The 54,085-nt window shown below is 69.2% G+C and carries 58 protein-coding genes and 2 tRNA genes (2 of these 60 running past the window's edge); 35 read left to right on the top strand and 25 right to left on the bottom strand.

Going from position 1 to position 54,085, the window contains the following annotated elements; genetic code table 11:
- On the top strand, window positions 1-103 hold the 3' end of the coding sequence (locus tag P0592_RS14215; protein WP_276271565.1) for a receiver/sensor box histidine kinase. 1,763 nt of this gene lie to the left of the window's left edge; 103 of the gene's 1,866 nt are visible here — the last part of the coding sequence; its start codon lies beyond the left edge, outside the window; the stop codon is at window positions 101-103.
- Between the two features lie 39 nt (window positions 104-142).
- Entirely contained in the window at window positions 143-967 is an 825-nt protein-coding gene (locus P0592_RS14220) for a CPBP family intramembrane glutamic endopeptidase (RefSeq protein WP_276271566.1), read from the top strand.
- Window positions 968-1,071: 104 nt separating this feature from the next.
- On the opposite strand, the gene P0592_RS14225 is transcribed toward P0592_RS14220, so the two are convergent.
- Entirely contained in the window at window positions 1,072-1,461 is a 390-nt protein-coding gene (locus P0592_RS14225) for a CopG family ribbon-helix-helix protein (RefSeq protein ID WP_276271567.1), read from the bottom strand.
- Between the two features lie 99 nt (window positions 1,462-1,560).
- On the opposite strand from P0592_RS14225, the gene P0592_RS14230 reads away from it, so the two are divergent.
- Window positions 1,561-2,355, top strand: coding sequence for a hypothetical protein (locus P0592_RS14230; RefSeq protein ID WP_276271568.1), 795 nt, complete (start codon window positions 1,561-1,563; stop codon window positions 2,353-2,355).
- 296 nt (window positions 2,356-2,651) lie between these two features.
- Here P0592_RS14230 and P0592_RS14235 read toward each other — a convergent pair whose 3' ends face one another.
- The 3 genes from P0592_RS14235 to P0592_RS14245 form a co-directional block, all read right to left on the bottom strand.
- Window positions 2,652-2,792 (bottom strand): hypothetical protein, encoded by a 141-nt coding sequence (locus P0592_RS14235; RefSeq protein ID WP_276271569.1) that lies wholly within the window; start codon window positions 2,790-2,792, stop codon window positions 2,652-2,654.
- A gap of 25 nt (window positions 2,793-2,817) precedes the next feature.
- A complete protein-coding gene (locus P0592_RS14240) occupies window positions 2,818-3,306 on the bottom strand; it encodes a type II toxin-antitoxin system death-on-curing family toxin (protein ID WP_276271570.1) in 489 nt (162 codons plus the stop codon).
- 448 nt (window positions 3,307-3,754) lie between these two features.
- Window positions 3,755-4,669: a mechanosensitive ion channel family protein gene (locus tag P0592_RS14245; RefSeq protein WP_276271571.1), complete on the bottom strand. Its 915-nt coding sequence runs from the start codon at window positions 4,667-4,669 to the stop codon at window positions 3,755-3,757.
- A gap of 463 nt (window positions 4,670-5,132) precedes the next feature.
- Here P0592_RS14245 and P0592_RS14250 point away from each other — a divergent pair, with 463 nt between their 5' ends.
- Entirely contained in the window at window positions 5,133-5,651 is a 519-nt protein-coding gene (locus tag P0592_RS14250; RefSeq protein ID WP_276271572.1) for a DUF1097 domain-containing protein, read from the top strand.
- Between the two features lie 404 nt (window positions 5,652-6,055).
- The gene (locus P0592_RS14255; RefSeq protein ID WP_276273941.1) at window positions 6,056-6,922 is read left to right on the top strand and encodes an SDR family NAD(P)-dependent oxidoreductase; all 867 of its coding nucleotides are present in this window, start codon (window positions 6,056-6,058) and stop codon (window positions 6,920-6,922) included.
- A gap of 318 nt (window positions 6,923-7,240) precedes the next feature.
- Here the strand turns inward: P0592_RS14255 and P0592_RS14260 are convergent, their stop codons facing one another.
- Window positions 7,241-8,236, bottom strand: a complete 996-nt coding sequence (locus P0592_RS14260; protein WP_276271573.1) for a patatin-like phospholipase family protein — start codon at window positions 8,234-8,236, stop codon at window positions 7,241-7,243.
- 26 nt (window positions 8,237-8,262) lie between these two features.
- Between P0592_RS14260 and P0592_RS14265 the strand changes: the two genes are divergently transcribed.
- Window positions 8,263-9,714 (top strand): TIGR00366 family protein, encoded by a 1,452-nt coding sequence (locus P0592_RS14265; RefSeq protein WP_276271574.1) that lies wholly within the window; start codon window positions 8,263-8,265, stop codon window positions 9,712-9,714.
- A 523-nt stretch (window positions 9,715-10,237) separates the two neighbouring features.
- On the opposite strand, the gene P0592_RS14270 is transcribed toward P0592_RS14265, so the two are convergent.
- Window positions 10,238-11,596: an NAD(P)/FAD-dependent oxidoreductase gene (locus P0592_RS14270; protein ID WP_276271575.1), complete on the bottom strand. Its 1,359-nt coding sequence runs from the start codon at window positions 11,594-11,596 to the stop codon at window positions 10,238-10,240.
- An 84-nt stretch (window positions 11,597-11,680) separates the two neighbouring features.
- On the opposite strand from P0592_RS14270, the gene P0592_RS14275 reads away from it, so the two are divergent.
- Together P0592_RS14275 and P0592_RS14280 are read left to right on the top strand one after the other, a co-directional pair.
- Entirely contained in the window at window positions 11,681-12,634 is a 954-nt protein-coding gene (locus P0592_RS14275; RefSeq protein ID WP_276271576.1) for a D-2-hydroxyacid dehydrogenase, read from the top strand.
- A gap of 62 nt (window positions 12,635-12,696) precedes the next feature.
- Window positions 12,697-15,000, top strand: coding sequence for an outer membrane protein assembly factor BamB family protein (locus tag P0592_RS14280; protein WP_276271577.1), 2,304 nt, complete (start codon window positions 12,697-12,699; stop codon window positions 14,998-15,000).
- Here P0592_RS14280 and asd read toward each other — a convergent pair.
- Together asd and P0592_RS14290 are read right to left on the bottom strand one after the other, a co-directional pair.
- Window positions 14,997-16,034, bottom strand: coding sequence for an aspartate-semialdehyde dehydrogenase (gene asd / locus P0592_RS14285; RefSeq protein ID WP_276271578.1), 1,038 nt, complete (start codon window positions 16,032-16,034; stop codon window positions 14,997-14,999). The two genes, P0592_RS14280 and asd, sit on opposite strands and share 4 nt — an antisense overlap.
- Window positions 16,035-16,138: 104 nt before the next feature.
- Window positions 16,139-16,594 (bottom strand): DUF7960 family protein, encoded by a 456-nt coding sequence (locus P0592_RS14290; protein ID WP_276271579.1) that lies wholly within the window; start codon window positions 16,592-16,594, stop codon window positions 16,139-16,141.
- A gap of 139 nt (window positions 16,595-16,733) precedes the next feature.
- Between P0592_RS14290 and P0592_RS14295 the strand changes: the two genes are divergently transcribed.
- The 12 genes from P0592_RS14295 (at window position 16,734) to P0592_RS14350 (ending at window position 28,445) form a co-directional block, all read left to right on the top strand.
- Window positions 16,734-17,387 carry a DUF4013 domain-containing protein gene (locus P0592_RS14295; protein ID WP_276271580.1) on the top strand — a complete coding sequence of 218 codons (654 nt, stop codon included), beginning with the start codon at window positions 16,734-16,736 and terminating at the stop codon, window positions 17,385-17,387.
- Window positions 17,388-17,436: 49 nt separating this feature from the next.
- Complete coding sequence (locus P0592_RS14300) at window positions 17,437-18,474, top strand: tyrosine--tRNA ligase (protein ID WP_276271581.1); 1,038 nt, start codon at window positions 17,437-17,439, stop codon at window positions 18,472-18,474.
- Window positions 18,475-18,563: 89 nt separating this feature from the next.
- Window positions 18,564-18,902 carry a hypothetical protein gene (locus P0592_RS14305; protein WP_276271582.1) on the top strand — a complete coding sequence of 113 codons (339 nt, stop codon included), beginning with the start codon at window positions 18,564-18,566 and terminating at the stop codon, window positions 18,900-18,902.
- A 67-nt stretch (window positions 18,903-18,969) separates the two neighbouring features.
- Entirely contained in the window at window positions 18,970-19,626 is a 657-nt protein-coding gene (locus P0592_RS14310) for a class I SAM-dependent methyltransferase (RefSeq protein WP_276271583.1), read from the top strand.
- Window positions 19,627-19,820: 194 nt separating this feature from the next.
- Window positions 19,821-19,891, top strand: a tRNA-Gly gene (locus P0592_RS14315).
- Window positions 19,892-20,195: 304 nt separating this feature from the next.
- The gene (locus tag P0592_RS14320; RefSeq protein WP_276271584.1) at window positions 20,196-21,686 is read left to right on the top strand and encodes a COG1361 family protein; all 1,491 of its coding nucleotides are present in this window, start codon (window positions 20,196-20,198) and stop codon (window positions 21,684-21,686) included.
- 4 nt (window positions 21,687-21,690) lie between these two features.
- Entirely contained in the window at window positions 21,691-22,356 is a 666-nt protein-coding gene (locus tag P0592_RS14325; RefSeq protein ID WP_276271585.1) for an ABC transporter ATP-binding protein, read from the top strand.
- The gene (locus tag P0592_RS14330) at window positions 22,356-23,489 is read left to right on the top strand and encodes an ABC transporter permease (protein ID WP_276271586.1); all 1,134 of its coding nucleotides are present in this window, start codon (window positions 22,356-22,358) and stop codon (window positions 23,487-23,489) included. Before P0592_RS14325 ends, P0592_RS14330 begins: the two co-directional genes overlap by 1 nt.
- A 426-nt stretch (window positions 23,490-23,915) precedes the next feature.
- Complete coding sequence (locus tag P0592_RS14335) at window positions 23,916-24,875, top strand: ABC transporter ATP-binding protein (protein WP_276271587.1); 960 nt, start codon at window positions 23,916-23,918, stop codon at window positions 24,873-24,875.
- Window positions 24,875-25,696 carry an ABC transporter permease gene (locus tag P0592_RS14340; RefSeq protein ID WP_276271588.1) on the top strand — a complete coding sequence of 274 codons (822 nt, stop codon included), beginning with the start codon at window positions 24,875-24,877 and terminating at the stop codon, window positions 25,694-25,696. Before P0592_RS14335 ends, P0592_RS14340 begins: the two co-directional genes overlap by 1 nt.
- 175 nt (window positions 25,697-25,871) lie before the next feature.
- Complete coding sequence (locus tag P0592_RS14345) at window positions 25,872-26,903, top strand: sensor histidine kinase (RefSeq protein ID WP_276271589.1); 1,032 nt, start codon at window positions 25,872-25,874, stop codon at window positions 26,901-26,903.
- A gap of 3 nt (window positions 26,904-26,906) precedes the next feature.
- Window positions 26,907-28,445: a bacterio-opsin activator domain-containing protein gene (locus P0592_RS14350; protein WP_276271590.1), complete on the top strand. Its 1,539-nt coding sequence runs from the start codon at window positions 26,907-26,909 to the stop codon at window positions 28,443-28,445.
- On the opposite strand, the gene P0592_RS14355 is transcribed toward P0592_RS14350, so the two are convergent.
- Window positions 28,442-29,020, bottom strand: a complete 579-nt coding sequence (locus P0592_RS14355) for a response regulator (RefSeq protein WP_276271591.1) — start codon at window positions 29,018-29,020, stop codon at window positions 28,442-28,444. The two genes, P0592_RS14350 and P0592_RS14355, sit on opposite strands and share 4 nt — an antisense overlap.
- Window positions 29,021-29,197: 177 nt before the next feature.
- Here P0592_RS14355 and P0592_RS14360 point away from each other — a divergent pair, with 177 nt between their 5' ends.
- From P0592_RS14360 to P0592_RS14375, 4 genes are all read left to right on the top strand, one after another.
- Window positions 29,198-29,581 (top strand): winged helix-turn-helix domain-containing protein, encoded by a 384-nt coding sequence (locus P0592_RS14360; RefSeq protein WP_276271592.1) that lies wholly within the window; start codon window positions 29,198-29,200, stop codon window positions 29,579-29,581.
- A 126-nt stretch (window positions 29,582-29,707) separates the two neighbouring features.
- Entirely contained in the window at window positions 29,708-31,396 is a 1,689-nt protein-coding gene (locus P0592_RS14365) for a PAS domain-containing protein (protein ID WP_276271593.1), read from the top strand.
- On the top strand, window positions 31,393-33,057 hold the full coding sequence (locus P0592_RS14370) for an ATP-binding protein (RefSeq protein WP_276271594.1): 1,665 nt from the start codon (window positions 31,393-31,395) through the stop codon (window positions 33,055-33,057). The genes P0592_RS14365 and P0592_RS14370 overlap by 4 nt, the downstream gene beginning before the upstream one ends.
- 93 nt (window positions 33,058-33,150) lie before the next feature.
- A complete protein-coding gene (locus P0592_RS14375; RefSeq protein ID WP_276271595.1) occupies window positions 33,151-33,684 on the top strand; it encodes a hypothetical protein in 534 nt (177 codons plus the stop codon).
- Between the two features lie 9 nt (window positions 33,685-33,693).
- Here P0592_RS14375 and P0592_RS14380 read toward each other — a convergent pair whose 3' ends face one another.
- Both P0592_RS14380 and P0592_RS14385 read right to left on the bottom strand, forming a co-directional pair.
- The gene (locus P0592_RS14380) at window positions 33,694-34,095 is read right to left on the bottom strand and encodes a hypothetical protein (RefSeq protein ID WP_276271596.1); all 402 of its coding nucleotides are present in this window, start codon (window positions 34,093-34,095) and stop codon (window positions 33,694-33,696) included.
- A 58-nt stretch (window positions 34,096-34,153) separates the two neighbouring features.
- On the bottom strand, window positions 34,154-34,969 hold the full coding sequence (locus tag P0592_RS14385; protein WP_276271597.1) for an HD domain-containing protein: 816 nt from the start codon (window positions 34,967-34,969) through the stop codon (window positions 34,154-34,156).
- Between the two features lie 107 nt (window positions 34,970-35,076).
- Between P0592_RS14385 and P0592_RS14390 the strand changes: the two genes are divergently transcribed.
- The 4 genes from P0592_RS14390 to P0592_RS14405 all read left to right on the top strand — a co-directional run bounded on the left by P0592_RS14390 (window position 35,077) and on the right by P0592_RS14405 (window position 37,263).
- Complete coding sequence (locus P0592_RS14390) at window positions 35,077-35,313, top strand: hypothetical protein (protein ID WP_276271598.1); 237 nt, start codon at window positions 35,077-35,079, stop codon at window positions 35,311-35,313.
- Window positions 35,314-35,528: 215 nt separating this feature from the next.
- Window positions 35,529-35,765 (top strand): twin-arginine translocase TatA/TatE family subunit, encoded by a 237-nt coding sequence (tatA, locus tag P0592_RS14395; protein ID WP_336406675.1) that lies wholly within the window; start codon window positions 35,529-35,531, stop codon window positions 35,763-35,765.
- 58 nt (window positions 35,766-35,823) lie between these two features.
- Window positions 35,824-35,897 (top strand) — tRNA-Arg (locus P0592_RS14400).
- Window positions 35,898-36,276: 379 nt separating this feature from the next.
- On the top strand, window positions 36,277-37,263 hold the full coding sequence (locus P0592_RS14405) for a phosphoribosyltransferase family protein (RefSeq protein WP_276271600.1): 987 nt from the start codon (window positions 36,277-36,279) through the stop codon (window positions 37,261-37,263).
- Window positions 37,264-37,307: 44 nt separating this feature from the next.
- Here P0592_RS14405 and P0592_RS14410 read toward each other — a convergent pair whose 3' ends face one another.
- The gene (locus tag P0592_RS14410; protein WP_276271601.1) at window positions 37,308-38,183 is read right to left on the bottom strand and encodes a halocyanin domain-containing protein; all 876 of its coding nucleotides are present in this window, start codon (window positions 38,181-38,183) and stop codon (window positions 37,308-37,310) included.
- A gap of 218 nt (window positions 38,184-38,401) precedes the next feature.
- Between P0592_RS14410 and P0592_RS14415 the strand changes: the two genes are divergently transcribed.
- Both P0592_RS14415 and P0592_RS14420 read left to right on the top strand, forming a co-directional pair.
- Window positions 38,402-38,731 (top strand): helix-turn-helix domain-containing protein, encoded by a 330-nt coding sequence (locus P0592_RS14415; RefSeq protein WP_419181139.1) that lies wholly within the window; start codon window positions 38,402-38,404, stop codon window positions 38,729-38,731.
- Window positions 38,728-39,030 (top strand): DUF7521 family protein, encoded by a 303-nt coding sequence (locus P0592_RS14420; protein WP_276271603.1) that lies wholly within the window; start codon window positions 38,728-38,730, stop codon window positions 39,028-39,030. The genes P0592_RS14415 and P0592_RS14420 overlap by 4 nt, the downstream gene beginning before the upstream one ends.
- Before the next feature lie 8 nt (window positions 39,031-39,038).
- On the opposite strand, the gene P0592_RS14425 is transcribed toward P0592_RS14420, so the two are convergent.
- Window positions 39,039-39,551, bottom strand: coding sequence for a halocyanin domain-containing protein (locus P0592_RS14425; protein ID WP_276271604.1), 513 nt, complete (start codon window positions 39,549-39,551; stop codon window positions 39,039-39,041).
- A 217-nt stretch (window positions 39,552-39,768) separates the two neighbouring features.
- Here P0592_RS14425 and P0592_RS14430 point away from each other — a divergent pair, with 217 nt between their 5' ends.
- Window positions 39,769-41,298, top strand: a complete 1,530-nt coding sequence (locus P0592_RS14430) for a cryptochrome/photolyase family protein (protein WP_276273942.1) — start codon at window positions 39,769-39,771, stop codon at window positions 41,296-41,298.
- Here the strand turns inward: P0592_RS14430 and P0592_RS14435 are convergent, their stop codons facing one another.
- The 5 genes from P0592_RS14435 to P0592_RS14455 all read right to left on the bottom strand — a co-directional run bounded on the left by P0592_RS14435 (window position 41,299) and on the right by P0592_RS14455 (window position 44,657).
- Entirely contained in the window at window positions 41,299-42,000 is a 702-nt protein-coding gene (locus P0592_RS14435; protein ID WP_276271605.1) for a DUF2270 domain-containing protein, read from the bottom strand.
- A complete protein-coding gene (locus P0592_RS14440; RefSeq protein WP_276271606.1) occupies window positions 41,997-42,377 on the bottom strand; it encodes a helix-turn-helix domain-containing protein in 381 nt (126 codons plus the stop codon). Before P0592_RS14440 ends, P0592_RS14435 begins: the two co-directional genes overlap by 4 nt.
- Window positions 42,378-42,417: 40 nt before the next feature.
- A complete protein-coding gene (locus P0592_RS14445) occupies window positions 42,418-42,885 on the bottom strand; it encodes a DUF6691 family protein (RefSeq protein ID WP_276271607.1) in 468 nt (155 codons plus the stop codon).
- Between the two features lie 106 nt (window positions 42,886-42,991).
- Window positions 42,992-43,465 (bottom strand): YeeE/YedE family protein, encoded by a 474-nt coding sequence (locus P0592_RS14450; RefSeq protein WP_276271608.1) that lies wholly within the window; start codon window positions 43,463-43,465, stop codon window positions 42,992-42,994.
- A gap of 1 nt (window position 43,466) precedes the next feature.
- On the bottom strand, window positions 43,467-44,657 hold the full coding sequence (locus tag P0592_RS14455; RefSeq protein ID WP_276271609.1) for an MBL fold metallo-hydrolase: 1,191 nt from the start codon (window positions 44,655-44,657) through the stop codon (window positions 43,467-43,469).
- Window positions 44,658-44,831: 174 nt separating this feature from the next.
- Here P0592_RS14455 and P0592_RS14460 point away from each other — a divergent pair, with 174 nt between their 5' ends.
- Both P0592_RS14460 and P0592_RS14465 read left to right on the top strand, forming a co-directional pair.
- Window positions 44,832-45,101: a sulfurtransferase TusA family protein gene (locus P0592_RS14460; protein WP_276271610.1), complete on the top strand. Its 270-nt coding sequence runs from the start codon at window positions 44,832-44,834 to the stop codon at window positions 45,099-45,101.
- Complete coding sequence (locus P0592_RS14465; RefSeq protein WP_276271611.1) at window positions 45,098-45,694, top strand: DsrE/DsrF/DrsH-like family protein; 597 nt, start codon at window positions 45,098-45,100, stop codon at window positions 45,692-45,694. Before P0592_RS14460 ends, P0592_RS14465 begins: the two co-directional genes overlap by 4 nt.
- On the opposite strand, the gene P0592_RS14470 is transcribed toward P0592_RS14465, so the two are convergent.
- The 6 genes from P0592_RS14470 to P0592_RS14495 form a co-directional block, all read right to left on the bottom strand.
- On the bottom strand, window positions 45,695-47,416 hold the full coding sequence (locus tag P0592_RS14470) for an ABC1 kinase family protein (protein ID WP_276271612.1): 1,722 nt from the start codon (window positions 47,414-47,416) through the stop codon (window positions 45,695-45,697).
- Between the two features lie 48 nt (window positions 47,417-47,464).
- Complete coding sequence (locus tag P0592_RS14475; RefSeq protein WP_276271613.1) at window positions 47,465-50,101, bottom strand: heavy metal translocating P-type ATPase; 2,637 nt, start codon at window positions 50,099-50,101, stop codon at window positions 47,465-47,467.
- A gap of 124 nt (window positions 50,102-50,225) precedes the next feature.
- Window positions 50,226-50,816: an AsnC family transcriptional regulator gene (locus P0592_RS14480; RefSeq protein ID WP_276271614.1), complete on the bottom strand. Its 591-nt coding sequence runs from the start codon at window positions 50,814-50,816 to the stop codon at window positions 50,226-50,228.
- A 42-nt stretch (window positions 50,817-50,858) separates the two neighbouring features.
- Entirely contained in the window at window positions 50,859-51,566 is a 708-nt protein-coding gene (locus tag P0592_RS14485) for a TMEM165/GDT1 family protein (protein ID WP_276271615.1), read from the bottom strand.
- Window positions 51,563-52,255: a metal-dependent transcriptional regulator gene (locus P0592_RS14490; RefSeq protein WP_276271616.1), complete on the bottom strand. Its 693-nt coding sequence runs from the start codon at window positions 52,253-52,255 to the stop codon at window positions 51,563-51,565. Before P0592_RS14490 ends, P0592_RS14485 begins: the two co-directional genes overlap by 4 nt.
- A gap of 62 nt (window positions 52,256-52,317) precedes the next feature.
- Window positions 52,318-52,473, bottom strand: a complete 156-nt coding sequence (locus tag P0592_RS14495) for a hypothetical protein (RefSeq protein ID WP_276271617.1) — start codon at window positions 52,471-52,473, stop codon at window positions 52,318-52,320.
- Window positions 52,474-52,556: 83 nt separating this feature from the next.
- Here P0592_RS14495 and P0592_RS14500 point away from each other — a divergent pair, with 83 nt between their 5' ends.
- A complete protein-coding gene (locus P0592_RS14500; RefSeq protein WP_276271618.1) occupies window positions 52,557-53,054 on the top strand; it encodes a metal-dependent hydrolase in 498 nt (165 codons plus the stop codon).
- Here P0592_RS14500 and P0592_RS14505 read toward each other — a convergent pair.
- Window positions 53,047-53,295, bottom strand: coding sequence for an MTH865 family protein (locus P0592_RS14505; RefSeq protein ID WP_276271619.1), 249 nt, complete (start codon window positions 53,293-53,295; stop codon window positions 53,047-53,049). The two genes, P0592_RS14500 and P0592_RS14505, sit on opposite strands and share 8 nt — an antisense overlap.
- A 120-nt stretch (window positions 53,296-53,415) precedes the next feature.
- On the opposite strand from P0592_RS14505, the gene P0592_RS14510 reads away from it, so the two are divergent.
- Window positions 53,416-54,085: the 5' portion of a PQQ-dependent sugar dehydrogenase gene (locus P0592_RS14510; RefSeq protein ID WP_276271620.1), read on the top strand. 647 nt of this gene lie beyond the right edge of the window; only the first 670 of its 1,317 coding nucleotides appear in the window; it begins with the start codon at window positions 53,416-53,418; its stop codon lies off the right edge, out of view.

Below are 54,085 nucleotides of genomic sequence, written 5' to 3' on the forward strand. Positions count from 1 at the left end.
GGCGATCGTCGAACAGATCGTCGAGGCCCACGGCTGGGAGATCCGGGCGGGCGAGAGCGAACAGGGCGGTGCCCGCTTCGAGATCGTCGGCCTCGCGGGGTGAACGGCGAACTGTTATCAGGCCGACGCCGCAAGGGCGGGTATGGCAACAGCTTCGCCCGAGCGTCCCCTCCTCCAGTCGGCCATCGCGATCGTCGCCGGGATCGGACTCGGTGCCGGTGGCCTCCTGCTGGGGTTCCTGCTGACCGCCGTCGTCGGTGCCGTCCTCGTCTACGGCCTGGGTCTCACGGTGTCGCCCGCGCTCAGTATCGTCCTCGGACTGGTGTTCGTCCAGGGGATCGGCTGTGGCGGTGTCGCCTTCGCCTACAGGGGGGCTCGGCCCCGCATCGCGCCCCCCGTCCGGTCGCGGCTCGGCCTCTCGGGGGACGGCCCGACGTTCGACATCCCCGCATCGATGCCGAGCCTCCGTGACCTGCTCGTCGTCGCCGGCGGCTACGGGACGGCGCTCGTGGGTGCCATCGTCGGGTCCGCAGTCCTCTCCAGCCTCCAGGTCGACACGGGGACCAACCGGGCCGCCGAGATCGGGATGCAGAACCCCGAGGTGTTGCTCGTGCTCATCCCCGCGTCGTTCCTGCTCATCGGCCCCGGCGAGGAGCTGCTGTTCCGGGGCGTCGTGCAGGGCCGCATCCGCGAGGTGTTCGACCCGATCCCCGGCGTCGTCCTCCCGAGCGTCGTCTTCGCCGGCCTCCACTGGGTCGCGCTCTCCGGCGGGTCCCCCCTGGGGAACCTCGCGGCCCTCGGCGTCCTCCTCGTGCCCGCACACGTCTTCGGGGCGGCCTACGAGTACACCGGCAACATCGTCGTCCCGTCGCTCATCCACGGGGCATACAACGCGACGCTGTTCACGCTGCTGTACGTCGTGGTCAGGTTCGGCGACCAGCTCCCGCAGAGCGCGCTGCTGGCCTGAGCGATCACGCGCTCGCTGCGCACAGCCCGGGACCGACAGACCCGCCGGTGTCTCGCCTGGCGGCGTCACGACGGCGACGAGTCGAGATCCGGGCGGCGGCGGGCTCAGTCTGTCTGGAGGAACGTGACGTTGGCGCGGCCGACGGCGTCGAAGTCCCGGAGGCGGTAGGCCAGCTCGCGGATCCGAGCGGCTCGCCCGCGACAGAACACCCCCTCCAGACACCACTCGCCTTGGTGGGAGTGGCTCGTCGTCTCGATGACGTCCTGGAACTCGTGTTGGATCTCGTGGAGGTCCCCGATCACGAGGGTGTGTTCGTAGTCGAAGACGATCGTCGCGACGACTTCGCCTTCGAGTTCTTCGATCGTCTGATGGCGCTCGACGTACTCCTGCATCGCCTCCCTGACCGCCCGTGATCGGGACTCCATCCCCTCGGCCTCCCAGGTCTCGTCGAACGTGTCGAGTAGCTCCCGTGGGATGTTGAGACTCGTGCGCATACCGGGTGTTGAACTGACGGGCGTTTAACGGCCGTTATTACGCGACCCCCGACTCGGTCATAACAACCCCTAAGCCCGCGTCGCTACTGCCCTCTCGGTGTGTTACACAACGACGCGTTCGGGCTCCTGGTCGGGGCGGTCCTCCTCGGGGCCGTCCACGGGGTCGAACCGGGACACGGCTGGCCGGTCGCGGCGTCCTACGCGCTCGATCAGGCGAACACGTGGTTCTACGGGCTGGCGTCCAGCTTCATCCTCGGTGTCGGTCACCTCGTCAGCAGCCTCGCGATGGTGGCCGTGTTCTTCTACGCGAAATCGTACTTCAGCCTGACCCAGGTCAACGACCCGATCACGCTCTTCGGTGCCGTCCGGATCGGCGGCCCGGTCAGCCTCGTCGCCGGCGTCCTCCTCGTCCTCCTGGGAGTCAGAGAGTACACCGGCCACTCTCACGGCCACGGGGACTCCCACGATCACGACCACGACGATGGGCACGACCACAGCCACGATCACGATCACGACGAGCCAGCCGAGTCGGGCCTGGTCGCACGAGTCGGGGAGCTGGTCACCGGCGGCGGCCACTCACACGACCACGGCGACTTCGACGAGGCGGCGAACCGCGGCCTCTTCGGCATCGCGTGGTTCGCGTTCGTCCTCGGGTTCGCCCACGAGGAGGAGTTCGAGATCATCGCGATGTGTGCCGGCTCGAACTACTGCCTCGAACTGATGAGCGCCTACGCGATCACGGTGATCCTCGGGATCGTCGGCCTGACGATGCTCCTCGTGGCCGGCTACGAACACTACGAGGACACGGTCAAACAGTACACGCCGTACCTGCCGGTGCTCTCCGCGGTCGTGCTCGTCGTTATGGGTCTCGGGTTCATCACTGGCCTCTTCTGAGCCCCCCGTCGCCCTCTGCTCGCCGGTGCACTCCGCCCGACGGGTTCGTGCTCGTGCTTCTCACACATCCGGATGACGCCCGTGTTCGGTCTACCGGCCCGGGGCGCGGATCTCGTCGCGTGGCAGGGACGAGTCACGGACCGGTTCGCGGACCGGGTCGTCGACTCGATCGAGACGTCTCTACGGTAGTTCGAAAGTGTACGCCCGGAACACTACCGGGCGAGAAACTACTAGTATACTCGGCGAAAGTGGAACACGAAAGAGACGGTAGGTGAAAACCCGAGTTACGTGGGTACTTACTCGTCTTCGAGCGCGTCGTAGATGTCGCGGTGTTCGTCCCGGTCTGCCTTGGCGACCCGCAACACCAGTTCCCGACGGATGTCGTCCATCACGTCGTCGAGTGGCGTGCGGTCGCCAGTCTGCTCGTCTGTCGCCATAAGTGGTTGTTGTCTACGAGTCGGGTTAATCGTTCGGGTCCGTCGCGTCGTCGGAGAGTTGATCGAGCCCGTATTCGACGAGGTCGCCTCGCCACTCTGCGACGACTTCGTTCAGGTCGACATCGGCGGTATTCGTTCGAAGATATTCGAGCACGTCGTCCTCGTCGACCGCCGTCTCGTCCGTCCCGAACTGCTTCAGTATCTCTCTGATCTCGTCGTCGTACTCGAACCGATACCCGTTGAGCAGATAGAAGACGACCGCCGTGTTGAGCGCGGTACGTTTGTTGCCGTCCACGAACGGATGATTGGCGACGAGGAGCCGAAGGAGATGAAACGCCTTCTCGTGAATCGTTTCGGGGACCGCACCGAAACTCCCTTCGCTGACGTACGCCAGCGCGAATTCGATGTCCCCGCGGCGCTGGACGCCGGGACTGGTGTCCGGATACTCGGAGACGATGTCCTCGTGGATGTCGAGAACGTCGTCGACCGACGGATACCAGAGCGGGTCGGTCATTAGTGGAGCATCACACCGAACGAACCTATTGGTTTCTCTCTTCGAAGGTATGAGTATCGGACGTACGCTAAAGACGGGCCGTTAACGAGCGGACTGGAAGTTGGAGTTGCAAGTGAACGGTTCGATCCAGCAGCGTCGAAATACTGGGTGTGTCCGGGAACTCCGAGTATCGAACGTGTTGGCGATGCGCCCAGTCTGGAGCACGACTGCAGAAACCTCACCGAACACTGTCAGAATCGACGTGCGAGATATAGAGGGTGTATGCAGCACACCAGCCCGGCAGCAATACCCACCGATACAACTCCCTTCCCTGCTTGTATCTTTTCATAAACCTCCACGAGAAGGCCTAAGCGTGCGAGTTCTAGTTGATGACCACATAGACCTGAAGAGGATGACAATCCAGCGGAACACCGTGAAGATGACTGCGCAAGGGCCAATAATCCGACGCTCAGTCGTCCGAGACGGCGTCAGGACGCTCCAATTGGCCTGTCTCTAGCGACCCCTCGATGGTCCGATGAGGGTACGGGATAGTAATGCCGGCCTCTTCAAATCGTTCGGTTACCCGCTGGATGAACCGGCCGCGGATGCCCAGGAAGTCCGACTCCCCGGGATCACTAATCCAGATACGGCTCTGCAAGCCGAAAGATGCCTCATTAATTTCGATCAGCTTCACCGACGGCTCTGGGTCATCTAAGACTCCGTCTTGGCTTCGCGCCGCATCAAGGATGATGTCCATCGCTTCGTCGATATCGTCCCGGAGACCGATACGGAAGACGAACTTCAGACGGAGGGTCCCGTTCTTATCGTAGTTCTTGATGACGCCATCAGTAAGCTGAGAGTTCGGAACTGTGAGATGTTCGTTGTCGAATGTCCGGACACGGGTCACTCGCAGACTGATATCCTGTACATAGCCGGAGTTGCTCTCCCACTCGATCCAGTCGCCGGTACGGAACGGTTTGTCTGTGTAGATGAACGCGCCAGCGACGAAGTTCTTGATTACATCTTGCATCGCGAAGCCGATAGCGAGGGTCGCCGCGGCGGCGATAGTTGACAGCGCCACGAGGATGTTCCCAAATCCGGCGAGCGCGAATGCTAGCCCGATAGCCACGAACAGGAGTGCTGCGTAGGCCAAGAGGGTGAGCGGCTTGCGGATATGCTCGTCAAGTCCGCGCCGGTCGAGCAGTCTCGCGATCAGCGGCAGGATGGCAACCTTGCCGATGATATAAACAGTCACGAACACCATAATGAATACTGCAGCCGAGCCGATCGCGCTCGCAAGCTGCGGGGGAAGTCCCAAGTCCGTCAGGAATTCACCGATGAAGCCGGCTCTGGACGGGGTATTGGTTTGGAGCGGCGGAATCATCGATTCGTCTCCCCCTGCCGAACCGGCAAGGAGTACAAGGAAGACGGCAGCGGACTAGTCACGACTAGCACTCCTGGGGAACCCTTCGCCAGGCCTGCGCCGGCGTCGCTAGCTTTGAACATAACACCCCGTAGTGCGGTATCGGGCGAGTTATAAGTGGGGGCGCAGGTTGCCGTGGAAACTACTGGATAAGTAAACTATCGTTCGACGGTACAGTCCGGCTGATACTGAGCGATAGGACGGTTTTGGAATGGCTGGATCCAAGGCTCTCACACCGATAAAGATGCCCAGATATCCAAGGAGAGAACGTATGAACGGCGAAAGCGGCTCAGTAGTACTCTTGTCTGATTTGTGTCCCGTATCCAGTACCGGTATTTACTACTCAACTTCTGTCAGTAACGGCTTGGCCGATGCAGAGGGTGAGTGCAGCATCGGTATGTGGGCGGCGCTACGAGACGGTTGTATGCAGACCGTTCGTTGGGAGCGAGTTCGGGAGTGGAACGGCACGTGGGCACTTGCGGTGGTGTTTGGACTAGCCTCAGTCCCGTGGACGTACGCGTTCGTTGCTGGCCTCGGTCTCCCACTCTGGCCGTCGTTTATTGCCTCGGCGACGTTTTACGCTGCCGGAGACGGAATAGACGGACTTGCACGGGGCTATGCGAGTAACGCCACCGGAATCGTCTATGCTGCGCTGACGCTGGTGGTCGTGGATAGACTTCTGGGAGGTGGTGTTGTGGCTCTCAGTGTTGTCGTGGGGGTGTTTATGTTTCTCGCGAGTCTTCACGAGTTCGTCCCACTGTTGTCCTTCACACCGGGTGGCTTCTTCGGCTATGCGACTATGTTCAGTGTCCACGCCGCCGAAGCGACTGCCGTCGGCCTAACTGGGCTTGCTGGCGAAACACTCGCTGCTGTCCTGTCGATGTTCCTCGGCGCCGTCATCGGACTCACTACTGATGAGGTGAGTTCGGCTATGGAAAGATAGTAAATTCGCGCTCTGTATGCGACACGACCTTGACGAACTATCCGACGACTGGCAGCACCGACGTGGCCGTGACAGAGGGTGCATCAGTCCAAGCGGTTCTGACGGCGAAAGAGTCGTTGACGCAGACCTCCCGCGCCTGCTACTGTCATAGACTCTCGTCCAATCGTCGGGGAGTGAGCGTATCATCGGTCTCGCTGAGTTCGAGAGGAGGGAAGGACAGCCGCGGCCACAGGTGGCAGACAAGCGAGACAGGCACAGCGTGGCCGGCAAGACCACTCGCTGCCGCGGGGGCAGGTTTTGTCAGTGGTCCCGTGCAGGTGCCGACACACAGAGGTCATTTGCGGCGATGACCCACCGTCGGTAGTTATTACACCGAGAGCGACGACTGGCGTTGTATGGCAGATATGACCGTTGAGGAGGCGATGGCGAAGTACGGACCCAGCGAGGTTACCCGCGACGATCTCCTGACGATCGACGACCCGAACTACGCGGCCGACAACGTCGCCATCGTCACCGGTGGCGGGGCGGGGATCGGCCGGGCGGTGTCGCTGGCCTTCGCCGCCAACGGCCTCACGGTCCTCGCGACTGACAGGGACGAGGCTGGCCTCGCGGCCGTCGAGGCGGAAGCCGAGGACCTCGGCCTCCCCGGGGATATCGTCACTGTCACCGCCGACCTGACCGACGACGCCGACCTCGAACGTATTGTCAAGGAGGCGACTGCCCACGGGTCGCTGCGGTACCTGATCAACAACGCCGGCATCCAGACCGTCGCACCCATCGAATCGTTCCCGGTCGAGAAGTACGACCTGATGCACGACGTGATGCAGCGGGCGCCGCTGTTGCTCACGAAACACTGTCTCCCGCACTTCCGCGCAAACGACGACGGGCGCGGCGTCGTCGGGAATATGTGCTCGGTCCACGGCCACATTGTCACGAAAGACAAGGTCGCCTACAACACGACCAAGTTCGGCCTCAGGGGACTCACTCAATCCATCGCCGCCGAGGGCGAGGGGAAGGTTCGGGCGTTCACCGTCAGTACCGCCTACGTCAAGACCGCACTGGTCGCGAAGCAGTTGCCCGACACGGCCGACCGCCGGAATATGACCGTCGACGAAGTGGTCGAGAAGGTGATGCTCGAACGCACCCGCGTCAAAGAGATGATGGAGCCCTACGAGGTGGCGAACCTCTTCGTGATGGGGTGCTCGCACCACAGCAGTCACCTCAACGGCGGCGATATGACCCACGAGGGCGGTATGAGCCTGACCTACTGAGCCAGACCGGTGGCCGGAGTTTGATGCGCTTGGCTGCGAGTAAACAGGTATGCCACTTGTTTTCGACCCGTGCGGAAGGCGATCGGCCGCCCGGGATGGCGACGACACGCCGGCGCAGACGGACCGCGATGAGCCTACCCGACGCTCCCGGAAACGGAATCTCGCCGTCGGCGCGTTACTCTTCGCCGTACTCGGTGCGGTCGAACTCCGGCGGCGTGGCGTGCTCCGAGCTGGACCGTCGCCGGAAGAGCGAGCGGGAGAGTCCGCGAACAGCGACTCGCGGTAGACCCTCGACTGACTCGCCCGACTCCGCGCCGCTCAGTCGTATCGTTCGGTAAGGAACCGGTTGGCCCGTTCGCGACCGGTCCGGAATAGCGCCTCGATGAACGCGGGCGACCGGTCGAGTTTCGTCGACCAGCGGAGTTCCTCGTCGAACTGGACTCGCTCGATGTCTGTGTGGGTGTACCGGTCGGGCAGGTAGCCGGCGTCGACCCACTCGTTGACCTGCTCGATGAACGCTACCTCCTGTTCGAGGGAGGTGTTGCCGCTGAGTTCGTTACGTCGGTCCTCGATATCGTGGAGCGAGCGTGGTACCCTCGACCGCTCGGAGGGGTTGATCTGGATTACCCAAACCTCGTCCGGATCGGGGATGTCCTCGGTCGTCGAGAAGTCCCGGACCGGCGGGTTCTTCGAGAACAGACCGTCCCAGTACTGCCGGTCGTCGACTTCGACAGCGCCGAACAGCCCGGGTTCGGCGGCGCTGGCGAGGATGGCCTCGGGTCGCATCTCCCGCCCGCGGAACACGCGGAACTCCCCGGTTAAGACGTCGATGGCGCTGATGAGCAGGGCCGGGTGGATGACCCCCTCGCGGCGCTCGCGCTCGCGGACGACCGTACTCAGCTCGCGGGCGTGCTCGAAGTCGACGTACTCCTCGAGGAGGCGTCGAAACTGTCGCTGCCCAATAGCGCCGGCGGGGGTCTGCCCGGGGCTGAACTGCGGGAAGGGAACCCCCATGGTCCGTAACTCGGCGGCCCCGACCGCGAGGTCGTTCAGGTACCGCTCGGCCGGCCGGCGGGCTTTCAGGTCGTTCCAGAACTCTCCGAGCAGCGCGCTGGGGGCGTGATCCGGGCTGACGGTCCCGTACCAGCCCAGCAGCGCACAAACGGCACCGCCAGAGGTCCCGGAGAATCCCACGATGTCGTAGCCCGCCGTACAGATCTCCGGCAGGAGTCGTTGGAGCGCCCCGGCGGTGAACGCCGTGTGGCTGCCGCCACCCTGACAGGCGATGGCGACCTTCGTCGGGTCGTCATTCATCTACCTCCCATTTCGGAGCCGGGTGTATGTACTTGTTCACCGACCGGTCGATTTTTCACTGCGGTCGGTGTCTCGCCGGTGTGCTCAGCGTGCTCCGTCGGTTCGGCGAGCGATGTTCGGATCTCTCCGAGCAATACATCCCCGACCCCTACGTCATCGCCATCGTCCTCACGTTCGTCGCCAGCGGCGCCGCGTTGGCGACCGGGGCGGGTCCGCGGGCGACTCTGATCGCCTGGACCGGCGGCGTCTGGAGCCTCCTCCCGTTTATGGCTGCCATCTCGGTCCTGCTGATGACCGGCGACGCTATCGCGAAATCGCCGACGTTCACGCGTGGCCTCGAACGGCTGGCACGACTGCCGAACTCACGGTTCACCGCCGTCTGGTTCACGTCATTCGTGGCGATGGTTGCCGCTGTGGTCTCGTGGGCAATCGGCCTCATCGTCGGCGCCATTATGGCCAAACGCGTCGCCTATGAGTGCCAGGAGAAAGGCATCACCGTCCACTACCCGCTGCTGGCGGCAGCTGGTTACACCAGTCTGATGGTGTTCCACGGTGGGTTGTCTTCGTCGGTGGGCCTGCTGATGGCCGATCCACAGCTCATCCCGGCCACCTTCCCCGAGTACGTCAGAGATGGCATCCCGCTCGCGCAGACGATTGGCAGTCGGACGAACACCGTGACCACTGGCACGCTTCTTGTCGTCGTCCCGGTTATTATGGGGTTGCTCCATCCCGAGGACGGGATTCGGGAGCTACCTCGGGCGACCTACCGTGACATCGACCAGGTAGTCACCGAGGCGATGGCAGACTCGACGACCGACGGCGGGACGGCCGATCGCTCCGTCGCGGACCGCCTCAACGACTCGCGGCTGATCGGGCTGGCCATCGCCGTCTTCCCCGCGTTCTTCGTCGTCAACGCGTGGTTTCTCCGGGCTGGTGGAATCTCGAACCTGACGCTCAACAGCATTAATGCGCTCTTTCTCCTGGGTGCAATCCTCCTATGGGTCCGTCCGACAGCTATCGTCGCCCAGATGAAAGACAGCGTCACCAACATCTCCGGCATCATCTTTCAGTTCCCGTTCTACGCCGGTATTGCGGGCTTGCTGACGGGAACCGGGCTGGCGACGGTGATCGTCGAGTTCTTCGGCGCGTTCGCCACACCAGCCACCTGGCCCGTGGTCGGCGTCCTCGTGGCTGGGGTCGTCAACATCTTCATCCCCTCGGGGGGTGGGCAGTGGGTCGCGATGGGCCCGATTATGCTGGACATCACGACCGGGTTCGGCTACGGCCCCGAGCAGGCCGTCATCATCGAGATGCTTGGCGACCAGTTGACGAATATGATTCAGCCGTTCTGGGCGATTCCGCTCCTCGCTATCGCCGACCTACGTGCCCGTGATATCATCGGGTACACCACGGTCGCGATGCTGGGTGGACTCGTTATTGTCTGTGGCTGGCTGACTGTGTTCCTCGTCTTGCTCTGAACCGTATTCTGACTCCTCCAAAATGAGACCGATAGGTAGCCTGGATTCACCGATTCGAGTCGGTGAAAACGTGGCCCGAACCGATGACCGATATGCGCTTTGTATTCCGCACGGTCACCTGAAGCTGACAACTGGCAGTACTCCCGGCAGACCTCATTCCACGCTCCTCGTCATCGACTGTTTCCAAAACCCGGCAGGAAGAGCGGATGCTACGGGAGAACCGATTTCAACCGTAGATAGTGACTGAAGGAAAATATATTATTTTGTACATTTCTGATAGTGTATATGAAATGTACGCCCGGAACACTAACGACCGGCGTCATCCTGGGCGGCGTGCCAGGTCGGCCGGCAAACCCTCGTGCCGGGCGGGCACCCAGCGGAGTGCCAGCGTCGCGACGGCGGTGCCGTCGCGCGGTGTCGCGTGCCCGGGTTCTCCGGTCTGTCATCGTCCCGGGGACGGGCCTCGGCCGGGGAGTGAAGGCACGCAGTCGACGTAGCGCGGTCGGCCACCTAAGCGTGACGCTCAGATCGCGTAGTCGTCCTCGCGCAACTGGACGTACCGCCCGCCGCGGTTCCGGAACTTCCCCCACTTGTACTGGCCGAACAGCGACAGGCCGCTGACGCCGCCCCGGACCGCCGCGGCGAGTTCGATCCCGTCGGCGTTCAGCAAGCCCGCGGCGGTGTCGAACGCCCGGTCCCAGTCGGTCGGTCCCCAGCCCCCGACGATGTCGGCGAAAGTGACGTTGCGAAGGATCTCGTCGCCGATGGCGGCGTGCCACTCGTCGTTGTACCGCTCCAGGGATTCCTCGGCGGCGAGGCGGCCGGCGAGCTTCCCGGTCCGGACCGCGACGTGGTCGCCGCCCTCGTGGAACGCCGAGGTCGCGCCCATCGCGCCGCCGGTGACTGCGACTCCGGCCTCGACCGGCGACTCGATGGGCCGCGTCGAGGAGATCGGGTAGGTCTCGGTCCCCTTGGCCTTCCCGCGGTCCTCGACCAGCGGGAAGTCGGCGAGGTCGTACTCGGGGAACTGTCGCTCGATGAGGCGCTCGACGTACTCGCTCCCGCGGGGGATCTTCGTGTCCTCCTCCCGCAGGAGCGCCCAGTCGCGGGCGTCGTAGTCGTCGATGTCCAGTCCGATGGGCATCGTCAGGCCGACGCGGGCCACCGGCGGGTCGTTCGGGAAGATCCACGGGTAGGCGGTGTGGCCCGGCATCACGCCCCACCAGAACTCGATGTACTCGGAGTCGAACAGCTCCTCGGGCATCCGGCGGTGTTCCTGGTAGGCGATGTGGTTGGCCTCGTTCGACGGCATCACGTCGGCCATCGTCCGGCCGCCGGGGAGGAACTGGTCGAGGGTGCCGCCGGTGACGGTCCGCTGTGGCCCGTCGGCCAGCACGACGTAGTCGGCGGCGACGTCCTCGCCGTCGGCGAGCGAGACGGTGTGGCGCGGCGACGACGAGAGGTCCGACTCGACGCCGGTGACGCTGACGCCCACGCGGTAGTCGGCACCGGCCTCGACCGCCCGCTCGCGGAGCCAGTCGTCGAACCTCGCCCGGTGGAAGGTGACGCCGAAGCCGTCGTGGCTCGACTCGATGCCGGTCGACTCCATCACGAGCTGGCTGTTCGGACCGTGGAACTTCGCACCCGAGAGCTCGCTGAGGATCACGTCCTCGGGGAACTCCTCGGCGTCGTACCCCATAATGTCGAACCAGTAGTCCAGCAGTCCCGCGGCGTCCGTCGAGTCCGGGCCCGGCCCGTCGCGGTCGGCGCGGGGGACGCCCTTCTCGAGGACGACGGCGTCGGCCCCGTGGGCCGCCGCCGCCTCGCCGGCCGAGGAGCCGGCCGGCCCGCCGCCCACGACGGCCACGTCTACGTGTTCCATGCGTGCTGGACTGCCCCGCCGTCGGCTAAAACCTACTGTTTCTCCGGCGTCAGCGTTTTGTCGCTGTCGGGTGCAGGTGTCGCTATGACAGACATCGTCGTGCTCCGCCAGGGAGTCCACGGGATGGCCGTCGACCAGTACGCGACCGCGCTGCGGGACCGACTCCCGGATCGCGACATCGAGGTCGCACGGACCCCCGACGAGGAGCGTGCCCTCGTGACCGAGGCGACCGTCGTGACCGGCAGCGACATCGACGAGCGCTCGCTGGCGCGGGCGGACTCGCTGCGCCTGTTCGCGAGCACATACGCCGGCTACGACCACCTCCCGCTGTCGGCGCTCGACGAGCACGGGGTCGCGCTGACGACCGCTTCGGGCGTCCACGGGCCGAACGTCGCCGAGTACGTCCTCGGGGCGTGGCTCTCGTTCACGCGGGGGTTCCTCGCCGCACGCGAGCGCCAGCGGGACCGGGTGTGGCAGTCGTTCCAGGCCTCCGAGTTCGCCGGCAGTCGGGTCTGTGTGGTCGGCCTGGGTGCCATCGGCGAGGCGATCCTCGACCGGCTCGGTGGCTTCGACGTCGAGACGGTCGCGGTCCGGCACTCCCCGGAGAAGGGCGGGCCGGCCGACGAGGTGTACGGGTACGAGTCGGTCCACGAGGCCGTCGCCGGCGCGGGCTACGTCGCGCTCGCGTGTCCGCTGACGGCGACGACCCGGCACCTGGTCGACGCCGAGGTGTTCGAGACGCTCGCCCCCGACTGCGTGCTGGTCAACGTCGCACGCGGGCCGGTGGTCGACACCGACGCGCTGATCGACGCGCTCCGGCGGAACCACCTCGGCGCGGCCGCGCTTGACGTGACCGACCCCGAACCGCTCCCGAACGACCATCCGCTGTGGGACTTCGAGAACGTCCTCGTGACGCCCCACAACGCCGGACACACCCCCAACTACTACGAGCGCCTCGCCGACATCGTCGCGGAGAACGTCGAGCGGGCCGCCGAGACCGGGTCGTGGGACGGCCTCCGGAACCAGATCGACACGTGAGGGACCAGCGGTCGTCCCGAGCCGCCCGGTTTTATGCGTGATACTAGATAACTACTTGCCAAATGGGCCCCGACAGCTCTCCGACCGAGCGGCGGACGTTCCTGCGGCTCCTGGGTGCCGGCCTTGCCGGGACGGCGCTGGGTGCGTCCGGTTCGACGAACGCCCGGGCGGCCAACGGGAGTTGGCCGATGTTCGGCCACGACGCCCGGTTGACCTACTGGAACCCGACGGCGACGGGACCGACCGACGACCCGGAGGTCCGCTGGCGGTACACGGCGGAGACGGCGTCCGTGAACGGACTCACGGTCCGCGACGGGACGGCGTTTCTCCCGGTCCGGGGGACGCTGTTCGGGGTCGACCTCACGACCGGCGAGCAGACGATCGGCCGGAGCGTCGACGGGCTCCAGGGAACCCTCCTGTTCGGCGGGGAGGGCCGTGCGTTCAGCACCGGGTCGGGTACCGTTCGAGCCTTCGACCCCTCGGACTGGTCCCCGGCCTGGGAGCAGTCCCTCGACCGCCAACCGATCGCGCCGATCGCGAGCGATCGGTACGTCGCCGTCGGCAGCACCCAGAACCGCTACGCGGTCCTGGACGAGGCAACCGGCGAGGTGGCGCTGCAGGGCGAGGTAGAGAACCGGTTGACCCTCCCGCCGGTGCTTGACGGTGACCGAGCGTTCGTCGGCGGTCGGTCGGGGACCCGGGCCTTCTCGCTCCGGACCGGAGAGGAGGTGTGGCGCACGGAGTCGTCGTTCTCGGCCCCCTTCCTCGTGCCGACACTCACTGCCGGCCGGTTCGTCGTCTCCGGGGGCGAGTCGATCCGCGCGTACGATCCCGGCGACGGGACCGAGGTCTGGTCCCGCGAGGTCGGGGGAACGACGTGGTTCACGGCGACCGACGAGACGCTGTACGCGATCGTCGGCGACACGCTCACCGCCCTCTCGGCCCGAACCGGGGACGAGCAGTGGACGACGACGATCGAGTCGTCGTCGCCACGGACCGCCGGCGGGAGCGGCCAGCTCTACACCGTCACGCAGGACACGCTGCAGTTGCGCGCCTACGATCAGGCCGACGGCTCGCTCGCCTGGGAGGTCCCGCTGGTCGAGGACCCCGAAGACGTGACGGCGCGGCCGAGCACGCCGATCCCCGTCGGGAACAGCGTCCTCGTCCTCCTCGCGGGGTCACAGGACGACCGCCCGGCGGAACTGATCGCCGTCGGTCGGCCCGAACCCACGCCGACGCCGACGCCGGAGGAGACGCCGACGGCGGCGGTGCAAGCGACCACGCGGCCCGAGGAGGACCGGGCCGCGGCCGTCGAGCCGTCCGGCGGCCCGTTCCAGTCGCTCACCGGCGGGGCGGGACTCCCGATCGAGATACTCCTCGGCGTCGGCGGCGGGACGGGGCTGCTGCTCGGCGCGCTCGGACTCAGGTCGGTCGTCGCCGGTGGGGACGACCCGGAACCCACCGAGGGCCCGGACGACGCCGATCCGTCGACCGCGTCGGGGGACGGCGACGACTCCCCCGACGACGCGGCCGGCGGCGGGACGACCACGGCGGCGTCGTACTCCCCACCGGCCGACGGGACGGCGGCGGCCGCGTTCGCGTCGGCGACCGGCCTCCCCGTCACCGGCTCGCTGTCCGAGGACGGTCCCGTCCACCGCTACGAGGGCCAGTACGACGGGGAGCCGGCGACGTATCTCGCCCTCGCACCGGACGTCGACGCCGCCGACGCCTTCGAGGGCGTGGCGACGCGGTGGGCCGGCATCTCTTCGGACCGCGCGGTAACGACCGTCTACGAGACCGGCACGGACCCGCGGCCCTGGCTCGCGGCCGAACGCCGCGGTCGCCCGCTGTCGGCCGTCGAGGGCGCGGTCACGCTGTCGGCCGCCGAGCGGGTGTTCGAGCACGTCGTGGACGCGCTCACGACCGGGCGACGGTACAACGTCCAGCACCACGGTCTCACGCCCGACTGCGTCGGGCTGTTCGAGGACGACGACGGCACCGCGGCGACGGTGAGCGACTGGGGGCTGACCCGGGCCGTCCACGAGGCGGTCGGCGACGCGCCGGTCACGCCGTACACGGCACCGGAGCAACTGCCGGCGACCGCGGACACGGTGGGTCGGGCGACGGACGTGTACGCGGCCGGGGCGGTGGGCTACTACCTGTTGACCGGCCGACCGCCGTTCGCGTCGACCTCCGACCTGGCCGACCGCATCCGGGAGGGGGACGTCGATCCGGCCAGCGAGGCGTCGCAGTCGCTGCCCGAGGACGTCGACGACGTGCTCGCGAAAGCGATGGCGCGGCAGGCGGCGGACCGGTACGATTCACCGACGGAACTGCGGGACCGCCTGCGGCTCGCGCTCGACTAGAGGTAGCCGCGCTGGGCGAGCAGTTCGCCGTTGAGGACGCTCGCACCGGCGGCACCGCGCATCGTGTTGTGCGCGAGGCAGTTGAACTGGACGCCGTCGGTCGTCTCGCGGAACCCCCCCACGGCGACGCCCATCCCGCCGTCGACGTTCCGGTCGAGGCGCGGCTGGGGGCGGTCGGGTTCCTCGAACACCCTGATGAGTCGCTCGGGCGAGGACGGGAGGTCGACGCCGCTCACGTCGGCCATCGCGTCCGCGGCCTCGGCCGCGGTCACGTCCTCGGCCGTGTCGGCCCAGACGTTCTCCAGGTGGCCGTCCAGCGTCGGGATGCGGTTACACGAGGCGGCCACGTCCGCGTCGTTGAGCCGTACCTCGGCCCCGTCGAAGTCGCCGAGGAGCTTCCGGGACTCCGTCTCCATCTTCTGCTCCTCGCCGCCGATGTGCGGGATGGCGTTGTCGATGATCTCCATCGACGTGACGCCGGAGTAGCCCGCGCCCGAGACCGCCTGCAGCGTCGAGACCCGGACGTCGGTCAGGTCGAAGGCGCGGTCCAGCGCCGCCAGCGGCGGGACCATCGTGATCGTCGAGCAGTTCGGGTTCTTCAGCAGCGCGCCGTCCCAGCCGCGCTCGTCGCGCTGGACCTCCAGCAGGCCGACGTGGTCGGCGTTGACTTCGGGGATGATCAGCGGCACGTCCTCGTCCATCCGGCCGTTCGAGGAGTTCGAGGAGACGACGTAGCCGGCCTCGCAAAAGTCGGGTTCGACCTCGGCCCCCACGCCGGAGGGGAGCGAGGAGAAGATGAGGCTCACGTCGTCGGGGACGGCGTCGGGCTCGGTCGCGCCGACGGTGATGTCGGCCACGTCCTCCGGGATGGGCGCGTCGATGCGCCACTTCGCGGCCTCGCGGTAGGAGCTTCCGGCGCTGGCTTCGCTTGCGGTCAGTGCGGCGATCTCGAAGTCGGGGTGGGGGTCGAGCAGCTGGATGAGCCGTTGCCCGACGGCCCCGGTGGCCCCGAGGATGCCTACGCGGACAGTCATCGGTTGACAAACGGCGGGTGGTGTTCAAAACAGTTTGGATACGGACGGTTCGCCGCGCCGGCGGGCGGTCACGCCGGTGGGGCGGTGCTGGCTCGGTCCCCGATCTACGCCTCCGCCCCGGCGTCGTCGTCGACCGCCGTGTCCTCGAAGACCCACTGTCTGACGCGGGCCTCGACCACGTCGCGCTCCTCGACGTAGGGGTCGTCCCGATTGGCGAGCGTCTCCTCTATCTCCCGTCTCATCTCCGCCTCCAGCTCGGAGTGGTCGGGCTCGTCGCGGACGTCGTTCAGCAGCGCCTCGAAGTCCTCCCGCAGGTCGAACGAGGCCCGCGCGACGTTGCACCGCGGGAGGGGACTCATCCCCGTCTCCAGCACCAGGTCCCGGACGGTGGTCCAGTCGTCGGCACAGAAGTAGATCGACACCTCGCCGACGATGTCGCGCCACGCGATCGCCTCCGAGTGTTTCAGCAGCGGCACCGCCCGCGGCGGCAGGTCCAGGCGCGTCTCCGTCTTCGGGTTCCCGCAGAGGCAACACGCCTTCTCCGTCTTCCCGGTGTACATACGCGACTGTTGGGCCCGAGCGGCTTGAGGGCACGGGTGGGGACTGGTTCGGCCGCGACGGGGATCCCCGGTCGCCGCCGGACTCGACGGCGAGCGCACAGCGGCGGCTATAAGTGCCGGCACGGGACAGTCCCCGGTAATGCTCCGCGACGCGATCCGGTACCCCCAGTCCGGGCCGGGCTGGCTCTGGACGCTCGTGATCGGCAGCGTCCTCACGCTTGTCGGGACGGTGACGTTCGTCCCGCTGATCCCGGTCCAGGGGTACCTCCTGCGGGTCCTCCGGGCGACGGCCGCGGGCGACCCCAACACGCCGGAGTTCCGGGAGTGGCCGGACCTGTTCCTCGACGGCGCGCGGGCCATCGCCGTCCAGGTGGCCTACGCGTTCGTCCCCGTGGTGCTCGTCCTCGTCGGCGTCGTGACGCCCGCCGTCGGCCCGCAGCTGGTCGGGACGGCGATCACCGTACTGGGCCTGTTCGCCGGCGTCGCCGCGGCCTACCTCGTTCCCGGGGCGCTCACTCGGCTCGCCACGACCGGGCGGCTGCGCGCGGCCTTCGAGGTCCGGGCCGTCGCCGACGCCGCACGCCGCCCCATCTACGTCGTCGCCGTCGTCGAGGCCTACGTCGCCCTGCTGGTCGTCTCCGGGGTCGGTGCGGTGCTGACGCTGATCCTCGTCGGCGCGTTCTTCGTCTTCTACGGCCAGGTCGCGGCCTACCACATGTTCGCCCGGGGCTACGTCGCCGCGACCAGCGAGGCCGGCGACCCGACGACGCCCGCGCCCGACGACCCGGCCTGAGCGGGCCGACAAAGGAACGCTTTACTCGCCGGAGCGGGGACGGGGGCGTATGGATACCGCCGACCGACTCGACCTCGTCAGCCGGCACACGCAGGAGGTCGTCACGGAGGAGGAGCTGGAGGAACTGCTGGCGGACGGGAGCCCGTCGGCGTACATCGGCTACGCGCCGACCGGCGAGATGCACATCGGCCACTTCACGACGATGCGGAAGCTCGCGGACTTCCTGCGGGCCGACGTGGACGTGACGGTGCTGATCGCCGACCTGCACGCCCACCTCGACGACGAGAAGAGCCCCTTCGACCTGCTGGACGCCCGCTCGGAGTACTACCGCGTCGCGATCGAGGGGATGATCGAGGCCGCCGGTGCCGACCCCGACGACGTGGAGTTCGTCCGCGGGACGGACTTCCAGTTGGACGAGGAGTACACGCTGGAGATGTACCGGATGGCCGCCGAGACGACCATCGCCCGGTCCCAGCGGGCCGCCAGCGAGGTCGTCCGTGAGTCCGAGAGCCCGAACCTCGGCGGGCTCATCTACCCGCTGATGCAGACGCTGGACGTGAAGGCGCTGGACGCCGACATCGCCTACGGCGGCGTCGACCAGCGCGGCATCTATATGCTCTCCCGCGAGGTCCTGCCCGAACACGGCGGCCAGTCACCGGTCTGTCTGTTCGCGCCGCTGCTGTCGGGGCTCTCCGGCGGCAAGATGAGCGCCTCCGACGAGGCCTCGAAGGTGAACCTCACTGACTCCCCCGAGGAAGTCGAGGAGAAGATCGGCCAGGCGTACTGTCCCGCCGGCGAGGTCGAGGACAACGGCGTCCTGGAGTACCTCGACCACCTCGTCTTCCCGATCCTGGCGGTCGAGGACGAGCCCTTCGTCGTCGAGCGCCCGGAGGAGTACGGCGGCGACCTGACCTACACCGACTACGGGAGCGTCGAGGCGGACTTCGTCAGCGGCGAGCTCCACCCGGCGGACCTCAAGCCGGCCGTCGCCGACGCCATCTCGCAGGTCATCGACCCCGTGCGCCAGCGCCTGACCGACCGCCCCGAACTGCTGGCCGAGGCCTACCCCGAGTCCCACGACGCGTAACCGGGGACGCGTCGAGGGTGGTGTCGGCCCCGATTCAGGTGCCGGCACAACGCTATTTTCCGACCCGCGAGTAGCCGATCGACGCCACGATGACCGACTACGACGTCCACGAACCCGACTACTCGGGGACGACGACAGCGGAGTGGGACGCGCCCCGGCTGTCGGACTTCGACACCGACGATCTCGGCGAGGTCGACGACCACTTCGTGCTCTCGTCGTCGGGGTTCCCGCCGGATGCGTTCTCGGATCTGCACCTCCCCGTCGTCGACCCCGACGGGACCCTCAACGAGAACGCGCTCCAGACGGCCCACGGCGGTGCCCACAGCGTCGAGGCGATCGACGGTATCGACGACGAGACGACGGCGGACGTGAAGGACCTCCTCGAACGGCTCTCTCAGGAGGCGTTCGACGCGGAGATCGGCGACTGACGCCGAGACCGCGCCGCAGTCGGCGACGGTCGAAATCCGTAAGGCCCCGGTCGCGCTGGGGGCAGGTATGGACGACCGCTCGCGGGCCGGCGTGCGCCGCACCTACGAGACCATCGGCGCGCACTTCTCGAAGACCCGCGAACACGCGTGGCCGGAGGTCGAGGCGTTCGTCGCCGACGCCGACGGCGGCGGGACGGCGCTGGACCTCGGCTGTGGCAACGGCCGCCACGCCGAGTTGCTGGCCGACGTCGCCGACCGCGTGGTCGCGCTGGACGCCGGCCGAGCGCTGCTGACCGAGGCCCGCGACCGCCTCGGTCCCGGGCCCTACCTGGTGCAGGGCGACGCGACGCGGCTGCCGCTCCGGGACGCGGCCGTCGACCTCGCGGCGTACGTGGCGACGCTGCACCACCTCCCGAGTGTCGAGGCCCGTCGGGCGAGCCTCCGGGAACTCGCCCGGACTCTCGCGCCAGGCGGACGGGCGCTGGTCAGCGCGTGGAGCACGGCCCACGACCGCTTCGACGCGCCGGCCGACGCCGAGACGGGGTTCGACACGACGCTCGATTGGACGCTCCCCGACGGCGAGACCGTCCCGCGGTTCTACCACATCTACGCGCCGACGGAGTTCCGGGCGGACGTGGCTGCGGCCGGGCTCGCCCTGCGCTCGTTCGAGGTCTCCAGCGGCAACTGCTACGCCGTCGTCGAACCCGAAGGGAAAGGCCCTTAATCTCCATCCGAGTACCATCGGACACGTTCGCCCTCCGCGGTGTCGGCCCTCGTAGGGTCGTGCCACCGTACGGTACCCCGCGGTCCTACCCCGGGTCGTACCGTCACTCGAGCGAACGTACCGACGCGAGTGAACGAGCGCGGCGATGGCGAGCGGTTCCGCGGGAACTGCGAACGACGCCGCGAACGGCGAGAGCGGCGATGGTCTAGTGGTAGGACCTGAGCCTTCCAAGCTCATGGCCCGGGTTCAAATCCCGGTCGCCGCATTCTGCGAGGAACGGACGTGACGAGCGAGTGCAGTACGGCGGGAGTTGGAGCACGCGAGACGAGCGAAGCGAGTCTCGCCATCGGGTTCAAATCCCGGTCGCCGCATTCTGTGCACAGTCCGCGGGAGTCGCCCGGTTCGCAGCCGAGCGCACACCGACTGGTCACGCACTGTGTCCGGGCGTGAAACAGCGCTGTGATTGATATGTCGAAGGGGAACGCCACTCCGAGTGAGATGTCCCCGCGACAGTCCTCGCCGACCGAGGTACAGCCGAGCCAGCCAGCCCGTCGCCGGGAGGTGAGCGGATGAGACGACCGCTGCTCGTCCTCACCGTCCTCGCCGCGTGCGTCGCCAGCGTACCCGTCGCATCGGCGGACGCCGGGGCGACCGGCGTCGTCGTCGTCGACACGTCGGTCTCCCCGGAGACCCCCGCGCCGGGTGAGAACGTCACCGTCAACGTGCGCGTCACGAACCCCGCTGACGACGGCGGTGGGTTCTACGTGGATCACGTCGAACTGCGAAACGGGACCGCCGACAACAGCACCCTCCACACGGACCGAGAGACGACGGAGGCCACCGCCGACGGCGACGCGAAGGTGTACAACCTCTCGATGGAGGTCGCCGACAGCGGTGAGACGACCGGCGTCGTCCACCTGGACATCGACACCTACGACGGCGAGAGCTACGAACTGACCCGGAACGTGACGGTCCGGGCGGCACCCGACCCGTCGCTCTCGCTGTCGACCGAGCCGGTCGGCCCGGAGAACGAGACGGACGTGACGGTGGCCGTCGCCAACGGGCGCTCCGAGTCGGTCCGGAGCGTCGCCGTCGCGCTGACTCCCGAGGGCGACGGGCTCTCCCTGGCGGACGACCGCCGGGTCGCCCCGACGATCCCGGCGGGCAACGAGACGACGTTCACCTTCCCGGCCGACGAGGTCGAACCCGGACAGCGGACGCTGACCGCGGAGCTGGGCTACGTCACCGCCGAGGGCGACTACCGGACGGTGACCCGGGAGTTCACCCCGGAGATCGAGCGGGCGGCCGCCTCACACCCGGACCTCTCGCTCTCCGCGGCCCCGGTCTCCGTCGCGAACCGGACGGACCTCTCCCTGACCGTCTCGAACGGGCTGGACGACTCCGTCCGCGCGGCCACGCTCACGCTGCACGACGAGGACGCGGCCCTGCGTCTCGACGACGACCGCCGCGTCGCCTCCCGGCTCCCGGCGGGCAACGAGACGACGTTCACCTTCCCCGCGAGCGAGGTCGAGCCGGGACGACAGACTCTGACGGCGGAGCTGACCTACGTCACCGCCGACGGTGAGAACCGGACCGTCACCCGGCGTCTCTCGACCACGGCCGAGCGCGTGTCCAACCCGGCCGAGCTCCGGCTGACCGGCGTCCAGCTCTCCGAGGCCGGCGACGGCATCGTCGTCCGGGGGAGCGCGAGCAACGTCGGCGGCAGCAACGTCACCGGGGCCGTCGTCAGCGTGGCCCCCGGCGAGTCGGTCCGGCCGGCGGCCTCGAAGTCCGAGTTCTTCGTCGGCTCGGTGCCGGCGAGCGACTTCTCCTCGTTCGAGGTCCGTGCGACGCCCACGCAGAACGGGACCGTGACGATCCCGCTGCGCGTGAGCTACGTGGTCGACGAGACCCGCGTCACGCGGACGACGACGGTCAGCTACGAGCAAGAGGAGACGGCGTCGTCGACTGAGGGCTCCGGCGGCGCGCCCGTCCTCCTGCTGGGTGGGGGCGCGGTCGTCCTCGTCGGTGCGGCCGTCGGCCTGCGCCGGTGGCGGTGATCCGATGGCGGTCATCAGCGCGACCGACGCGGTCAAGGAGTACGACTCCGGCGCGAAGACGCTCCGGGCGCTGAAAGGCGTCGACGTCGCCGTCGACCGCGGCGAGTTCACCGCAATCGTCGGCCCCAGCGGGAGCGGCAAGTCCACGCTGCTGAACCTGCTGGGGTTGCTCGACGAGCCGACGGCCGGCCGCGTCACCGTCGCCGGCAGCCCGGTGTCGGAGCTGTCGACCGGAGAGCGGACCGAGACCCGCCGACGGACCGTCGGGTTCGTGTTCCAGTCGTTCTACCTCGTGCCGACGCTGACGGCGCGGGAGAACGTCGCGGTCCCGGGCCTGGTCAGAGGCGACCGGGAGTCCCTCCTCGACAGAGCGGAGCGGCTGCTGGCGCGGGTCGGGCTCGGCGACCGGCTCGACCACTACCCGGACGAGCTCTCGGGCGGGCAGAAACAGCGGGTCGCCGTCGCCCGCTCGCTGGTCAACGATCCCGACATCCTCCTGGCCGACGAGCCGACCGGGAACCTCGACCAGGACACCAGCGAGCAGGTGCTGGACGTGTTCGGCCGCATCGTCGACGACGACGTCGCGGTGGCGACGGTCACGCACGACCAGCAGGTGACCGAGTACGCCGACCGGACCGTCCGGCTGGTCAACGGGAGGATCCAGTCGTGATGGAGTCGGCGCTCTCCCGGCGGCTGCCGCTGGCGGCGTTCGCCTGGGAGAACCTCACGCGGGCGAAGGCGCGGACGGTGCTCGCGATGGCGGGCATCACCATCGGCGTCGTCGCCCTGGCCTCGCTGGGGATGTTCGGGGCCGCGTTCGAGCAGTCCCAGCTCAACACGGTCGACGACGTGACACAGACCGTCTGGGTGACGCCGGGCGACGACGCCGAGTTCCAGCAGTTCCAGCGCGACCACGTCGACCGGATCGAACAGTCGACGGACGACCCGGTCTACACGCTCAAGACCGCCCACGCCGAGGTCACCGGGCTCAGGGAGTCGACCGACGCCAGCGTCCACGGGCTCTCCGATCCCCGGTCGTTCGTGACCGTCCGGGACGGTCGGCTCCCGAGCGCGTGGCGCTCCGGCGCGGCCGTCGGTCCGGAGCTGGCCGACACCCTCGACGTGGGTGTCGGCGACAGCGTCACCGTCGACGGGGAGACACACCGCGTCGTCGCCGTCCTCGAGTCGACGGGGCGGTCCAGCCTGGTCCAGACCGACGACGCCGTCCTCCTCCCGCAGTCACAGGTCGAGACCGGCGGCTACTCGACGGTGATGGTCAGGGCCGACAGCCCGGCCGCCGCCTTCGAGACCTCCGACGAACTCGACGCGCGGCTCAACGGACGCAAGGAGGTCTACGCCGTCCAGGACGCCGAGTCGGCCATCCAGCGGTTCCGGAGTCAGATGGCGACCATCGACACGTTCCTGCTGGGCATCGGCGGCGTCTCCCTGCTGGTCGCCGCGGTCAGCATCCTCAACGTGATGCTGATGTCGACCATCGAGCGCAAGGGCGAGATCGGCGTGCTGCGGGCGGTCGGCTACCGGCGGCTGGACGTCCTCCGCCTGCTGCTGTACGAGTCGATGCTGCTCGGCGTCGTCGGCGCGGTGCTTGGCGTCGGCGTGAGCGTCCTGCTCGGGATGCTCATCAACGCCCAGCTGCTCTCGGACCCGCTGGCGTTCACGGCCGAGGCCCTGACGTACACGCTCCTGGGCTTCGCGTTCGGGACGGTGGCGAGTTTCCTGAGCGGGCTCTACCCCGCCTGGAAGGCGGCCAACGCTCGCCCGGTCGAGGCACTGCGGGACTGAGCGGTCCCGCGACGAACCCGTCTCGGCGTCCCTCGCGGCCCGTCCGGCCGCACGGCCGACTCCGGCACACACCCCGACGAGACGCCTGTCTCGATCGAGTACCCGGCGACGGATCGTCTCCGGGTCGCCTGTCACCGGAGCGAGAAGTGGGCGAGCGGTCCGATTCCAGGGGGAAACCTCGCGTCAGCGGGGTGCGATCGAACCGCGGAACGCGGCGAACCCACACTGTGTCCGCGTCCGCAGGACGTCGGCGCGCGGACAGGAGTCAGACAGGGGGCTATCGGGGTGTGGGGGGGTTCGCCGCACCCGGGACGTGGTCCGCGGAGCCGGTATAACCGACTCCCGTGTGTCCGGGCCTGCAACAGGGTCCGGGACCGAGACACGGCGGTTCGGCGTTTATGTCGGTCGGCGTCGCCACCGCCGATGATGGCTGCGATCGACACGACCGCCCTGACGAAACGCTTCGGTCCGGTGACGGCCGTCGACGAACTGTCGTTGACCGTCGAGACCGGCGAGGTGTTCGGTTTCCTCGGCCCGAACGGTGCCGGCAAGTCCACCGTCATCAACCTCCTGCTGGGATACATGACACCCACAACCGGATCGGCGACGGTCCTGGGCCACGACATCGAGACGGAGTCGCGGGCGCTGCGAGCGCGAACGGGCGTCCTGCCCGAGAACGTCGCCGTCTACGACCGGCTCACCGCCCGCGAACACGTCGCCGCCGCGATTCGGTTCACGGACGCCGACGACGACCCGGCGGCGCTTCTCGACCGGGTCGGGCTCGACGAGGCCGCCTGGGACCGGGCCGCCGGCGGGTTCTCGACCGGGATGGCACAACGGCTGGCGCTGGCGACGGCGCTGGTGGGCGACCCGGACCTCCTCGTCCTCGACGAGCCACAGAGCGGGCTGGACCCCAACGGGATGGAGGAGGTGCGGGGGATCGTCGAGGCCGAGGCGGCCGCCGGAACGACGGTGTTCTTCTCCTCGCACATCCTCCCGGAGGTCGAGGCGGTCAGCGACCGGATCGGGATTATGCGCGACGGGGACGTCGCAGCGGTCGACACGCTCGCCGGCCTGCGCGAGGCGATGGGGGCCGACGACGTACTGACGGTGACGATGGCGACACGCCCGGCCACCCTCGATCCGATCCGCGACGTGGACGGGGTCCAGTCGGTCGAGGCCGACGGCAGCGACGTGACCGTTGTCTGTCGGACGCCCCGGTCCAAGGTCGAGGTCCTGACGACGCTGGAGGCCGGCGGTCGCGTCGCGGACTTCGACCTCGACGCGCGGTCGCTCCAGCGGCTGTTCACCGCCGTCACGACCGACGGCGCGGGCGTCGTGACCGAGTCCGACGGGGCGGCGGTCGCCGCCGAGAGGGACGGCTGATGCGGGCCGCCGCCGTCGCCGCCGTCCTCCGCCAGGACCTGACGGACGTGGTCCGCGCCCGCCTCATTCAGGCGGTCCTCGCCCTCTACGTCCTGTTCGTCGGCATCATCTACCTGGGCGTGAGCCTGAGTGCGGAGCCGAGGGTAGAGGGTGCGATCCAGCTCACGCTGCTGGTCGGCCTGCTGTTCGTCCCGCTCGTGGCCGCGCTGGCCGGCTCCCTCGCCGTCGCCGGCGAGCGCGAGTCCGGCACCATCCGATTCCTGCTGGGGTACCCGCTGGCCCGGCTGGAACTCGTCGTCGGGAAGCTCCTGGCGCGGCTGCTCGTCGTGGTCGGCGCGGTCGCCGTGGCGTTCGCCGTCGGGGGCGTCCTGGCTCTCACGCGGTTCCCGACGCCGCGGCTGGGGGCGGTCGCCGTCTTCGGCGCACTGACGGCGCTGTTCGCCGCCGCCTACGTCGGGATGGCCGTCGGCGTCTCGGCCGCGGTCGGGAGCCGGTCGCGGGCGATGTCCGGCGTCGTCGGGCTGTACTTCGTGTTCACGCTGCTGTGGTCCCAGGTCGCGCCCGTGACCGTGCCCGGTATCCTCGCGGCCGGGCTGGACTGGGCGTTCGGCGTCCGGCCGTCCGGCCCGGTCTGGACGGTGTTCGCGAACCTGAGTCCGGCCCAGGCGTACTTCTGGTCCGTCCAGTTGGTCCCGGGACCGGCGTTCGAGATGTCCGGTGCGCCCCTCGACGGCCCGACGCTCGTCGCCGTCCTGGCGGCGTGGGTGGTCGTCCCGCCCGCGCTGGGCTACCTGCGGTTCGCTCGCGCGGATATCGAGTGACGTGTCCCCGGGTCGGACGGTCCCGTTCACCGCCTGACACGCTGGCACGCATTTTATTACCGCGGAACGGCTCTTCGGAGTCAGCCAGTCGACAGATGCCTACACTCCGTCCCGCAACCGCACGGCGGCGGTCGTCCAGCCGCCCACGTCAGACCGGCCGTCCGGGGAGGCGACCGTGACCGATCCGTCCCTCCAGCCGGCGGCGTACCCCGACCCACTGCTGTGGTACGAGCGAACGGCCGACGGCCCCGTCGTCGCGGGGACGAACTCGGCGTTCGAGACGGTGTTCGGCGCGGTCGAGCCGGGGACGCCGGTCGAACGACTCGGCGACCGGCTCGTCGTCGCGCCCGACGCCTCGTGGGACGGGCTCCTCGACGGCGAGGGACCGCTCCGGGTCGTCAGTCCGGGAGACCAGCGCCACACGTTCGACGTCAGGCACGCGCCCCGTCGGGATGGAGATGGCATCGACGGCCACCTCGTGTTCACCGCCCGAGCGGACGACGAGGTGGCGCTGGACCACGTGGCGCGCGTGGTGAGCCACGACCTCCGGAACCCCCTCGAAGTGGCGGAGACGAACCTCCGTGCGGCCCGCGAGCGCGGCGACGCGGAGTACTTCGACCAGGTGGCCTGGGCCCACGACCGGATGGAGACCATCGTCGACGACGTGCTGACGCTGGCCCGCGGGTCAGCGGTGCTGGACACGACCGCCGGCGTCGCGGTCGGCGAGGTGGCCGAGCGCGCCTGGACGACCGTCGACACCGGCGACGCGACGCTGACGACGGCGGACTCCCTCCCCGCCGTCGAGGCCGACCCCGACCGGCTCGTCAGACTCTTCGAGAACCTGTTCCGGAACGCCGTGGAACACGGTTCCACAGGCAGTCGGACGGGGTCCGACGACGCCGTCGAGCACGGCTCGACGAACCCTCGGTCGCAGGCTCCCGATGACGCCGTGGAACACGGGTCCGGGGTCGTCGTCGAGGTGGCCCCGACGCCGGACGGCTTCTGCGTCGCCGACGACGGCCCCGGCATCCCCCCCGGTCGCCGGGAGCGGGTCTTCGAGCCGGGCGTGACGACGCACGACCACGGTGCCGGACTCGGCCTGGCCATCGTCCGCCACATCGCGGACGCCCACGGCTGGGGCGTCAGGGCGACCGAGAGCGAGCGCGGCGGTGCCCGCATCGAGGTCGTCACCGCCGACGGGGGGTGAGCGATGGACGAGCGCCTCGCCCGTGCCCCCGTCGGCGTCATCGAGGTCGACGGCGACGGGACCGTCGTCGACCTGAACGACCGCGCGAGAGCCGTCTGCGAGGTGGCCGAGGCGGCTGCCGGCGGTCGGGCCGTGACCGCGGTGTTCCCGCGGTCCGTCGAGGGGACGCTCCAGCGCGTGTTCGACGGCTCCGACGGGGTCCCCGCCCGGGAGTTCGAGGAGTACTACCCCGACCCGGACCGCTGGCTCGACGTCTCCGTCGTGCCGACCGACGGGGGCGCGACCGTCTACGTCGCGGACGTCTCCGAGCGACACGAGCGGGCACAGACGGTCGACCGGCTCCGCACCGAACTCGACCGGGTGGAGCTCCTCGGCGACCTCGTCGCGGACGTGCTCTCGGAACTGGTCGGCGCGACGAGCCGCGGCGAGATCGCGGAGACGATCTGCGCCCGACTCGGCGAGTCCGACGCCTACGCGTTCGCCTGGGTCGGCGACCGGGAACTCGGCGGCGACGGCCTCGCCGTCCGGGCGGCCGCCGGCGAGTCGACGTCTACCCTCGACCGCGTCCGCGAGGTCCTGGCGGAGCCGGCGACGACGCCGGAGGAACGGGCCGTCGAGCGCGGGGAACCGGTCGTCGCTCGCCCGCTGGCCAGCACCGACACCGTCCCCGACGCCGTCCGTCGGGCCGCCTTCGCCGACGGCATCCAGTCGATGCTCGCGATCCCGCTGACACACGGCGAGACGGTCTACGGCGTCGTCGCCGTCTACGCGACCGAACGCGAGGCGTTCGCCGAGCGCGAGCGGGTCAGTTTCGAGACCCTCGGGTCGGTCGCCGGCTTCGCGGTCAACGCCGCCCGCCAGCGGACCCTCCTCGCTGCCGACAGGGTCGTCGAACTGGTCCTCGACCTCCCCCCGACGGCCGGGCCGCTCGGTGCGGTCGCCGGTGCGCGCGACGCCGACCTCACCGTCACCGGCACCGTCCCGGGGGGCGGCGCGGAGACGGTCTGTTACCTCACCGTCGACGGCGACACGGCGTCCGCGGCGGCCGACGCGCTCCGCGAGGACGACGCCGTCGCGGCGGCGCGCGTCGTGGCGTCGGGCGAGGGCGGCTCGATCGAGGTCACGCTGACCGGCGCGACGCCGCTCACCGTGGCCCTCGACCGCGGCGCGACGGTCGAGTCGGCGACGTTCGGTGCCGACGGGGGCCGCCTCACGCTCCACCTCTCGCCGGACGGGACGGTCCGCCGGTTCGCAGAGGGGATCGCGCGCCGGTTCGACGCCGACGTGGTCGCGAAACGCGAGACGAGCCGGCAGGTCGAGCGGGACCGGCGGCTCGCCGAGCGCGTGAACGACCGCCTCACGGAGCGACAGGAGGCCGCGCTCCGGGCGGCCTACCACGCCGACTACTTCGAGTCGCCGCGTGGCAGCACGGCCGAGGAGGTGGCCGGCTCGCTGGACATCACCGGCCCGACGCTGCTGTACCACCTCCGGGCCGCCCAGCGCACGCTGCTCGACGCGTACTTCGCGGACTCGCCGCCCTAGCTGCCGCGGCCGATGTCGTCGAAGGTGTCGAGGACAGAGTCGGCGTCGTCGAGCAGTCGCCGGACCCGCCGTTCCAGCCGTTCGGCCCTCGCCTCGACCCGCTCGAACTCGTCGTGGTCCGCCCGCTCCTCGGCCGGGACCTCGGACTCGACGACCGCTCGCTTGGCCTCGGCACCGGAGTACTCGCCCAGCGTCTCGTAGGCCAGGACGGTACACTGGTGTTCGACCGCCGCCTGCAGGTCCTCGCGGTCGACCGGCTTGCAGAGGTAGTCGTCGAAGGGCATCCCGAGCACGTCGAACGCGGGGTCGATGGCGGTCACCATAATCACCCGCCCCCGGAACTCCCGGTCGGTCAGCTCTTCGAGGACCTCGTCGCCCGACAGCGACGGCATGTGACGGTCGAGCAGGACGACGTCGACCGGCTCCTCGTCGGCGATCCGGAGCGCGGTCTCGCCGTCGTAGGCCGTCTGCACGTCGCTGATCGGGTCCAGTCGGAGCGCGTAGGCGTCCGCGACCTCCTTCTCGTCGTCGACCACCAGCACGGAGGGCAGGGCTGCGGTGTCGGAGGGCGACATTCGGTTGTCGGTTCGTATGCCGGCACAACAGGACTTAACTCCGCCGACTGTCCGGCACCGCTCCCGGCGGCGGCCCGCGCTCGCCGCGTCTCTCTTGATAGCTAGACGGTTTCGGCTCCCCCGGTCGGCATAGCTAGAGTGTACGTCCACGGGGGAGGGGGCAGACAGTTCAGTCACATGGCAGCACACGTGTCCCCCACCGGCCGTGGGCCGCGGAACCGCGACGACGACCAGCCCACCCACTCGGCGGACGAGCTCCTCGAACTGCTCGGCGACGAGTACACCCGCCGGGTCCTGCGAGCGGTCGCGGACGAGGCCCGGAGCGTCCGCGAGGCGGCCGACGTCGCCGCCGTCTCTCGGTCGACCGCCCACCGCCGACTCACCACCCTCGCGGACGCCGGCCTCGTCGAGAGCCGGCTCAGCATCGACGACGACGGCCACCACCGGCAGGAGTACCGCGCGGTCATCGAGCGTGCGAACCTCGACGTCCGGCGTCACGGCCTCGACGTCGACGTGACGGTCAGTTCGGGACAGGCCGAGACCGGCCCGGCGGATGACTGACCGGCCGTCCGGCCCTCCGACGACCGCGCCCGGAGGACCTGCCGTTTTATTGAACGGTGGCGTCTTTCCGTGTGGTGTAGCGACCCGATATGTCACGTGAGGTATCGACCGGTCCCGGAGGCCCAGATGACGCCGGTGCTTGAGTCGGGTGCCCTGCACGGTGCGATCAGCCTCGGGGCGGTCCTCTCGACGACGGTGCTGGTGGCGCTCCTGTGGCGGCGACGGGCCGCGCCGGCGGCGGAGCAACTGCTCGGCCTCGCGACGGTCCTCTGTCTCGGTGCGATCGGGAACTTCGTGCTTGCGGACTTCGGTCCCACACGGGCCGCGCTGGTCGCGCTGACCGGCGTGACCGAGCCCGAGTCGTGGGTGTTGCTGTTGCTGTTCAACGTCGTGGTCGTCGCCGCGGGGTTCTGGGTCGCGTTCAGCTTCCGGTACACGGGCCTGGGCGACCAGGCGGCGACGCTGGCCGTCGGGATCGCCGCCGCGGCGGCGCTCTCGGTCGTCGGTCTCAGCGTGACGATCACCGTCCTCGGCCCGCTGGTGCCGGCCTGGGCGACGACGGCGCTCGTGAACCGCGTCATCGGCGCGGTCTCGTTCGTCTCGTTCGGGCTCCTGCTGAGCGGCGCGTTCCTCGTCGTCCGTGCGTCGACCAACCGCCCGGCGTCGCCGTGGGGGCAGGCCGCGTCGCTGGTGGCCGCGGTGTTCGTGCTCCCGATCGGCGTCCTCCTCTCACAGACCGGCCGGGCGTCGCCGGTCGCGTCGGCGACGCTGTTGGCGACGGCGACGCTGTTCACCGTCGCGATCGTGCGGTATCGTCCCTTCGAGGCCCTCCCGGTCACCGCCGTCGTCGGGCGCGACCGCGTCGTCAAGGAGTTGACCGACCCGGTCGTCGTCGTCGACACGGAGTCGAACGTCAGGGACTGCAACCCGGCGGCCGAGACGGTCTTCGAGGCCGACGCCGTCGGACGACCGCTGACAGCGGTCACGCCCCTCGGCGTGTCGGCCGCGACGCTGGTCGACCAGCCCGGGAGCGAACCGACCGTCGCCGTCGACGACCGCGTCTTCGAGGTCACTTGCCGGGCGCTGACGGACGCCCACGACCGACCGGCCGGCCACCTGCTGGTCTTCCGCGAGGTGACGGCGCGCCGGCAGCGCGAGCGCCGGCTCGGTGTCCTGAACGAGTTCCTCGTCGGCGAGGTCCGCGACGGGATGGCGACCGTCTCCGACGCGGTCGACCCGCTCGCCACGAGGGCCGACCCGGCCGACGTCGACCCCGCGGCGATCGGCGACGAGGTGTGGCAGACCACGACCCGGCTCGCCGACCGCGTCACGCAGGTCCGGCGGATCGAGCGCGCTCTGGAGGGGGCCGATCCGACGGGGTCGAGCCGGCTCGTCTCGCAGCTGCGGGAGGTGCTCGACGCGGCTCCGGCGGCCCGGGACGCCGTGACCGTCACCGTCGCCGTCGACGACGACACCGTGGCGGTGCCCGAGGAGCTGTTACGCGCGTCCCTCGAACTGCTCGTCGAAGAGTGCGTGACGGCGGATCGAGACGACGTCGGAGTGCGGGTGACCGACGACGCCGACGCCGTCGTCTTGGACGTCGACCTCTCCGGGTCGGGACCGGACGGTGGCGCGGCGGCCGACGAACGGGACGCGCCACCGCTCCCGGTGTTCCGGATCGCCGTCGACTCGGCCGAGGGGACGGTCGCGACCGTGACGCCGGATCGCGTCACCGTCCGGCTCCCGACGCCCGGGGCCGCCGGCGACGACGGTGTCGGGACCGAGCCGCCGGCGGTCGGGAGGGAGCGAGCGTGACCGGGAGCGCCGTCTCACTGCTGAGCGCGGTCGCCGCGGCGGCGTTTCTCGCCGTCGCGTGGACCCACCGGGACGGGACCGGTGGCCGGGGGAGTCGGTTCCTCGGGGCGACGCTGCTGGTGCTCGCGGCGATCTCTGTGGCCCTCGCGCTCGTGACGCTGGGGCTCTTCCCGCGGACGAACGTGGCCGTCGTCGCCGTCGGCTGGCCGTTCGCGGTCACGCTCTGGGCGGCCTTCGGTGTCGAGTACGCCGGTCAGGGACAGATGGCGACGAGGCGGCGACTCGCCGCGGTCCTCGGGTTCCCCGTGCTCGTGTTGGGGAACTACGCGCTGTTGCCCTCCTTCGACGGGCTGGTTCGCGCGCTCCTCCGGCTCGTCGGGGCGCTGCTGCTCATCTCGGTGTTCGCGCTGGGGCTGTACGGCCTCGTCTTGATCGTGCAGGCGGGCAACGAGCGCGGCGTTCCGGCCCGGGTTCGGCTGGCGCTGCTGGTCGTCGGGGCCGGCGTCACGCTCCTGTTCGTCCCCCTGTTCTTCCGACAGCCGATCCTGGTCTCGAGTCCCGAGCCGACGGCGGCGACCGTCGCGGTGCTCGCCGTCGTGGCGGCGGCCGTGGCACCCGTCCGGTCGCACCCCGACCTGTTCGCGGGCGCGCCGGACAGCGACTCCCTCGCACGGCGAGCCGTCCTCGACGAGATGGGCCCGGTCGTCGTCGTGGACCACGAGGACAGGGTGGTCGACCTCAACGAACCGGCCGAGCGGGTGTTCGGCGTCGACCCCGCGGACGCCCACGGGCGACCGCTCCCGACGGTGCTCGGCGAGACTGTCGACACGTCGGCGTCGGGTCCCGTCACGCTCGCCACGACGAGCGGGAGACGGACGTTCGAGGTCCGGGTCTCGTCGCTGACGGCCCGCAACGGCGAGACCGTCGGCCGGGCGTTCCGGTTCCGGGACGTGACGGAACGGAAGACCGAGGAACAGCGACTCACCGTCCTCAACCGCGTCCTCCGACACAACCTCCGGAACGACCTCGACGCCGTCAGGGCGTTCGCGGAGACGCTGGACGAACAGCCGTCGACCGACGCGGCCGCCGCCGCCCGGCGGATTCGAGCGCTCTCAGAGGAGCTCCGGGAACTGTGTGACACGATCGAGACGACGGAGGAACTGCTCGCGGGCGGGGACCGTGAGACGGCGGTCGTCGACGTCAGGGCGCTCGCCGGATCGGTGGCCGACGCCGTCGAGGCCGACTGGCCCGACAGCGAGGTCGCGGTCGCGGCGGCCGGCCGGGAGCCGACGGTCCGGACCGACCCGGAGGTGCTCCGCGCGGCCCTCCGGGCGGTCGTCGAGAACGGCGTGGAACACACGGACGCGTCGGCTCCCCGCGTCGACATCGAGGTCACCGGCACGGGCGACGCCGTCGATATCGCCGTCCGGGACACCGGCGTCGGCATCCCCGACGAGGAACTCGCGGTGCTGCTGGAGGGCGACGAGACGCCGCTGCGACACGGCAGCGGCCTGGGGCTCTGGCTCGTCCACTGGAGCGTCCGGCGGTTGGGTGGCGACCTCTCGTTCAGCGAGCGCTCGCCGCGGGGGAGCGTCGTCGAACTCACCGTCCCGAGCCAGCGCCCGGTCGCCGGACGCGGCGAGACGGCGGGGAGCGACTGAGCCGCGCGACCCCCGCCGGTGTGCTCGCACCGCTCGACCGGAGGTAGAACTATCAGTCCCGGATCGGTACGGGCCACCCAGCGGTGATCTCCCGTGTCTGACGACGACTCGACGACAGCGTCCTCGCTCGCACAGTTCACCGATCCCGACGAGTTCCGCGAGAACGGAGTCCCCTTCCACGTCCGGGCGGACACCGTCCCGGAGTCCGTCGTCGACGAGGTCGACGGGATGGACGACCTCGCACCGACGGGAGTGGTCGCACCCGACGGGACCGTACTGGCGACGCGAGTCGAGGACGACTGCGCCCTGAAGATCCCGTGTGCCGCCGTCGGCGCGGACGACGCCTACGGCGTCGCCGCCCGGGAGTGGGTCGAGGGACTGACCGGGCTCGACGTCGGACTCGACGGCGTCGAGGGCGTCTGGACGATCGAGCTGACCAGCGAGGAGAGCGACCGCACGGCGACGCGGCACTTCGTCGTCTGTCGGGCGTCGCCGGTCGACGCCGACCGGCGGCCGCCGGTCCCCGACCAGTCCGTACCCGCCGAGGATCGACCCGCCGCCGGGTGGTACGAATCGCTCCCCGACGACGCCGAACGGCCGCCGGGGACGGACCTGTTCCTGGGGTGACCGTCGCCGTCAGGGCTCGACGCGCTCCCAGGTGTCCGAGGTGATGGTGGCGTCGGGGTTGTCGGGGTGCGAGACCGTCAACTGCTGGTTCCGGTGGGTACTCACGAGGTCTGGGTCGTTCTCGGTGTCCCGGTTCCGATCGGGGTAGGTCAGCGGCTCTTCCCGCTGGGGTAACTCGGGGACGGCAGGGCAGTCCGGCGGGGTCACGGCGTCGTCCGCCATCGTCTCGGGGTCGGGACCGTCGGCCTCGCGGGCGTCGTACCACGCCAGCGCCCGATCACCGCCCGGGAGACGACCGAGCGCCGAGCGGACGCCGGCCCGGAGCCGCTCTCCCAGCGACGCGTCGGACGCCGGTGCCGGCGTCGCGTCTGACGTGCTCCCCCGCGTCTCGTCTGCGGGTGTGAGACTCATACACACGAGTAGGGGACGGGGTCACAAAACCGTTGTGTCACTCACAGGTTCGGCGGGCTCAGAGCTCGATCCGCTCGACGATCTGGCCGTCGTCGTCGCCGCCGTTCACCGCGACGATCCGGACGTGTTCCTCCAGTCCGGAGTCCCGGAGCTTGGCCTTGAGGAGGTTGTCGACCTGGTAGACGCCGGCGGCGTTGTTCATCTCGATCTCGACGAGGACCGGGTGGTCGTCCCCCGGCTGGAGCGTGACGGCCTCGATCGCCTGGCTCGACACCGTGTTGATCCCGCGCCCGCCCTGCTCGTAGGGGATCCGCGAGCGGCCGTGTTCCATATCCAGCGCGTCGGCGACCCGGACGACGCCGGCCTCAAGCGTCAGCGGCTGTTCCTCCGTGTGGTGACAGAGGATGGCGTGGAGCACCTCGCCTTTCATCCGGACGCGCGCCTCGACGTCGTAGAACTCCCCCAGCAGCCGGTCGAGCAGGTCGGCGGCCAGCGGGATGGAGTAGTAGGGGTGGTCGTCCCGGTGGACGACGTGACCGATGTCGTGTAGCGTCGCCGCCAGCGCCACGATGACCGACTCGTCGGCCTCGTCGAGCCCCTCGTGGTCGGCTGCGCCGTTGAACTCGACGCCGCCCCGTTTCAGCAGGTCGTAGAGGCAGAGCGCGCGGTGGCGGACGATGCTGATGTGTTTGGTCCCGTGGTCGTTGTACCGCTTGCGGGTGACCGGATTGACGTTCTGTGCCCCGAGGTACGCCTGGACCTCGTCGTCGCCGTCGAGCAGCTCGAGGACGTCGTTCAGCCGGTCGTCGGGGAAGGAGTGCTCGTCGGTGGGCTCGTAGATGCGCCCACCCTCCTCCGCGTCGGTCTCGCTCATACCACCGTGGACGACACCGACGGAGAAAAACCCCGGCCACGCGCCCGCCGCCGGCGCACGCCGGGGGAGTCGACCGCTTTATCCCGCTCCGCGGCCTGCCGACGCGTATGCCCGATACGATGGAGGTCTACACCGGCACGGAGGTCACAGTCGAACACGTCGACACGCTGGCCGACGGCGGCGCGCGGTTCGACATCACCGCCGAGGACGGTCGGCAGTGGCGCATCGACCTCACGCGGGACGGCGAGACGGAGGTCGTGACCACCTGGCGGGACGGGACCCTCGCGGACCTGGACGTCCCCGAGTGGCTCGACGACGTGACGGCGCGGCTGACCCAGCAGTAGCCCGTCGGCTCACGCCCCGCCTCCGGGCCGTGTGACCCCGGGTACGAAAAGTTGATATCGACCCGGATCGCCGTCTCCTGGAGCCGCGGAATACAGTTAGCTCAGCCTTCGAGGCCGGACTTCCCGCCGCCGGACGGGGAGGCAAAAAGGTTATAATAGAAACCACGTAAACTCCGGATACAATGTCAGGGACATTCGTACCACTGTTCCCGGGGATGCCTGGGGGGCAGGAACTCATCGTCGTGCTCCTGCTCGCGGTGCTCCTGTTCGGGGCGAACAAGATTCCGAAGCTCGCTCGCTCGACCGGCGAGGCGATGGGCGAGTTCCAGAAGGGACGCGAGGAAGTCGAGCAGGAACTCGAAGAGATGCGCGAGGGCGGTTCCGAGGGCAGCGAGGAGACGTCGACGGAGACCGCGACCGAGACGGAGACCTCCGGCAGCACGAACAACTGATCCGTTCTCGGCGTTTTCGAGCGCAAACGTTTTTCTCCAGTCCCCCGACTCCACGACGGGGCGTGTGGCCTAGTGGACGAGGGCGAGGGGTTCCTAACCCCTAGAGCGCGGGTTCGAATCCCGCCACGCCCGTAGCCTGCGAGCGACAGCGAGCAGTGCGCACGGGCCGGGGGATTCGCAACCCTGTAAGTCGCAGTCCGCGCAGGGAGCGAAGCGACCGAGCAGAACCGTCTTGCTCCGGTTCGAATCCCGCCACGCCCGTGCAGCGAAGGAAGTGAGCGAACCGGTACGGCGGGGATTCTAATCAGGGAGGTCGCGCGCAGCGAAGCGAGCACGTCCGATCGTGGTTCGAATCCCGGTACGCCCGTTTTCCGCCGAACGACGGTGAGCCGTGAAAACGGCCCGGACATTCGGATTCGCCCCGGAGAACTGGCTGCCGGAGAGGTAACGACCCCATACTATCGACATTAACTTATATATACTAATTGTCGAGTCTCGGGACGTTCGAACGATGAATTACCGGACTTTCGGGCATCTGAACGCCGACATTAAGCGTTGGCGACGGGACCTGCCCGGCGACATCGATCTCGTCGTCGGCATCCCCCGGAGCGGTCTGATGGCCAGTAATCTATTGGCTCTCCACCTCGATCGGCCGTTGACGACGCTGGAGGGGTTCGGCCGCGGCTACACGATACAGACCGGACGGCGTCACGAGTCGGATGTCGATAGGTCGTCAGTAAGCTCCGTGCTAGTCGTCGACGACAGCGTCAACACCGGGGCGACCATGACCCGGGCGAAGCGCGAGATCGACCGCTGCTCCCGAGGAGTAGACGTCACCTACGGTGCCGTGTACACCTCTCACGAAGGCAAGGACTACGTCGACACGTACTCGCAGGTGCTTCCGACGCCGAGAGTCTTCGAGTGGAACGTGATGCACCACCCCGGGCTGTCGAACTGGTGTGTCGACCTGGACGGGGTGCTCTGTCGCGATCCGACGACCAGGGAGAACGACGACGGCGAACGGTACCGGGAGTTCGTCCGGAGCGTCGAACCGAACGTGGTCCCGTCGAAGGAGATCGGGTACATCGTCACGGCCCGGCTGGAGAAGTACCGGGACCTGACCGAAACGTGGCTCTCGACCCACGGGATCGAGTACGGGGAGCTGATCATGATGGACTACCCCGACAAACAGACCAGACAGTCGATGGGGAACCACGCGCGCTACAAGGCCAACGTCTACGAACAGACCGATGCGGACCTGTTCATCGAGAGCGAGGAGGGACAGGCGACGGCGATAGCCGACATCGCACACGGGCCGGTGTTCTGCTACGGTATGAACTACATGGTCCGGGAGGGCTGTTCGAAGCGGGTGAGCCGGCGGGCGACCCGGTCGGCGAAGACGCTGGCGTCGAATCCGGCCCGGTACGCACGCGAGTTCGTGAACGACCCGACCAGGTTCGCCGCGAAAGTCGTCAATCAGATCTTCCGGACGGGCTGATCGCCGGGCGGGGCTTCGGTGGTCGACACGCGGTTCCGGGCCGCTCACTCGACGACGACAGCGCCGCGCATCCCCAGGGCCTTGTGGGGGAGACAGGCGTACAGGTACGACCCGGTCGACTCGAAGGTGTGTTCGAAGTGGACGCCGGGTTCGGGGACCACGTCGCCGGAATCGATGTCCGCGTTCTCGAAGACGACGTTGTGAGCGCCGCCGTCGCCGGTCCACTTCCAGCGGACGGTCGTCCCGCTGTCGACTCGCAACACCGGCGGGGAGAACGCGAACTCGCCACCGTTGCCCTCGGCACCGACGGACACGGTGGTCGTCGTCGCCCCGGTCCGGTCGGTGACGGTGCCGTCGAAGTTGCCGACACTGGCCAGCCACTCGTCGACCTTCTGGTAGCCCGTCGACGGCGGTTCCTTGACGACGACGGCTCCCTTCATCCCCTCGTCTCGCCGTGGCTCGGAGACGTACGGGTAGACTCCTGGCTCGTCGAAGATGTAGTGGTAGCCGGTGCCCGGCTGGGCGTTCGTCCGGCCGCTGTCGAAGGTCCCGTCCAGCGCGACGACGTTGTGCTGGCCGCCGTGACCGGTCCAGTCCCACCGGACGGTCGTCATCGGCGGGACCTCCACGACGGTCGGGTAGAAGGCGTAGTCGTCCCCGAAGGGCTCGCCGACCGCCACCGTGGCCTGGTCGCCGGGACCGTACCGCCGTCGGTCGCCGTCGTAGCCGTTGGCGTCGGCCAGCCAGGCCTCGAGATCGGATGGCGGTGTCGTCTCCGAGTCCGGGGTCGCCGACTCGGCCGATCCCGAGACGTCGGCCGATGCGGAGGCCGTGCCGTCGGTGAGACAGCCGGAGACGGCGGTGATGCCTGCGAGGGCGGTGCCAGCGAGGAACTGTCTGCGAGTGGAGGGGCGTTTCATCGCGGCTGGACGTTCGTGTTCCGGACCACAAAGCGCCACGGTGGTTTCCAGAATCTGGAAATCGGACCGCCGTTCTACTTCGGTCGGCGTCCCACTGTCGACAGCGCCCACCGACCAGGGGTTTGAAATTCACAGTGGGTGTAGCCCACGGACACCCCGTCCACCGCTCGAACGGAGGTCCCCGCGTGTCACGAGAGGAGACGATAGATCGACAGGCGATGTTCGAGGCCCTCGCGGACCCGGACTGCCGGGCCATCCTCGCGACGCTGGAGGAGCCCCGGCCGGCCAAGGCGGTCGCGGAGGCCTGTGACCTGCCACAGACGAGCACGTACCGGAAGCTCCAGCAGTTGAGCGACGCCTCGCTCGTCGAGGAACGGACGGACGTCCGGGCGGACGGGCACCACGCGACCGCATACGTCCGTGACTGCTCGGGCGTCTTCGTCGCCGTCGACGGCGACGAACCGTTCGAAGTCGACATCGTCCGTGACCCCGAGTCGCCGGACGAGCGGCTCGCCCGGCTCTGGACGCGGATCAGCGAGGAACTATGACAGGAGAAATCACCCCACTCGTCGTCGCACTCAAGACCGTGACGCTCCTGCTCGGCGGGCTCATCACGTACTTCGCCGCCAGCGCCGCGGTCACGACAGAGGCACGGCCGCTTCAGCTACTCGCCGTCGGGTTCGCGACGGTCACGCTCGGATCGCTCTCGGCGGGCGTCGCGGACCAGATCCTGTCGGTCGACACCGGGACGGCGCTGGTCGCGGAGAGCGCGCTCACGGCGGTCGGTTTCGCGATCATCACCTACTCGCTGTACGTCGCGAGTCGGTCGTCGCTCGGCGGCCGCTGACGCCGCCGTTACTCGACGACGACAGCGCCTTTCATCCCGACGCCCTTGTGCGGGGTGCAGAAGTACAGGGAGTTGCCGCTCTCCTCGAAGGTGTACTCGAAGGTGTGGCCCTCCTCGCCGGTGAGTTCGCTCTCGTAGGCCCCGCTCTCGGCGACGACGTTGTGGGAGGCACCCTCGCCGGTCCAGCGCCAGGTGACGGTGGTGCCGGCGCTGACCCGCACCGCGGGCGGCGCGAACGCGAAGTTCCCGCCGTTGCCCTCCGCGCCGACCGAGATCTCGACGGCGTCGGAGCCGGTCCGGTCGGCGACACTCCCGTCGAAGTTGCCGACCTCCGAGAGGTAGTCGCTGACCTCGCTTGGGACGCCGCCGTCGCCGCCGTCCCCGCCGTCGCCACCGTCGCTGCCGTCGCTCCCGTCACCGCCGCTACCGCCGCCACCGGAACCGCCGCAGCCGGCCAGCAGTCCGGCGGCCGATACCGCCGCAGTACCGATGAACGTCCGACGAGTCGGCTTGTCTGACATACACTCGAACTCGGGGCTACGGACTGAAAAACCAGTCGCTTGTCGCAGGACAGAAAGCTTGATACCGCTCGATTCGCGGTGTTCGGCCCCGAACGCGCCGACTCCGGGAATCACGATCGCCGAATATGTTCGCCCGGGGTCACGACACCGACACAGTTCGGACCGGGGTTGAAACGGCCGCGGTCACAAGTGGCCGTATGCGACAGAGGTGGACTGCGTGACGGTCTGGGTCCGGGGCGACCAGCTGACACGGCGGCGGGGGCCGCTGGCCGACCGGCCCGGCGAGCGGGTCCTGTTCGTCGAGGCGGCGTCGTTCGCGGAGAAGCTCCCCTACCACCCGCACAAGCTGACGCTGGTGTTCAGCGCGATGCGGCACCTGCGAGACGATCTCCGACAGGCGGGGCGGCCCGTCGACTACCGGCGGGTCGAGACGTTCGAGGCGGGACTCCGGGACCACTTCACGGCCCACCCCGAGGACACGCTCGTCGCGCAGCGGCCCCAGACCGACGGAGCCCGCCAGCGGATCGAGGGCATCGTCGCCGACGCCGGCGGGAGCGTCGAGTTCGTCCCCGACGAGCGGTTCCTCTGCTCGCCCGAGCGGTTCGACGAGTGGGCGGGCGACGACGGTACCTACCGCCACGAGGAGTTCTACCGGATGCTGCGCCGTGAGACCGGCTACCTGATGGCCGACGGCGACCCGGTCGGGGGCGAGTGGAACTACGACGACCAGAACCGGGAGACCCCGCCAGACGACTGGGAGGCCCCCGAGGCTCCAGCTTTCGAACCGGACGAGACGACCCGCGAGGTGGCCGCGTGGGTCGCGGAGCGGTTCGACGGCGGCTACGACGAGCCCCCGTTCGGCGGTGACTGGGCCGACCCCGAGACGTTCCGCTGGCCTGTCACGCGCAAGGAGGCGGTCGAGGCGCTGGACCACTTCGTCACCCACCGACTTGCGGAGTTCGGCCCCTACCAGGACGCGATGCTCGGCGACGAGTGGGCGCTGGCTCACAGCCTGCTGTCGACGTCCCTGAACCTCGGGTTACTGGGTCCCAGTGAGGTGATCGAACGGGCGATCGCGGCCTACGAGGACGGCGACGCGCCGCTGAACAGCGTCGAGGGGTTCGTCCGGCAGGTGCTGGGCTGGCGGGAGTTTATGCGGCACGTCTACCGCCGGGAGATGCCGGAGCTGGCGACGGCGAACCAGCTGGGGGCGAACGAGGACCTGCCGGAGCTCTACTGGACCGGCGAGACGGAGATGGCCTGTCTCTCGGACGTGGTCGACGGCGTTCGGAAACGGGGCTACTCCCACCACATCGAGCGGCTGATGATCCTCTCGAACTTCGCACTGTTGTACGGCGTCGAACCCGCGCAACTGAACCGGTGGTTCCACGCGGGCTACGTCGACGCCTTCCACTGGGTGACGACGCCGAACGTCGTCGAGATGGGCTCGTACGGGGCGGGCGTGTTCGCGACGAAACCCTACGCCGCCTCCGCGAACTACGTCGACGGGATGAGCGACTACTGCTCGGGCTGTCCCTACTACAAGACCAAGACCACCGGCGACGGCGCGTGCCCGTTCAACGCGCTGTACTGGGACTTCCTCGACCGCAACGAGGACCAGCTGCGTTCGAACCACCGGATGGGGCTGGTCTACGGCCACGTCGACGACAAGAGCGAGGGCGAACTCGACGACATCCGCGAGCGGGCCGACGAGGTCCGGGCGATGGCCCGCGAGGGGAGCCTCTGACTACTCGCGCCAGTCGTCGACGGCACACTCCCGCAGCTCCGACCGGGAGTGCCACTCGCGGGGGCGGACGGCGACGACGACGCCGGCGAGGTACGCCACCGCGACGGCCACCGTGACGACGACCCCGGGGACCATCCCGATGGCCGCGCTGGCGGGCCAGTCGCCGCTCTCGGCGAAGGCAGTCACGCGGATGAGCCAGGCGGCGGTGACGACGGTGAACAGCGCGAGGTAGACGCGGCGGAGCCGGTGGGCCAGCGCCTCCTCGAAGGGGACCTTGAGTGTCGGGCGCTCGTAGTCGCGGCCGAGCTTCCGCCGCCACCCGTCGTCGTCGACGGGCTCGCTGGGATCGAGGCCGTGCGCCCAGACGTTCTGCTGGACGAGGCGGACCCGCGAGCGCCACACGTCGAACCCGCGGTACCGGTGGGCCTCGATGCCGAGGAAGACCCCCAGCGTCACCATCCCCACCAGCACCAGGTAGTGGGGGTTCGTCGGGTCCGAGAACGCCCACGTCAGGATGGCGGCGATGACCGTCACCGCCCAGTTGGTGGTCCGGTCCAGTCGCTCGCGCCAGCGGGTCATCCGGTGGACCTCGCCGCGGTAGAGGTGGGCCATCGACGAACTCGGGCCCATGTCCCGCTCGAAGAGGCCCGCCCCGATGCCGCGCTCCGCCTCGCCGCTGGGGTCGAACTCCTCGTCGGTCATGCGCGTTCGCCGAACTTCTCCCGGAACTCGTGGATGAGCTGTCCCATCTTGGCGTAGTAGTCGTTGAGCTCTCGCTGCATCCGATCCGCGATCTCGTCGGGGTCGGTCGGTTCGTAGACGTGGTAGTAGCCGCTGCCCTCGCCGCTGACCTGCGTCTGGACGACGAGGTCGGCGTCGTGGAGCCGCTGGACCGACCGGTAGGCGGTCGTCCGGTCGCGGTCCACTCGCTCGGCGAGTTCGTCCACCGTCAGGGGCTCGTCGCTGCCGACCAGCGTCTCGAAACACCGGCGGTCGAGGTCCGTGAGCCCGTGGAAGCAGTCCAGCAGGAACTCACACTCCAGGTCCTCCTCCAGCGTCGCGCGGATGGCCTCGGGCATCACTCCCACCTCCGGGCCGCCGCCGGCATAGTGGTGTCGCTCACGCCGACCCCTCCGTCTCGGCGCGTCCGGCCTCGCCCGACGACGACCGGGCGACGCCCTGGAGGTACGCGCCGGCGAACATCCCGACGACCGCCCAGAGGATGGTGACGTTGCCGACGCCGAGGCTGGCGTAGGCCGCACCGGGACAGATGCCCGACAGGCCCCAGCCGACGCCGAAGATCCCGCCGCCGACGAGGACGTTCCTATCCATCGACTTCACGCGCTTCCCGAACTCGCGGCCGGTCAGCGGCGCGGTCCGCCCCGTCGCCGAGGCGGCGGCGAAGACGAGCCCGGCGACGACGCTGGCACCGCCCAGGACGAGCAGCAGGCCCAGGTCCGTCAACTGGAGGAACCGCAGGACGACCTCGGGCCGGTACATCCGACTCAGCCCGAGTCCGAACCCGAAGACGACCCCGCCGACCGCGACGGCCGGCAGGAACAGCGGGTGGCGGCCGGCGTCGCTCACGTGTCGCCCCCTCCGGTCGCTCCCGCTCGCTCGTTTCGAGCCCCTCGCCGTGCGCTCCCCGAGGCGCTCGCTCCGTTCGCGGGTCGCTCCGCTCGCGTCTCGCGGCTCACGGCGTCACCCCCAGTGCCGCCACGACCTGTGCGGTGCCGACGGCGACCCCGACGAACGTGGCGACGTTCACGAGGGAGGTCTCCGAGAGCGAGCCGACGCCACAGACGCCGTGGCCGGAGGTACAGCCCTTCCCGAGGCGGGTCCCGACGCCGACGAGGACGCCGCCGACGAGGAGCCGCCACCACTGGACGTCGGTCGTCCAGCCGAACTCGCCGAACGCGAGGCCGTAGAGCGCGCCGCCGGCCGCGATGCTCAGCGTGAACACGACGCGCCAGTCACGCGACGCCCGGAAGCGGTACTGCTGGAACCGGGACCGGTCGGAGACGTACGACAGCGTCGACTCCAGGAACGTGCTCGCGCCGGCGACGATCCCCGTCGAGAGGTAGACGACGGCGGTCCCGGTCCCGATGAGCAGCCCCCCGAGCAGGTAGTGGACCCAGCCGTTCGGCAGCAGCGTCTCGGCGACCATCTCACCCCTCCGTCATCGCGTCGGTCGTGGCCGCGCAGTTGTTCGGCCCCCGCTCCAGTTCGGCGACGCCCTCGTCGTCGACCCGCCGGTCGCCGAGGTTCGTCGCGATGATCGCCTCGTAGTTGTCGGGCCGTGGCGGCATATCGTCGAGGACGAACTCGACGAACGCCTCGCGGTCGCGGTCGAGTGCAGGCATCGACTCGGCGAGGTATCCGAGGCGGTCGGTGAAGCTGCCGTCGTCGGCCCGCTCGGCCGCGTCGCTGGCGTGGCCGGGCGCGACCAGGGTGTCGTCGGGCAGCGGGAGAATCCGCTCGTGGAGCGTGTCGTACAGTCGCCGGGCGGCGTCGGGCGCGCCGTCGGCCCCGCCCTCGAGGTCCGGCCGCGCGACGCTCTCGACGAACAGGCCGTCGCCGGTCAGCAACACGGCGTCGTCGACGAGATACGAGGTCATCCCGCTCGTGTGGCCGGGGGTGTGAACGGCCTCGACGACCGTCTCGCCCACCGTGAGCGTCCCGCCGTCCGCGACGGTGTCGTAGTCGACCGCGTAGTCGACGCCGCGCTCGGCGGCGGCCGCCGGGACCACGGCGCGGACGCCGTGATCCCGTGCGAGCGTCCGGACGCCGCTGACGTGGTCGGCGTGGACGTGGGTGTCGACGGCAGCGACGAGGTCGGCCCCCCGCTCCGCGGCCGCGTCGACGTACTCGTCGGCGAAGGCGTGCAGCGGGTCGACGACCAGCGCCTCGTCGCCGTCGACGATCAGGTAGGAGAGACAGCCCGAGGACGGCCGGTGGAACTGGACGACGGCCGCGTCGGTGTCGGCCGAGAGCTCGGTCGCCTCCAGCACCGTCTCCCAGCCCTCCATCCCGTCCTCGACGGCGACCACGTCGTCGACGCCCGCGTCCCCGAGCACGTCGGCCACGTACTTGCTCGACAGCCCCTTCGCGCAGACGGTGTACAGCGGGCGTGCGTCGGGCAACTCCGCCAGGGCGTCCTCGGGGACGCCGTCGAGGAACTCGTAGTAGGGGACGTTCGCGAACGCGACGCCGTCGCCGTCGATGCGCCAGTCGTCGACGTCCGCGGGTGCCCGCGTGTCCAACACGCCGAACCGCTCGTCGCTCACGAGGCGGTCGTGGACGGCACTCGGCGATTCGGTCGGCACGTCGTCGGGAATCGGGAACGGTTTCTCGCTCATCGTGTGCTCCAACCTAACCGACCAGCGGTACAAAAGAGTTGTGTATAGATTGCAATATCTACGAAACATTCTGTGTCTGAGGGCTATAGAAAACCTCCAAAACAACCATATTCAAGCTCTGGGCTGCGGAGGATTTATCACCTGACACAATATACTGTGTTTCGAGTGCAAGATATGACGGACACACTCACAACGGAGAACGCGGACAGCACGATCGACGTGACCGGCGAGTCCTGCCCGATGCCGGTCGTCAGGACCAGACAGGCGGTCGACGACCTCGCGGTCGGCGAGGTGCTGGAGGTACTCGCGACCGACGCCGGGAGCGTGAGCGACATCGACGGCTGGGCCGGCTCGGTCGACGAGGTCGAACTGCGCGCACAGGCCGAGAACGAGGAGGACGGGCGGGTCGTCTACCGCCACTACGTCGAGCGAGTGGACGGATGAGCGGGAGGAACGGCGCGGCCGCGAGCGGTGCGGGCTCGGCCGACGAGAGGACGGAGCCGGCGGCCGAGGTGGCCGCGCTCCGGGAGCGCGTCGACGAGCTGGAGTCGACCGTCGAGGCGTTGCGCGACGGCGACGAGAGACGGATGACCATCATCGCGACGAAGGGGTCGCTGGACATGGCCTATCCACCGCTCATCCTCGCCAGCACGGCCGCCGCCTTCGGCTGGGACGTGACGGTGTTTCACACGTTCTGGGGGCTGGACATCCTCCACGAGGAACGCTCGCAGGACCTGAAAGTCAGCGCGGTGGGCAACCCCAGCCTCCCGGTGCCGAACGCGCTGGCCGCGCTGCCGGGCGGGGACTCGCTCGCGACGTGGTACATGAACCGCGAGATCGACGAGAACGGGACGGCGACGGTCGAGGAGCTGATCGAGACCAGCCTGGAGCTGGGCGTCGACCTCCAGGCCTGCGAGATGACGACCGAGCTGTTCGACTACGATCACGGCGACTTCTACGACGGCGTCACGACGGGGGTCGGCGCGGCGTCGGCGTTGTCCGAGATGGCCGACGCCGACGTCCAACTGCTGGTCTGACTACCCGTCGTCCCGTCGCTGGCGCATCTCGTGGCGCGTGAACTGCGGAGTCGCGAGCGCCCGTCGCCGCCGGCGGAACGACCACCACAGCACGCCCAGGGTTCCGGCGGAGACGGCGAGCGACAGCGCCGCGGCCTGGACGCTGGCGGCGGCGTAGAAGAACGCCGCCACGGGGACGCCGGCGGCGGCGACGATCCCCAGCAGGAGCCGCCGTGCCATCGTTCGGGCCAGGCCGTCGCTGTCCCGGAGCACCGCCTCGACCGCCAGCTCGTCCCGGAGGGCGCTGTCGAGGACGGCCTCGGCCCGCGGTGCCGTCGTCGCCAGCGAGCGCGCCGAGGCCGTCGCCCGCCGCTGAACCTCCTCGCGGAGCGCGTCGCCGGCGTCGTCGAGTCCCTCTTCCATCACGTAGTCGGTGATAACCTCGATGAAGTCGAACTCGGGGTCCAGCGTCCGGCAGACCCCCTCCAGGACGGTGGTCACGCGCACGACCAGCGCCAGGTCGCGCGGGAGCCGCATCGGGAACTCGTACAGCTGGGCCTCGAACTGCCCGACGAGCTGTTCCACGCGGTAGTCGCTGACGTCCTCGCCGCGGAACTGCTCGATGACGATGTCGAACGCCTCGCGCATCACCTCCCGGTCGGCCGTCGGATCGAGCGCACCCATCGCGACGAAGGCGTCCATCACGCGGTCGGTGTCCTCGGTCGCGAGCCCGACGTAGAACTCCAGCAGGTGCTCCCGGACCCGGGGCCCGAGCCGTCCGGTCATCCCGAAGTCGTAGAAGACGAGCGTCCCGTCCGCCTGGACGGCGAGGTTGCCGGGGTGGGGGTCGGCGTGGAAGCGGCCGTCCTCGACGATCATCTCGATGTAGACCTCCTCAAGCCGCTGGACGAGCGCCTCGCGGTCGACGCCGACCCGGTCGAGCTCGGCCACGTCGTCGATCTTCACCCCGTCGATGTACGTCATCGTCACCACGCGGTCCGTCGAGTGGCTGTCGACCACGTCGGGGATGGCCACGTCCTCGGCGTCGGCGAAGTCCCCGCCGATCTCCCGGAGCATCCGGGCCTCGTGGGCGTAGTCCATCTCCCGGCGGATGGTCGCAGCGAACTCCTCGGTGACGTTCTCCAGCGAGAACGCCTGCGCGGGGTCGGCCCCCCTGGTCAGGATCGGCGTCAGTCGGGCGAGCACCCTGAGGTCCGACTCGACGCGCTCGCGGATGCCCGGCCGCAGGACCTTCACGGCCACGCGCTCGCCGCCGAGCTCGGCCTCGTACACCTGCCCGAGCGACGCGCCGCTGATCGGGTTCGTGTCGAAGGCGTCGAACCGCTCGTCGACTGGCGCACCCAGCTCCCGCTCCAGCACCGGTTCGATCTCGCCCCAGGGGTCCGGCGGCACCTTGTCCTGGAGGTCCGAGAGCACGTCGATGTACTCACGCGGGAGCGCGTCGGGGCGCGTCGACAGCATCTGTCCGAGCTTGATGAACGCCGGGCCGAGGTCGAGGAACGTCTCCTTGAGCCGCTCGGCCCGACGGGTCCGCTCCTCGCTGTCGACGTTTCGGGACCGCCCGAACAGGAGGAACCGCTTCCGGTCCCGCGCCCACGCCAGCGCGAACGGGAGGAACCGCCAGGCGACGACCAGCGCGCGCCGGAGCGCGCGGACGGTGACGCGGGCTCCCGAGGGCGTGGTGTCGCTGGCCGATCCGGCGGCCGCCTTGGCGTCGCTCACTGGTGACTCTCCGGGTTCGAGACTGTTGAGTGTACTGGAACCGGCCGGTCAGCGGCCGAACAGCCCCAGCAGCCGGTACTCCTCGTCGGGCTCGTAGCGCCGGAACAGGAGGCTGTTGGTCAGCACGGACACCGACGACGCGGCCATCGCGCCGGCCGCCAGCGCGGGCTGGAGCAGGCCCAGCGAGGCCAGCGGGATCATCACCGTGTTGTAGCCCAGCGCCCAGAAGAGGTTCTGCTTGATCTTCCGGAGCGTGGCTTCGGAGATCCGGATCGCCTTGACCACGTCGGCGGGGTCGTCACGGAGCAGCGTCACGTCGGCGGCCTCGATGGCCACGTCGGTGCCGGAGCCGATCGCACAGCCGACGGCTGCCGTCGCCAGCGCGGGCGCGTCGTTGACGCCGTCGCCGACCATCATCGCCCGGCTGCCGTCCGCCTGGATGTCCTCGACGGCCGCGGCCTTGTCCTCCGGGAGGACGCCGGCCCGGACGTTCTCGGGGTCGATGCCGACCTGTTCGGCGACGGCGCGGGCCGTCCGCTCGTTGTCGCCGGTGATCATCCAGACGTCCAGGCCGCGCTCGCGGAGCTGGGAGACGGCCCGCTTCGCGCTCTGCTTGACGGTGTCGGCGTCGGCCACGAGCCCGACGAGCCGGAAGTCGTCGGTCCCCGCCTCCGCGAGCGCGACTAGCATCGCGGTCTTGCCCTCGCGTTCGAGCTCGTTCAGCCGCTCCTCGGCGGGTGCGGTGTCGACGCCCGCGTCCGCGAGCAGTTTCCGGTTGCCGACCAGCACCTCGCCGTGGGGCGTCGTCGCGCGCACGCCGTGGCCGGGGACGTTCTCGAACTCCTCGGGTTCGGGCACGTCGACACCCCGCTCCCGCGCGCCCGCGACGATCGCCTCGGCCAGCGGGTGTTCGCTGCCCCGCTCGGCGCTGGCGGCCAGTTCCAGGACGAACTCCTCGGTGAGTTCACGCCGTTCCCGGAGCCCGCCGTCGGACCGGGCCTCGCCGCCGTCCGCAGCGGTCCCGACGACCTCCACGTCGGTCAGTTCCATCTCTCCCTTCGTCAGCGTCCCCGTCTTGTCGAAGACGACGGTGTCGACGTCCCGGACCTGTTCGAGCACGTCGCCGCCCTCGAAGAGGACGCCGTTGCGCGCGCCGATGGTCGTCCCGACCATCGTGGCCGCGGGCGTCGCCAGCCCGAGCGCGCAGGGACAGGCGATCAGCACCGCCGAAGCGAACACGACGACGGCGAACTCCGTGACACCGACGGCGGCGGGGCCGCCGGCCGCCAGCCCCCAGGTCGGGAGCGCCGCGACGAAGCCGGCCAGCGCCGCCGGGAACAGCGCCCAGACGACCGCCCAGAGGACGGCGTTGGCGATGACGGCGGGCACGAAGTACGCGGAGATGCGGTCGGCGACGTTCTGGATCTCCGGCTGGCGGGACTGGGCGGTCTTGACGCGCTCGACGATCTGCTGGAGCGCCGTCTCGGAGCCGACCTTCGTCGCCTCGACCTCGAGAACACCGTTCTGGTTCACCGTCGCGCCGATGACCTCGTCGCCCTCGCTCTTCTCGACGGGGACGGACTCGCCGGTGACCATCGACTCGTCGACCGCCGAGTCGCCGTCGACGACGACGCCGTCGGTCGGGATCTTCTCGCCGGGTCGGACCTTCAGGCGGTCGCCGACCGCGACCTCGGAGAGTGGGATCTCCTCCTCGGTGCCGTTCTCGCGGACGACCGTCGCCGTGTCGGCCTCCATCTCAAGCAGTTCGCGGATGGCCGCGCCGGCCTGGCTCTTCGAGCGGGCCTCCAGGTAGTTGCCCAGCGTGATGAACACGAGGATGAACGCCGCCGTGTCGAAGTACAGGCCCGTGCTCGCGATGAGGTCCAGCAGCGCGACCAGCGAGTAGCCGTACGCCGTGGTCGAACCCAGCGCGATCAGTACGTCCATGTTGGCCCGCCTGTTCCGCACGAGGGCCTTGTACGCGTTCTCGTAGAACGGCTTGCCCAGCGCGACCTGGACCGGCGTCGCCAGCGCGAACTGCACCCAGCCCAGCGGCACGCCCAGCAGCGTCTCCTCGAACAGGCCCAGTGAGAGCAGGTGATCGGCCATGAAGAGCAGCAGGGGGAGCGACAGCGCCGCGCCGAACAGCGTCAGGCGGAGCTGTCTGCGCACCTCCGCGCCCCGGGCGGCGTCGGCCGCGGACTCGCCGGTCTCGCTCTCGCCGGCGGCCCCGTCGGCCGTCCCCTCGCCGGTCTCGCTCCCGCCCTCGCGGACCGGAGTGTAGCCGGCCGACTCGACGGCGTCGTAGAGGGCCGACCGGTCCGTGACAGAGGGGAGGTAGGTGACGCGGGCCTCGTCGGTAGCGTAGTTCACGTCGGCCGCGACGACGCCCTCGACCGATTCGAGCGCGTCCGCGTTGGCGTCCGCGCAGTTCGCGCAGGACATGTCCGTGATCGAGACCGTGACGGACTCGGTCACGACGCCGTAGCCGGCGTCCTCGACCGCGTCGACCACGTCGGCCAGCGACACGCGCTCGGGGTCGTAGCTGACGCTCCCCTCGTCGGTGGCGTAGTTGGCGTCGACGGACTCGACCCCGGCCAGCCCGCCGACGGCGTCCTCGATCGTCGCCGAGCAGTTGGCGCAGCTCATCCCCGTCAGTTCCAGGCGGACGGTCCGTGTGGCCATCTCACCGACTAGTACGGGGTACTACTTGATGCGGTTTTTCCCTCAGATACAGCGCTCGGATGGCGCATTCAGTTTCGATTCCAAACCGAAACTGCGGTACATTCTTGGATGATCTAGTACGGGTTCACGCCCCCTCCTTGAGCGACTCGTACTGCTCGACGAACTGCGACTCGCAGGAGCCACAGCAGAAGTAGTAGGTCTCGCCGTCCAACGCCGTCCGCTCGCCCTCCTCGTCGACGGTGTTGCCACACTCGGCACAGGCGGGGGCGAACTCGGCCGTCCCGAGGCCGGGCGTCCACTCGCTGTCGGCGACGAGGCGGACGGCGTGGTCCTCGACGGCGTCGAGGTCGACGTGCGCCGCCAGCAGGTCGGGGACCTCACCCTGCGGGACCGTCGCTGTCGCGGTCACGCGGGCGTCGGCCGTCCGGAACACGTGTTCGACGGCCTCTGCGTCGGCCAGTCCCTCCCGGACCTCGGCGGCACGACCGGGACTGACGTCGACCTCCAGCAGCACCGGCACGCCCGAACGGAGCAGCGAGCGGTCGAGGTCGACGGTGAACCCCCGAACGACGCCCATCTCTTCCAGGCGGTCGACGCGGTCGGAGACGGCCGGTGCCGAGAGGCCGACCTGATCGGCGATGTCACTGAAGGGGCGTCGGGCGTCGTCGAGCAGCAGGCGGACGATCTCGCGGTCGGTGTCGTCGAGGCCACGCATAGGTGCCCCTCGTCGGGCCGGCCTATTGAGTGTCGCCCCCGCTCAGAACGGGAGCGCACCCGCCACCGCGCTCACCATCGTCTCCCAGAGGGAGAAGCCGAACAGGACGTTCAGCCCGAAGTCGACGGCGAAAAAGAGGAACAGCGCCGCGCCGGCGAAGTGGGCCTTCCGGAGGTCGATGCTGTGGGAGAAGCGGTAGAAGAACAGCGCGTTCGCCAGGCTGACGGGGATGATGGCGAGCATCTCGCCGGTCCAGATGGCGGTCGGGTGGGCGGCGTACTGGGCGGCCAGCGAGACTGTGACGAGCTGGGTCTTGTCGCCGAACTCCCCGAAGGCCATCATCGCGAAGATCGGCAGGAACCCGCCGAACTTGTTGGGCACCTTCCAGTCGACGACGGGGACGCGGACGTCGAGCTCCCCGCCGTCGGTGAGGACGGCGCTGGCGGGCTCGCGGTTCGAACTGTCCTTCCCGGGGGCGGTCCGGAGGAGGAGGTAAGCGAACAGGACGAAGAGGACGGCGGTCATCGCGTCGAGGTAGATGCCCGGGAGGAGCTGCAGGACGGTCCGACCGAACCAGATCTCGACGGCGGTCCAGCCGGCGAAGGCGGTGCCGGCGGCGGCGACGACGAGGTACGGGCTGAACCGCGTCGACAGGCCCGCGATGATGAACTGGACCTTCTCCCCGGGCAGGACCGCCAGTTGCGCGCCAGCCGCGATGACCAGGACGGTGAGCCACGTCGCCTCGCTCACACCTCGCTCACTCCGTTGGCGACCTCGTCGTCGACGCGCCGGACCTGGATCGCGCTCGCGATGTGGGCCGGCAGCGACACCGTCTCGCCGTCGTCGAACCGCAGTGTCACCATGTCGATCGGCGCGACCTCGGCCACGACGAGTTCGGTCCCCGGTGTCACTCCGGCGTCGTCGAGGTACGTGAGTTCCTCGGGGTCGCGGTCACGGACGCGTGCGACCTCAAGTCGGTCGCCCACCTCGTGGTCGAGAAGGGTCGCCGCCGGTCCGTCGTCGACGGGTTCGAGTTCGTCGCTGGGGATCGGGTCGCCGTGGGGGTCGACTTCCGGCTCGCCCAGCGCGGCGGCGACGCGTCGCTCGAACTCCTCGCTGATGTGGTGTTCGAGCGTCTCGGCCTCCTCGTGGACCTCCGACCAGTCGTAGCCGAGCTGATCCGTGAGAAACGTCTCCAGCAGCCGGTGGTGGCGGATGACCTCCAGGGCGACCGTCTCGCCGTCGGGCGAGAGCGTCACGCCCTTGTACTTCTCGCGTTCGACCAGTCCCCTGTCCTCGAGTTTCTCGATCATACTGGTGGCCGTCGGCGGCGTCACGTCCAGCGTCTCCGCGATGGTGGAGGTGGCGACCGGCGGGTCCCCCTCGCGCTCCAACTGGTAGATCGCCTTCAGATAGTCCTCCATCTTCGCGCTCAACATACCTGGGATTAGACGAGTCTAACTGATAAATGTGTCTCGAGCGAACCGTCAGTTTCGGGGAATCACACCTCGTCGTCGGCGGTGTAGGTCTCCCTGCGGCGGCGGGTCAACAGCCAGAGGAAGAGGTAGCCGGCCGCGCCGATGACGAACAGCGTCGCCGGGATGAGAAAGGGGCCGAACGTCGCCACCAGCAGGTCCAGCCACGCCGTCGCGAGCATAGCGACCGTTGGCGAGCCGGACGGAAAAACGGGAGTGGTGTCCACCCGAGCTATTAACCACGAAGCGGCGACAAGGGCCCCACGTGTATCGCACGGGGCACTACGGGGCGGCGTTGCTCGGCTACGCACCCCTCGGGTTCGCGCTGCTGGTGCTCGGCGACCCGACGCTGGCGGTCGCGGGCGGTGCGCTCTCGCTGGCACTCGCACCGCTGCCGGACTACGACCAGCGGGTGCCGCTGGTCAGCCACCGGGGCGTGACTCACACGCTCCCGTTCGCCCTCGTCGTGGGCGGCTGTCTCGGCGCTGTCGGCTGGCTGGTCGGTGCGAACGGCGGGACGTGGCAGCCCGCGACCCTCGCGTTGTTCGGAGTCGTCGTTGGCGTGACCGCCGTCGGGTCGCACCTGCTCGCCGACGTCATCACACCGGCGGGTATCGTCCCGTTCTGGCCGGTCTCCGGGAAGAAGTACACGCTCGGGCTGGCCCGCGCCGACGACACGCTGGCGAACTACCTGTTGCTCGTCCTCGGCGTGTTCGTCACCGCACTCCTCGTCGTCGCCGCGCGCCCCGCCCTGCTCAGATGAGGTCGCGGTCCTCGAGCGACGCCATCACGTCGTCGACGAAGGAGTCGACGTCGTCGTAGGGGAAGTCCCCGTCGAGCTTGGTGTTGAGCTCCATCGCGGTCATCGAGAAGTCGCCCGACTCGAACTTCGTGGACGGGCCGCTTGGCAGCGCCGGCACGAGGTCCATCGGGCTGGAGATGGGGTAGTCTGCGTCTTCGAACGCTTCGACGAACTGGCTCCGCAGGTCCTCTCTGTCGACCATAGTCGTCTCACCTTTTGCGTCAGCCCGTGCATAAAGGGTTCGACGACTGGGCACTTTCCCGTTGTTTGGAGTTTATTCGACGCGGCCAACCTTCTTGTCCGTCCGGTCCTCCCGAGGCGTATGGACACGCCGACGCGACGCCGCTTCCTCCGGGCCGGCGGACTCGGACTCGCCGCCCTCGCCGGGTGTGGGAGGCAGGGCGACGGCCAGGATGGGAGCACGGAGACGGTCACCGGGACGGAGGACCCGGGGCTGGCTGCTCTCGAACTCGGTGCCGAGACGGTCGCGACGGGGTTCACGTCGCCCGTGAACGTGGTCACGACCGGGCCGAGCACGCACTACGTCGTCGACCAGATCGGCGTCGTCTCGGCCGTCCGCGACGGCGAGCGGACGGCCGCCCTCGACTTGCGAGATCGGATGGTCGACGTTGGCGGCTACGACGAACGGGGGCTGCTCGGGATGGCCGTCCACCCCGCGTTCGACGGCGGGGGCCGCGTCTACCTCCGGTACAGCGCGCCGCTCCGGGACGGGATGCCCGACGGCTACTCGCACACGTTCGTCCTCTCTGAGTTCCGACTGGCCGACGGGACCGTCGACCCGGCCAGCGAGCGGGTCCTGCTGGAGATCCCCCAGCCACAGTCCAACCACAACGCCGGGTCGGTGGCGTTCGGCCCCGACGGCTACCTCTACGTCGGCGTGGGTGACGGCGGCGGGGCCAACGACCGGGGACGGGGCCACGTCGCGGACTGGTACGACGCCGTCGCCGGGGGCAACGGACAGGACGTGACCG

Origin of the sequence: Haloarcula litorea, from assembly GCF_029338195.1 — an archaeon.
GTDB classification, from domain to species: Archaea; Halobacteriota; Halobacteria; order Halobacteriales; family Haloarculaceae; genus Haloarcula; species Haloarcula litorea.

What these genes read in the sequence shown, in the direction of transcription:
- P0592_RS14220 (WP_276271566.1), top strand. Translation starts at nt 143, where the DNA reads ATGGCAACAGCTTCGCCCGAGCGTCCCCTCCTCCAGTCGGCCATCGCG.
- P0592_RS14225 (WP_276271567.1), bottom strand. Translation starts at nt 1,461, where the DNA reads ATGCGCACGAGTCTCAACATCCCACGGGAGCTACTCGACACGTTCGAC.
- P0592_RS14235 (WP_276271569.1), bottom strand. Translation starts at nt 2,792, where the DNA reads ATGGCGACAGACGAGCAGACTGGCGACCGCACGCCACTCGACGACGTG.
- P0592_RS14240 (WP_276271570.1), bottom strand. Translation starts at nt 3,306, where the DNA reads ATGACCGACCCGCTCTGGTATCCGTCGGTCGACGACGTTCTCGACATC.
- P0592_RS14245 (WP_276271571.1), bottom strand. Translation starts at nt 4,669, where the DNA reads ATGATTCCGCCGCTCCAAACCAATACCCCGTCCAGAGCCGGCTTCATC.
- P0592_RS14250 (WP_276271572.1), top strand. Translation starts at nt 5,133, where the DNA reads ATGCAGACCGTTCGTTGGGAGCGAGTTCGGGAGTGGAACGGCACGTGG.
- P0592_RS14255 (WP_276273941.1), top strand. Translation starts at nt 6,056, where the DNA reads ATGACCGTTGAGGAGGCGATGGCGAAGTACGGACCCAGCGAGGTTACC.
- P0592_RS14260 (WP_276271573.1), bottom strand. Translation starts at nt 8,236, where the DNA reads ATGAATGACGACCCGACGAAGGTCGCCATCGCCTGTCAGGGTGGCGGC.
- P0592_RS14265 (WP_276271574.1), top strand. Translation starts at nt 8,263, where the DNA reads ATGTACTTGTTCACCGACCGGTCGATTTTTCACTGCGGTCGGTGTCTC.
- P0592_RS14270 (WP_276271575.1), bottom strand. Translation starts at nt 11,596, where the DNA reads ATGGAACACGTAGACGTGGCCGTCGTGGGCGGCGGGCCGGCCGGCTCC.
- P0592_RS14275 (WP_276271576.1), top strand. Translation starts at nt 11,681, where the DNA reads ATGACAGACATCGTCGTGCTCCGCCAGGGAGTCCACGGGATGGCCGTC.
- P0592_RS14280 (WP_276271577.1), top strand. Translation starts at nt 12,697, where the DNA reads ATGGGCCCCGACAGCTCTCCGACCGAGCGGCGGACGTTCCTGCGGCTC.
- asd (WP_276271578.1), bottom strand. Translation starts at nt 16,034, where the DNA reads ATGACTGTCCGCGTAGGCATCCTCGGGGCCACCGGGGCCGTCGGGCAA.
- P0592_RS14290 (WP_276271579.1), bottom strand. Translation starts at nt 16,594, where the DNA reads ATGTACACCGGGAAGACGGAGAAGGCGTGTTGCCTCTGCGGGAACCCG.
- P0592_RS14295 (WP_276271580.1), top strand. Translation starts at nt 16,734, where the DNA reads ATGCTCCGCGACGCGATCCGGTACCCCCAGTCCGGGCCGGGCTGGCTC.
- P0592_RS14300 (WP_276271581.1), top strand. Translation starts at nt 17,437, where the DNA reads ATGGATACCGCCGACCGACTCGACCTCGTCAGCCGGCACACGCAGGAG.
- P0592_RS14305 (WP_276271582.1), top strand. Translation starts at nt 18,564, where the DNA reads ATGACCGACTACGACGTCCACGAACCCGACTACTCGGGGACGACGACA.
- P0592_RS14310 (WP_276271583.1), top strand. Translation starts at nt 18,970, where the DNA reads ATGGACGACCGCTCGCGGGCCGGCGTGCGCCGCACCTACGAGACCATC.
- P0592_RS14320 (WP_276271584.1), top strand. Translation starts at nt 20,196, where the DNA reads ATGAGACGACCGCTGCTCGTCCTCACCGTCCTCGCCGCGTGCGTCGCC.
- P0592_RS14325 (WP_276271585.1), top strand. Translation starts at nt 21,691, where the DNA reads ATGGCGGTCATCAGCGCGACCGACGCGGTCAAGGAGTACGACTCCGGC.
- P0592_RS14330 (WP_276271586.1), top strand. Translation starts at nt 22,356, where the DNA reads ATGGAGTCGGCGCTCTCCCGGCGGCTGCCGCTGGCGGCGTTCGCCTGG.
- P0592_RS14335 (WP_276271587.1), top strand. Translation starts at nt 23,916, where the DNA reads ATGGCTGCGATCGACACGACCGCCCTGACGAAACGCTTCGGTCCGGTG.
- P0592_RS14340 (WP_276271588.1), top strand. Translation starts at nt 24,875, where the DNA reads ATGCGGGCCGCCGCCGTCGCCGCCGTCCTCCGCCAGGACCTGACGGAC.
- P0592_RS14350 (WP_276271590.1), top strand. Translation starts at nt 26,907, where the DNA reads ATGGACGAGCGCCTCGCCCGTGCCCCCGTCGGCGTCATCGAGGTCGAC.
- P0592_RS14355 (WP_276271591.1), bottom strand. Translation starts at nt 29,020, where the DNA reads ATGTCGCCCTCCGACACCGCAGCCCTGCCCTCCGTGCTGGTGGTCGAC.
- P0592_RS14360 (WP_276271592.1), top strand. Translation starts at nt 29,198, where the DNA reads ATGGCAGCACACGTGTCCCCCACCGGCCGTGGGCCGCGGAACCGCGAC.
- P0592_RS14365 (WP_276271593.1), top strand. Translation starts at nt 29,708, where the DNA reads ATGACGCCGGTGCTTGAGTCGGGTGCCCTGCACGGTGCGATCAGCCTC.
- P0592_RS14380 (WP_276271596.1), bottom strand. Translation starts at nt 34,095, where the DNA reads ATGAGTCTCACACCCGCAGACGAGACGCGGGGGAGCACGTCAGACGCG.
- P0592_RS14385 (WP_276271597.1), bottom strand. Translation starts at nt 34,969, where the DNA reads ATGAGCGAGACCGACGCGGAGGAGGGTGGGCGCATCTACGAGCCCACC.
- P0592_RS14390 (WP_276271598.1), top strand. Translation starts at nt 35,077, where the DNA reads ATGCCCGATACGATGGAGGTCTACACCGGCACGGAGGTCACAGTCGAA.
- tatA (WP_336406675.1), top strand. Translation starts at nt 35,529, where the DNA reads ATGCCTGGGGGGCAGGAACTCATCGTCGTGCTCCTGCTCGCGGTGCTC.
- P0592_RS14405 (WP_276271600.1), top strand. Translation starts at nt 36,277, where the DNA reads ATGAATTACCGGACTTTCGGGCATCTGAACGCCGACATTAAGCGTTGG.
- P0592_RS14410 (WP_276271601.1), bottom strand. Translation starts at nt 38,183, where the DNA reads ATGAAACGCCCCTCCACTCGCAGACAGTTCCTCGCTGGCACCGCCCTC.
- P0592_RS14415 (WP_419181139.1), top strand. Translation starts at nt 38,402, where the DNA reads ATGTTCGAGGCCCTCGCGGACCCGGACTGCCGGGCCATCCTCGCGACG.
- P0592_RS14420 (WP_276271603.1), top strand. Translation starts at nt 38,728, where the DNA reads ATGACAGGAGAAATCACCCCACTCGTCGTCGCACTCAAGACCGTGACG.
- P0592_RS14425 (WP_276271604.1), bottom strand. Translation starts at nt 39,551, where the DNA reads ATGTCAGACAAGCCGACTCGTCGGACGTTCATCGGTACTGCGGCGGTA.
- P0592_RS14435 (WP_276271605.1), bottom strand. Translation starts at nt 42,000, where the DNA reads ATGACCGACGAGGAGTTCGACCCCAGCGGCGAGGCGGAGCGCGGCATC.
- P0592_RS14440 (WP_276271606.1), bottom strand. Translation starts at nt 42,377, where the DNA reads ATGCCCGAGGCCATCCGCGCGACGCTGGAGGAGGACCTGGAGTGTGAG.
- P0592_RS14450 (WP_276271608.1), bottom strand. Translation starts at nt 43,465, where the DNA reads ATGGTCGCCGAGACGCTGCTGCCGAACGGCTGGGTCCACTACCTGCTC.
- P0592_RS14455 (WP_276271609.1), bottom strand. Translation starts at nt 44,657, where the DNA reads ATGAGCGAGAAACCGTTCCCGATTCCCGACGACGTGCCGACCGAATCG.
- P0592_RS14460 (WP_276271610.1), top strand. Translation starts at nt 44,832, where the DNA reads ATGACGGACACACTCACAACGGAGAACGCGGACAGCACGATCGACGTG.
- P0592_RS14465 (WP_276271611.1), top strand. Translation starts at nt 45,098, where the DNA reads ATGAGCGGGAGGAACGGCGCGGCCGCGAGCGGTGCGGGCTCGGCCGAC.
- P0592_RS14475 (WP_276271613.1), bottom strand. Translation starts at nt 50,101, where the DNA reads ATGGCCACACGGACCGTCCGCCTGGAACTGACGGGGATGAGCTGCGCC.
- P0592_RS14480 (WP_276271614.1), bottom strand. Translation starts at nt 50,816, where the DNA reads ATGCGTGGCCTCGACGACACCGACCGCGAGATCGTCCGCCTGCTGCTC.
- P0592_RS14490 (WP_276271616.1), bottom strand. Translation starts at nt 52,255, where the DNA reads ATGTTGAGCGCGAAGATGGAGGACTATCTGAAGGCGATCTACCAGTTG.
- P0592_RS14495 (WP_276271617.1), bottom strand. Translation starts at nt 52,473, where the DNA reads ATGCTCGCGACGGCGTGGCTGGACCTGCTGGTGGCGACGTTCGGCCCC.
- P0592_RS14505 (WP_276271619.1), bottom strand. Translation starts at nt 53,295, where the DNA reads ATGGTCGACAGAGAGGACCTGCGGAGCCAGTTCGTCGAAGCGTTCGAA.